This window comes from Streptomyces sp. NPDC093261 (assembly GCF_044753645.1).
GTDB lineage: Bacteria > Actinomycetota > Actinomycetes > Streptomycetales > Streptomycetaceae > Streptomyces.
This window is the reverse complement of record NZ_JBIVNO010000001.1, coordinates 568,077-622,769: the sequence shown is the minus strand read 5'-3', so window position 1 is coordinate 622,769 and position 54,693 is coordinate 568,077. Positions and strand designations below refer to the sequence as shown.

52 protein-coding genes, 4 pseudogenes and 1 riboswitch (1 of these 57 cut by a window edge) are annotated in these 54,693 nt (G+C 72.5%); of the genes and pseudogenes, 21 read left to right on the top strand and 35 right to left on the bottom strand.

All coding sequences use genetic code 11. The features are described 5' to 3' along the window. Both ACIP94_RS02875 and ACIP94_RS02870 read left to right on the top strand, forming a co-directional pair. On the top strand, positions 1-133 hold the end of the coding sequence (locus ACIP94_RS02875) for a hydrolase (RefSeq protein WP_402418573.1). The gene continues 455 nt to the left of window position 1, outside the view; 133 of the gene's 588 nt are visible here — the last part of the coding sequence; the start codon falls outside the window, past its left edge; it ends in the stop codon at positions 131-133. Between the two features lie 91 nt (positions 134-224). After that, complete coding sequence (locus tag ACIP94_RS02870; protein ID WP_402418570.1) at positions 225-473, top strand: DUF2277 domain-containing protein; 249 nt, start codon at positions 225-227, stop codon at positions 471-473. 82 nt (positions 474-555) lie between these two features. Here the strand turns inward: ACIP94_RS02870 and ACIP94_RS02865 are convergent, their stop codons facing one another. The 5 genes and pseudogenes from ACIP94_RS02865 to ACIP94_RS02845 form a co-directional block, all read right to left on the bottom strand. Beyond that, positions 556-1,155, bottom strand: coding sequence for a DedA family protein (locus ACIP94_RS02865; RefSeq protein ID WP_402418567.1), 600 nt, complete (start codon positions 1,153-1,155; stop codon positions 556-558). Between the two features lie 335 nt (positions 1,156-1,490). Next, the gene (locus ACIP94_RS02860; RefSeq protein WP_402418565.1) at positions 1,491-1,943 is read right to left on the bottom strand and encodes a DoxX family protein; all 453 of its coding nucleotides are present in this window, start codon (positions 1,941-1,943) and stop codon (positions 1,491-1,493) included. Positions 1,944-2,020: 77 nt separating this feature from the next. Beyond that, a pseudogene (locus tag ACIP94_RS02855) lies at positions 2,021-2,309 on the bottom strand (hypothetical protein); the annotation flags it as partial. A 218-nt stretch (positions 2,310-2,527) separates the two neighbouring features. Then, positions 2,528-3,016, bottom strand: a pseudogene (locus tag ACIP94_RS02850) (alkaline phosphatase family protein); the annotation flags it as partial. A 51-nt stretch (positions 3,017-3,067) separates the two neighbouring features. Then, the gene (locus tag ACIP94_RS02845) at positions 3,068-3,619 is read right to left on the bottom strand and encodes a hypothetical protein (RefSeq protein WP_402418562.1); all 552 of its coding nucleotides are present in this window, start codon (positions 3,617-3,619) and stop codon (positions 3,068-3,070) included. A 577-nt stretch (positions 3,620-4,196) separates the two neighbouring features. On the opposite strand from ACIP94_RS02845, the gene ACIP94_RS02840 reads away from it, so the two are divergent. Beyond that, complete coding sequence (locus ACIP94_RS02840; RefSeq protein ID WP_402418560.1) at positions 4,197-4,778, top strand: TMEM165/GDT1 family protein; 582 nt, start codon at positions 4,197-4,199, stop codon at positions 4,776-4,778. Between the two features lie 210 nt (positions 4,779-4,988). Further along, positions 4,989-5,654 carry an HAD-IA family hydrolase gene (locus tag ACIP94_RS02835; RefSeq protein WP_402418557.1) on the top strand — a complete coding sequence of 222 codons (666 nt, stop codon included), beginning with the start codon at positions 4,989-4,991 and terminating at the stop codon, positions 5,652-5,654. Between the two features lie 213 nt (positions 5,655-5,867). On the opposite strand, the gene ACIP94_RS02830 is transcribed toward ACIP94_RS02835, so the two are convergent. Continuing rightward, positions 5,868-6,560: a peptidoglycan-binding protein gene (locus ACIP94_RS02830; RefSeq protein ID WP_402418554.1), complete on the bottom strand. Its 693-nt coding sequence runs from the start codon at positions 6,558-6,560 to the stop codon at positions 5,868-5,870. Positions 6,561-7,130: 570 nt separating this feature from the next. Between ACIP94_RS02830 and ACIP94_RS02825 the strand changes: the two genes are divergently transcribed. Beyond that, positions 7,131-9,272: a DHA2 family efflux MFS transporter permease subunit gene (locus ACIP94_RS02825; protein ID WP_402418551.1), complete on the top strand. Its 2,142-nt coding sequence runs from the start codon at positions 7,131-7,133 to the stop codon at positions 9,270-9,272. Here the strand turns inward: ACIP94_RS02825 and ACIP94_RS02820 are convergent. Continuing rightward, positions 9,269-9,627: pseudogene (locus ACIP94_RS02820) on the bottom strand (GNAT family N-acetyltransferase); the annotation flags it as partial. The gene ACIP94_RS02825 and the pseudogene ACIP94_RS02820 sit on opposite strands and share 4 nt — an antisense overlap. A 125-nt stretch (positions 9,628-9,752) precedes the next feature. Between ACIP94_RS02820 and ACIP94_RS02815 the strand changes: the two are divergent. Together ACIP94_RS02815 and ACIP94_RS02810 are read left to right on the top strand one after the other, a co-directional pair. Next, positions 9,753-10,430 (top strand): hypothetical protein, encoded by a 678-nt coding sequence (locus tag ACIP94_RS02815; protein WP_402418549.1) that lies wholly within the window; start codon positions 9,753-9,755, stop codon positions 10,428-10,430. 5 nt (positions 10,431-10,435) lie between these two features. Further along, a complete protein-coding gene (locus ACIP94_RS02810; protein ID WP_402418546.1) occupies positions 10,436-11,053 on the top strand; it encodes a hypothetical protein in 618 nt (205 codons plus the stop codon). Between the two features lie 113 nt (positions 11,054-11,166). Here ACIP94_RS02810 and ACIP94_RS02805 read toward each other — a convergent pair whose 3' ends face one another. Beyond that, positions 11,167-11,586, bottom strand: a complete 420-nt coding sequence (locus ACIP94_RS02805; RefSeq protein WP_402418544.1) for a DUF1992 domain-containing protein — start codon at positions 11,584-11,586, stop codon at positions 11,167-11,169. Positions 11,587-11,705: 119 nt separating this feature from the next. Here ACIP94_RS02805 and ACIP94_RS02800 point away from each other — a divergent pair, with 119 nt between their 5' ends. Next, positions 11,706-12,101, top strand: coding sequence for a hypothetical protein (locus ACIP94_RS02800; protein ID WP_402418541.1), 396 nt, complete (start codon positions 11,706-11,708; stop codon positions 12,099-12,101). A 40-nt stretch (positions 12,102-12,141) separates the two neighbouring features. Here ACIP94_RS02800 and ACIP94_RS02795 read toward each other — a convergent pair whose 3' ends face one another. Together ACIP94_RS02795 and proP are read right to left on the bottom strand one after the other, a co-directional pair. After that, a complete protein-coding gene (locus ACIP94_RS02795; protein WP_402418538.1) occupies positions 12,142-12,816 on the bottom strand; it encodes an O-methyltransferase in 675 nt (224 codons plus the stop codon). A 250-nt stretch (positions 12,817-13,066) separates the two neighbouring features. Then, positions 13,067-14,437, bottom strand: a complete 1,371-nt coding sequence (proP, locus tag ACIP94_RS02790; RefSeq protein ID WP_402420334.1) for a glycine betaine/L-proline transporter ProP — start codon at positions 14,435-14,437, stop codon at positions 13,067-13,069. A gap of 398 nt (positions 14,438-14,835) precedes the next feature. Between proP and ACIP94_RS02785 the strand changes: the two genes are divergently transcribed. Next, the gene (locus ACIP94_RS02785; RefSeq protein WP_402418535.1) at positions 14,836-16,890 is read left to right on the top strand and encodes a bifunctional glycosyltransferase 87/phosphatase PAP2 family protein; all 2,055 of its coding nucleotides are present in this window, start codon (positions 14,836-14,838) and stop codon (positions 16,888-16,890) included. Here the strand turns inward: ACIP94_RS02785 and ACIP94_RS02780 are convergent. Further along, positions 16,850-18,475 (bottom strand): annotated as a pseudogene (locus tag ACIP94_RS02780) (hypothetical protein); the annotation flags it as partial. The gene ACIP94_RS02785 and the pseudogene ACIP94_RS02780 sit on opposite strands and share 41 nt — an antisense overlap. Positions 18,476-18,731: 256 nt before the next feature. Beyond that, positions 18,732-19,967, bottom strand: coding sequence for a cytochrome P450 (locus ACIP94_RS02775; RefSeq protein WP_402418532.1), 1,236 nt, complete (start codon positions 19,965-19,967; stop codon positions 18,732-18,734). A 255-nt stretch (positions 19,968-20,222) separates the two neighbouring features. On the opposite strand from ACIP94_RS02775, the gene ACIP94_RS02770 reads away from it, so the two are divergent. Next, a complete protein-coding gene (locus ACIP94_RS02770; RefSeq protein ID WP_402418529.1) occupies positions 20,223-21,392 on the top strand; it encodes a steroid 3-ketoacyl-CoA thiolase in 1,170 nt (389 codons plus the stop codon). A 52-nt stretch (positions 21,393-21,444) separates the two neighbouring features. Here the strand turns inward: ACIP94_RS02770 and ACIP94_RS02765 are convergent, their stop codons facing one another. Together ACIP94_RS02765 and ACIP94_RS02760 are read right to left on the bottom strand one after the other, a co-directional pair. Further along, positions 21,445-21,720, bottom strand: a complete 276-nt coding sequence (locus tag ACIP94_RS02765; RefSeq protein WP_402418526.1) for a DUF397 domain-containing protein — start codon at positions 21,718-21,720, stop codon at positions 21,445-21,447. Continuing rightward, positions 21,680-22,528 carry a helix-turn-helix domain-containing protein gene (locus tag ACIP94_RS02760; RefSeq protein ID WP_402418523.1) on the bottom strand — a complete coding sequence of 283 codons (849 nt, stop codon included), beginning with the start codon at positions 22,526-22,528 and terminating at the stop codon, positions 21,680-21,682. The genes ACIP94_RS02765 and ACIP94_RS02760 overlap by 41 nt, the downstream gene beginning before the upstream one ends. A 222-nt stretch (positions 22,529-22,750) precedes the next feature. On the opposite strand from ACIP94_RS02760, the gene ACIP94_RS02755 reads away from it, so the two are divergent. Next, positions 22,751-23,038, top strand: a complete 288-nt coding sequence (locus tag ACIP94_RS02755; RefSeq protein WP_402418520.1) for an ATP-binding protein — start codon at positions 22,751-22,753, stop codon at positions 23,036-23,038. Positions 23,039-23,114: 76 nt separating this feature from the next. Here ACIP94_RS02755 and ACIP94_RS02750 read toward each other — a convergent pair whose 3' ends face one another. From ACIP94_RS02750 to ACIP94_RS02710, 9 genes are all read right to left on the bottom strand, one after another. Further along, positions 23,115-23,531, bottom strand: a complete 417-nt coding sequence (locus ACIP94_RS02750) for a transglycosylase SLT domain-containing protein (RefSeq protein ID WP_402418517.1) — start codon at positions 23,529-23,531, stop codon at positions 23,115-23,117. Positions 23,532-23,964: 433 nt separating this feature from the next. Beyond that, positions 23,965-24,528, bottom strand: a complete 564-nt coding sequence (locus tag ACIP94_RS02745) for a DoxX family protein (RefSeq protein ID WP_402418514.1) — start codon at positions 24,526-24,528, stop codon at positions 23,965-23,967. Between the two features lie 109 nt (positions 24,529-24,637). After that, complete coding sequence (locus ACIP94_RS02740; protein WP_402418512.1) at positions 24,638-25,519, bottom strand: ECF transporter S component; 882 nt, start codon at positions 25,517-25,519, stop codon at positions 24,638-24,640. Further along, positions 25,516-27,237 (bottom strand): ABC transporter ATP-binding protein, encoded by a 1,722-nt coding sequence (locus ACIP94_RS02735; protein WP_402418509.1) that lies wholly within the window; start codon positions 27,235-27,237, stop codon positions 25,516-25,518. The genes ACIP94_RS02740 and ACIP94_RS02735 overlap by 4 nt, the downstream gene beginning before the upstream one ends. Then, the gene (locus ACIP94_RS02730) at positions 27,234-28,322 is read right to left on the bottom strand and encodes a CbiQ family ECF transporter T component (protein ID WP_402418506.1); all 1,089 of its coding nucleotides are present in this window, start codon (positions 28,320-28,322) and stop codon (positions 27,234-27,236) included. The genes ACIP94_RS02735 and ACIP94_RS02730 overlap by 4 nt, the downstream gene beginning before the upstream one ends. Positions 28,323-28,324: 2 nt before the next feature. Continuing rightward, positions 28,325-28,969, bottom strand: a complete 645-nt coding sequence (locus ACIP94_RS02725) for an SCO2322 family protein (RefSeq protein ID WP_402420331.1) — start codon at positions 28,967-28,969, stop codon at positions 28,325-28,327. 50 nt (positions 28,970-29,019) lie between these two features. Next, a complete protein-coding gene (locus ACIP94_RS02720; RefSeq protein ID WP_402418504.1) occupies positions 29,020-30,252 on the bottom strand; it encodes a prenyltransferase/squalene oxidase repeat-containing protein in 1,233 nt (410 codons plus the stop codon). A gap of 118 nt (positions 30,253-30,370) precedes the next feature. Next, positions 30,371-30,499: riboswitch (cobalamin riboswitch) on the bottom strand. A gap of 40 nt (positions 30,500-30,539) precedes the next feature. Further along, positions 30,540-30,986 (bottom strand): nuclear transport factor 2 family protein, encoded by a 447-nt coding sequence (locus ACIP94_RS02715; protein ID WP_402418503.1) that lies wholly within the window; start codon positions 30,984-30,986, stop codon positions 30,540-30,542. A 49-nt stretch (positions 30,987-31,035) separates the two neighbouring features. After that, the gene (locus tag ACIP94_RS02710; protein ID WP_402418500.1) at positions 31,036-32,058 is read right to left on the bottom strand and encodes an MBL fold metallo-hydrolase; all 1,023 of its coding nucleotides are present in this window, start codon (positions 32,056-32,058) and stop codon (positions 31,036-31,038) included. A gap of 164 nt (positions 32,059-32,222) precedes the next feature. On the opposite strand from ACIP94_RS02710, the gene ACIP94_RS02705 reads away from it, so the two are divergent. Continuing rightward, a complete protein-coding gene (locus ACIP94_RS02705; RefSeq protein WP_402418498.1) occupies positions 32,223-33,683 on the top strand; it encodes an aldehyde dehydrogenase in 1,461 nt (486 codons plus the stop codon). Between the two features lie 3 nt (positions 33,684-33,686). Further along, positions 33,687-33,920 carry a ferredoxin gene (locus tag ACIP94_RS02700; RefSeq protein WP_402418496.1) on the top strand — a complete coding sequence of 78 codons (234 nt, stop codon included), beginning with the start codon at positions 33,687-33,689 and terminating at the stop codon, positions 33,918-33,920. Positions 33,921-34,161: 241 nt separating this feature from the next. Here the strand turns inward: ACIP94_RS02700 and ACIP94_RS02695 are convergent, their stop codons facing one another. Continuing rightward, positions 34,162-34,818 (bottom strand): TetR family transcriptional regulator, encoded by a 657-nt coding sequence (locus ACIP94_RS02695; protein WP_402418493.1) that lies wholly within the window; start codon positions 34,816-34,818, stop codon positions 34,162-34,164. 215 nt (positions 34,819-35,033) lie between these two features. Here ACIP94_RS02695 and ACIP94_RS02690 point away from each other — a divergent pair, with 215 nt between their 5' ends. The 3 genes from ACIP94_RS02690 to ACIP94_RS02680 are packed head-to-tail and all read left to right on the top strand — an operon-like array spanning position 35,034 to position 38,331. Continuing rightward, complete coding sequence (locus ACIP94_RS02690; protein WP_402418490.1) at positions 35,034-36,518, top strand: glycosyltransferase family 4 protein; 1,485 nt, start codon at positions 35,034-35,036, stop codon at positions 36,516-36,518. Next, the gene (locus tag ACIP94_RS02685) at positions 36,512-37,264 is read left to right on the top strand and encodes a class I SAM-dependent methyltransferase (protein ID WP_402418488.1); all 753 of its coding nucleotides are present in this window, start codon (positions 36,512-36,514) and stop codon (positions 37,262-37,264) included. The genes ACIP94_RS02690 and ACIP94_RS02685 overlap by 7 nt, the downstream gene beginning before the upstream one ends. Next, positions 37,261-38,331 carry a prenyltransferase/squalene oxidase repeat-containing protein gene (locus tag ACIP94_RS02680; protein WP_402418485.1) on the top strand — a complete coding sequence of 357 codons (1,071 nt, stop codon included), beginning with the start codon at positions 37,261-37,263 and terminating at the stop codon, positions 38,329-38,331. The genes ACIP94_RS02685 and ACIP94_RS02680 overlap by 4 nt, the downstream gene beginning before the upstream one ends. 61 nt (positions 38,332-38,392) lie before the next feature. Here the strand turns inward: ACIP94_RS02680 and ACIP94_RS02675 are convergent, their stop codons facing one another. Beyond that, complete coding sequence (locus tag ACIP94_RS02675; RefSeq protein WP_402418482.1) at positions 38,393-38,686, bottom strand: hypothetical protein; 294 nt, start codon at positions 38,684-38,686, stop codon at positions 38,393-38,395. Between the two features lie 167 nt (positions 38,687-38,853). Here ACIP94_RS02675 and ACIP94_RS02670 point away from each other — a divergent pair, with 167 nt between their 5' ends. Further along, on the top strand, positions 38,854-39,396 hold the full coding sequence (locus ACIP94_RS02670) for a hypothetical protein (protein ID WP_402418479.1): 543 nt from the start codon (positions 38,854-38,856) through the stop codon (positions 39,394-39,396). Between the two features lie 82 nt (positions 39,397-39,478). On the opposite strand, the gene ACIP94_RS02665 is transcribed toward ACIP94_RS02670, so the two are convergent. The 7 genes from ACIP94_RS02665 to ACIP94_RS02635 all read right to left on the bottom strand — a co-directional run bounded on the left by ACIP94_RS02665 (position 39,479) and on the right by ACIP94_RS02635 (position 46,466). Beyond that, positions 39,479-40,513, bottom strand: a complete 1,035-nt coding sequence (locus ACIP94_RS02665; RefSeq protein WP_402418476.1) for an LLM class F420-dependent oxidoreductase — start codon at positions 40,511-40,513, stop codon at positions 39,479-39,481. Between the two features lie 121 nt (positions 40,514-40,634). After that, on the bottom strand, positions 40,635-41,399 hold the full coding sequence (locus ACIP94_RS02660; protein WP_402418473.1) for a DUF5336 domain-containing protein: 765 nt from the start codon (positions 41,397-41,399) through the stop codon (positions 40,635-40,637). A gap of 158 nt (positions 41,400-41,557) precedes the next feature. Next, positions 41,558-42,472: an N-acetylmuramoyl-L-alanine amidase gene (locus ACIP94_RS02655; protein WP_402418471.1), complete on the bottom strand. Its 915-nt coding sequence runs from the start codon at positions 42,470-42,472 to the stop codon at positions 41,558-41,560. 194 nt (positions 42,473-42,666) lie between these two features. Next, complete coding sequence (locus tag ACIP94_RS02650) at positions 42,667-42,813, bottom strand: hypothetical protein (protein ID WP_402418468.1); 147 nt, start codon at positions 42,811-42,813, stop codon at positions 42,667-42,669. Between the two features lie 110 nt (positions 42,814-42,923). Further along, the gene (locus tag ACIP94_RS02645) at positions 42,924-43,610 is read right to left on the bottom strand and encodes a class I SAM-dependent methyltransferase (protein ID WP_402418465.1); all 687 of its coding nucleotides are present in this window, start codon (positions 43,608-43,610) and stop codon (positions 42,924-42,926) included. A 200-nt stretch (positions 43,611-43,810) separates the two neighbouring features. Beyond that, positions 43,811-45,550, bottom strand: coding sequence for an MFS transporter (locus ACIP94_RS02640; RefSeq protein WP_402418462.1), 1,740 nt, complete (start codon positions 45,548-45,550; stop codon positions 43,811-43,813). A gap of 274 nt (positions 45,551-45,824) precedes the next feature. Further along, on the bottom strand, positions 45,825-46,466 hold the full coding sequence (locus ACIP94_RS02635) for a response regulator (RefSeq protein WP_402418459.1): 642 nt from the start codon (positions 46,464-46,466) through the stop codon (positions 45,825-45,827). 284 nt (positions 46,467-46,750) lie between these two features. Here ACIP94_RS02635 and ACIP94_RS02630 point away from each other — a divergent pair, with 284 nt between their 5' ends. After that, entirely contained in the window at positions 46,751-48,268 is a 1,518-nt protein-coding gene (locus ACIP94_RS02630) for an alpha-L-arabinofuranosidase B (RefSeq protein ID WP_402420329.1), read from the top strand. On the opposite strand, the gene ACIP94_RS02625 is transcribed toward ACIP94_RS02630, so the two are convergent. From ACIP94_RS02625 to ACIP94_RS02615, 3 genes are read right to left on the bottom strand one after another with little or no spacing between them, the layout of a single operon-like run. After that, positions 48,246-49,541 carry a histidine kinase gene (locus ACIP94_RS02625; protein ID WP_402418456.1) on the bottom strand — a complete coding sequence of 432 codons (1,296 nt, stop codon included), beginning with the start codon at positions 49,539-49,541 and terminating at the stop codon, positions 48,246-48,248. The genes ACIP94_RS02630 and ACIP94_RS02625 overlap by 23 nt on opposite strands. A gap of 12 nt (positions 49,542-49,553) precedes the next feature. Next, complete coding sequence (locus tag ACIP94_RS02620) at positions 49,554-50,270, bottom strand: ABC transporter permease (protein WP_402418453.1); 717 nt, start codon at positions 50,268-50,270, stop codon at positions 49,554-49,556. Continuing rightward, positions 50,270-51,181 carry an ATP-binding cassette domain-containing protein gene (locus ACIP94_RS02615; protein ID WP_402418450.1) on the bottom strand — a complete coding sequence of 304 codons (912 nt, stop codon included), beginning with the start codon at positions 51,179-51,181 and terminating at the stop codon, positions 50,270-50,272. Before ACIP94_RS02615 ends, ACIP94_RS02620 begins: the two co-directional genes overlap by 1 nt. 279 nt (positions 51,182-51,460) lie before the next feature. Between ACIP94_RS02615 and ACIP94_RS02610 the strand changes: the two genes are divergently transcribed. The 3 genes from ACIP94_RS02610 to ACIP94_RS02600 all read left to right on the top strand — a co-directional run bounded on the left by ACIP94_RS02610 (position 51,461) and on the right by ACIP94_RS02600 (position 54,616). Continuing rightward, the gene (locus ACIP94_RS02610; protein ID WP_402418447.1) at positions 51,461-52,336 is read left to right on the top strand and encodes a MaoC/PaaZ C-terminal domain-containing protein; all 876 of its coding nucleotides are present in this window, start codon (positions 51,461-51,463) and stop codon (positions 52,334-52,336) included. A gap of 167 nt (positions 52,337-52,503) precedes the next feature. Then, a complete protein-coding gene (locus ACIP94_RS02605) occupies positions 52,504-53,589 on the top strand; it encodes a Zn-dependent alcohol dehydrogenase (protein ID WP_402418444.1) in 1,086 nt (361 codons plus the stop codon). Positions 53,590-53,614: 25 nt separating this feature from the next. Then, positions 53,615-54,616 carry a 3-oxoacyl-ACP reductase gene (locus tag ACIP94_RS02600; protein WP_402418441.1) on the top strand — a complete coding sequence of 334 codons (1,002 nt, stop codon included), beginning with the start codon at positions 53,615-53,617 and terminating at the stop codon, positions 54,614-54,616. The last annotated feature ends 77 nt before the right edge of the window (positions 54,617-54,693 follow it).

The following is a 54,693-nucleotide window of genomic DNA, read 5'->3' as shown; positions in this document are numbered from 1 at the left end:
CGTCACCGACGCGATGTCCGACGCCGACCCCGAGGCCCACCGGGGCAGTGTCGAGCGGATCTTCCCGCGCCTCGGTGAGACGGGCACGACGGCCGAGGTCCTGGAACTGCTGGCCAAGACCCACGCGGTCTGATCAACGACGGGCGGGCGTGGCGCGCGTGAGCGTGCGCCCGTACCCCGGCGTTCGGCGGACGGTGGACGGCGGACCGCGCGACACTGGACCCATGTGCCGCAGCATCAAGACGCTCCGTCCGCCCGCCATCCCCGACGATGCCACGGAGGAGGAGATCCGCGCCGCCGCGCTCCAGTTCGTGCGCAAGGTCTCCGGCTTCCGCGCGCCCGCCGCCCACAACCGTGAGGTGTTCGACCAGGCCGTGGACGCGGTCGCCGCGGCCACCGCGGAGCTGCTGGCCGGACTGGAGGTACGGGGCCACAGCCGCGAGGCCGCGCCCGCCGCGCCGCACGGCGTGTGAGACGTTCCGGCAGGCGACCGGTCGCGGGACCCCCTCCTCGTGTACGGTCCCGTTGCTCTGCCAGTCCCGCGTGACCGGGCTGCTAGTCCCGCGTGACCGGGCGGCGCATCAGGCAGGTCGCGGCCACGCCCGCCGCGAACAGGGCCGCCACCGAGACGCCCGTCGCCAGCCAGCTCGCACCCAGCCACTGGCCGCCGAAGTAGCCGAGCGCCACGCTGTACGCGGCCCAGGCGATGCCCGCCAGCGCCGACCAGGGCACGAAGTCGCGAGCCCGGCGGTGGGCGGCGCCCGCGCCGAGGGAGACGACCGACCGGCCCGCGGGCGCGAACCGGGCGAGGATCACCAGCGCGCCGCCACCGTGGGCGAGGGCGTCGCCCAGCCGTTCCTGTGCGCTGGACAGCCGACGGGAGCGGGCGACCGCACGGTGCAGGCGGGCGCCGCCGCACCAGGCCAGGCGGTAGGCCGCCAGGTCGCCGAGGACCGAGGCGGCCGCCGCGCAGACCATGAGCCAGAGGACGTCCGGTACGCGCGCCACCGCCGAACCCGCGGCCGCGGCGGTCGCCGCCGCGATGACGAGGACGCCGCTCGGCAGCACGGGCAGGAAGACGTCCAGCAGGACCGACGCGGCCACCACCGGGTAGATCCAGGGGCTGCCGGCCAGCGACCCCACACTCTCCAACACCCGGAACTCCCCGTCCGACTCCCCAGAGGCAACTGCGTGCCGCGATGTCGCGGGGGAGCGGCAGGAGCGGCCTTTCGACAGCCGTACAGCGTACGCGGCGGCTGTGACAGCAGTGACGGCGGGGGCCACTGTGGCGTGCACGCGGTCTTTCACATACGCCGCCTTCACGTACGCCGCCTTCACGTACGCCGCCTTCACGTACGCCGTCCGTCACCTACGCGTCACCTACGCCGTCCGTCACGTATGGCGCCCTCCGCGCGCGGTGACCGCCCCACACGGACGGCGCCCGCTCCCGCCGGACCGGGAGCGGGCGCCGCAGGTGCGTGCGGTGCGGGTCAGACCGCGATGGGCTGGGAGGTCTGCTCCTCTTCGGCCAGCACCGTACGGGAGGCGACGAGACGGTCGAGGCCGAAGGCGCCGGAGCCGGTGAACACCAGCAGCAGGAAGGCCCAGCAGTAGAGCGCCGACGGTTCGCCGCCGTTCTGTATCGGCCACAGCGCCGCCGGCTGGTGGACGTCGAAGTACGCGTACGCCATGGAGCCGGACGCCACGAGGGCGGCACCACGGGTGCCGAGGCCGAGCAGTACCAGGACGCCGGCCACCAGCTGGATCACCGCGGCGTACCAGAACGGCCAGGTGCCAATCGGCACGGTCCCGCCGTTGGTACCCATGGCTCCGCCGAGGATGCCGAAGACGGAGGCCGCGCCGTGGCAGGCGAAGAGCAGGCCGATCACGATCCTGAAGATTCCGATCGCATATGGCTGCGATCTATTGAGATGAGCGGTCATGTGGGGGGCTCCTTCGGTTTGGTTTCGGTCCGCGAACGGAATGGTCTTTGGGGGACGGGAACCGACTGGGCGCCAGGTTAGGTGAACCTAACCTTGCTTGCAACTTCAACATTCGGTCCCGGTTCCGCTCCACCGACGCGCCCCCGGACCCCTGGCGCCGGTTCCGCTTCCGTCGTGGCCGCACGCAGGGCCGCGCGCGCCACCGCGTCCGACAACGTCACCGAGTCCACACCCGGCCGGGCCCCCCGCCGCGGTCACCCAGCGCATGCCCTCCGTGGACACTCCGAACGCGAACCGGCCCGGATGCGCCGTGCCCTGACAATGGATCAGACGGTACGGGCGCGGTGTGACAAGGGTGCGGCCCGTGGACAGCGTGAGCGTCTGGCCGCCGCCGGGGGCGTCCCGCAGGCGTGTCACCCGGGCGGTGTGCACCTCCACCCGTATCGTCTCCGGCGCGCCGGGCGACCCTCGTACGTCCCTTGTACGTCCCTCATCAGGAGGTCAGGACGCCTCCTCCACGGTCGCGAGACGGGCCGTTCCGTCCCCGGCCGGGCGGGCCCGGACGGCCCGCAGCGCGGGCTGAACGCCCGCGCAGCGTCAGCGTCATGAGCCTGTGCGACGAGGCCCGCCAGTGCCGTGAACGACTCCGGGAAGGCGGATCGGTGCTCCAAGTCGCCCTGCCGCCGCAGGTGTTCGCCGAAGCGGGCCCGGCGGGCGCCGCGTACGCCGCGGCACAGGTGGGCGTTCCATGTCTCGGCGTCATGGACGAGGTGGGGAAGGAGCAGGGCGGCGAGGTGCGTACCGGGAGGTGGTCGCAGCCGCCCCGGGCGCCGAGCAGGTGCTCCTCGGACCACTCCTGCTCCGCCGGCTCCGACATCGCCCGGCCGCCTTCGTCGAGGACGCGCGCCGCCCGGGAGTCCACCATCACGATCCGGACGAGCCCGATGTCACGGCGGTGGCTTCAGCGGACGGTGGTGGGGTGGGCGTCGGCCTGGGCGGCGTACGCGCGCAGGACGTCCGTGCCGTCCGGGGTCGCGTACGGCGGCGCGGAGCGGGTCCGCGGCCAGGGGCGCGGCTCCGGCGGGTGACGCCCGGCGTCGGGTGCCACCCGCCAGTGCCTTGTTTCAGCCGATACCGGTGACCTGCAGTGCGGTGGTCCAGTTGTTCCTGATGGCGGAGCGTGCGGCCGACAGGGTGATCCGGCCGTCGCACACGGCGTTCTTGAGCTTGGTCTCGACGCCGTCCTTGGAGTAGGCGGTCTGGCTGCCGTAGTGCGGCTCGGGCCACAGGTTCGCCGGGTCCTTCGGGGCACCCCCGAGTTCCAGAGGCACGAGGTGGTCTTCCTCGTAGTCGGACATATTGGTGTCCGAGTAGCCGTAATCGGTGATGCCCTGGGCCTTGAGAGCGTTGGTGTAGCTGGTGGAGGGGCGGACGGTGCTGGTCCAGCCGGAGACACAGATCGTGGAGCCGATGGTCGACTGCGTCACGTCCGGGTTGTAGGAACCGGGGGTGCAGTAGGAGTCGGGCAGCGGCAGGTAGGCGTGGGAGCAGGTGCTGGCCTGCGCGGTGCCGGCACTGACGCCGAGGATGAGGCCGCTGATCGCCAGGGAGAGGGCGGAAGCGGCGGCAGTGGATATTCGGGCGACGGAGCGCATGAGGTTCTCCTGTGGGGTCATGGGCATGACATGCGGGGAGCGGGGAGTCGGGGAGTTGCTCTTGCCGTGTCGGGCTGGTCGTCGTCGATCCGATGTGCTCGCGCGTGGGCGGCCTGCCGCCCATGGCCTGAAATGGGGATTCAGGCGACCTGGGGGCCCGCGGGTACGTTGAGGCGTCGACGCGCGTAGACCTTGGGCATGCGAACTCCCGTGCGGGGTTGGGGGGTTGGGGCGCGAACCAGGACATGGTCGCGAGGGGTCGTTGCGGGAAGATGTGTCTTCGGTAAGAAGCTAATGACGTGCGCATGACGCAACAAGGGGTGTGACGTGACTTACGGGCCCCGCGATCCCGCCCGGCGGTCGCGTAGCATGGAGGGCGCAGAAGGGGAGTAGCTCTTCGCCGGACCGTCGACACACTGCTCAGCACGTCTGAGCCGGCGCCCGGGGGCGGGTCCTCGTCACAGGACCGGCCAGCGAGACCTTCGGCAAGCAGTGCACGCTCGTGCCCTACGGCATGGGTGAACCGTGTGCTGCCGTGCCGAGGTGTCCGCGCAGATCACGCACTCTCGGCGGGGCAGCCCCGACCGATTGAGGAATCTTGATCAGCATCACCGTCCTGGCGCTCGTCTTCGGCGTCATCTTCCTGGCCGAGCTGCCGGACAAGACGGCCCTCGCCGGGCTCGTCCTCGGCACGCGCTACCGCGCCTCGTACGTCTTCGCCGGTGTCTCCGCCGCCTTCCTGCTCCATGTCGTGCTCGCCGTCGCGGCGGGCAGCCTGCTGACGCTGCTGCCGCGGCAGATCGTGCACGGGATCACCGGCGTGCTCTTCCTCGGTGGTGCCGCCGTACTGCTGCTGAAGAAGGACGAGGACGACGAGGAGATCCGCCGGCCGGAGAACCAGAGCTTCTGGAAGGTGTTCTCGACGGGCTTCATGCTGATCCTCGTCGCCGAGTGCGGCGACCTCACCCAGATCATGACCGCGAACCTCGCCGCGCGGTACAACGACCCGCTGTCCGTGGGCCTCGGCGCGGTGCTCGGCCTGTGGGCGGTCGCGGGGCTCGGCATCGTCGGCGGCAAGGCGCTGATGAAGAGGGTGCCGCTGCAGCTGATCACGAAAATCGCGGCGCTGCTGATGCTCGGGCTCGGGGTGTGGAGCCTGTTCGAGGCCGTGGTGGCGTGACGACTCCCGCGGCGGAGCCGGAGGCGATGGCCGGCCGGTGAACGTCCGATGGCGGGGTTCCGAAGGCTTCGCGGGGCCGGTGGCGTGATGGCGACTCGTTTTGTACCGTGGAGGAACAAAGTGGCTCCCGCCCACTTCCCCTGACCGGTGGGCGGGGCCGCCTTGTCCCCTGGGGGCGTACCCGGCTCCCTCCCCGCGCCTTGGAGAGCCATGCCGATGACGGCCACGACCGTTCTCACCGCCCACGCCCTGCTGCTGGACATGGACGGCACCCTCGTCAATTCCGATGCCGTCGTGGAGCGGTGCTGGCGGCGGTGGGCCGACCGGCACGGGCTGGACGGCGACGAGGTCATGAAGGTCGTGCACGGCCGCCAGGGTCACGCCTCGATGGCCGTACTGCTGCCCGACCGTCCCATGGAGCAGAACCACGCCGACAACGCCCGCATGCTCGCCGAGGAGACCGCCGACATGGACGGGGTGGTCGAGGTTCCCGGCGCCGCCGCGTTCCTCGCCTCCCTCGCCGGGCTGCCGCATGCCCTCGTGACCTCGGCGGACGTGGCGCTGTCCACCGCGCGCATGGCCGCCGCGGGGCTGCCCCTGCCGGAGCTGCGGATCACCGCCGAGTGCGTGGGCGCGAGCAAGCCGGACCCCGAGGGGTTCCTCAAGGCGGCCGCCGACCTGGGCGTCGAGCCGGGCGACTGTGTGGTCTTCGAGGACTCCGGCGCGGGCATCGCCGCGGGGCGCGCCGCCGGGATGCGGGTGATCGGCGTCGGCCCCCGGGCCGGGCTGCACCGTCCCGACGCACTGGTCCGGGACCTCACGCAGGTACGCGTGAAGGCCACTCCGGAGGGTGAGATCCGGCTGCACATCGGCTGACGCGGGGAGCGGGCCGGCTGCCCGGGTGGTGGTCCGGGCCGGCTGCCCGGGGCGCTCGCCGGTAATCCTCGTCGGTGGTCCTCGCCCGTGGTCCGGGCGCTCGCCGGTAATCCTCGTCGGTGGTCCTCGCCCGTGGTTCGGGCGCTCGCCGGTAATACTCGTCGACGGCCCGGCGCCGGGGGTCCGGCCGGTGCCTCCCGCCGACGGCCACTGTCAGGGCTTGTCCGCCCCCGCCCCCGTCCCAGCCCCCGTCCCCTTCCCAGCCCCCGCCCCCGTCCCGGTCTCCGACTCCAGCTCCGCCTTCGTCTGCGGCCCGTACACCCCCGGATCGTCCTGGGTGATGCCGCGGGCGATCTGGTACCTGCGGACCGCGAACTCCACCTGGCCGTCGTACACGCCGTTGACGACGCCGGTGTAGAGGTTGAGTTGCCGCAGCCGCAGTTGCAGCTCATCCACCCCGGGGCCCTCGTCGCCGGGGCGCAGCACCTGGACCGGGTACTGCTGGCCGCCGCCGCCCGGGCTCCGCGAGGCGGTGGCGGTCGCCGTCCGGCTCGGGGCCGGGGAGGCGGACGGGGGCACCGACGCGCTCGACCGCGAGAGGGAGGGCGTGGGGCTGGTGCTCGGCGACGGGGCCGTAGGCGTCGTGGGCGGCGGTGCGACCGTGGACTCCGGTGCGGAGGTCCCGCCCTGGGACGACTTTTCGGGGACGCTCGCGCGGATGTCCCCGGGCAGTGCGCCGTCCCGCTGCGGCGGATGGTACGAGAGCAGCCCCCCGACGAACGCCGCCGCGGCGACCGTGACCGCGCCACCGGAGGCGAGCAGCACGGTACGCCGCCGACGCCGGGGCGGCTCCTGCCCGGAGGCGTCGGCCGCCGGTACGACGCCGAGCCGCACCGTCTCGTCCACGGCGCCCCCGCACTGCCCCGCCCCGGCCGCCGGGAGCCGTGTGGTCCGGTCGACCGACCCTTCGTACCCCTCCGATACCCCCGGACGGCGCAACGTCCCGTCCGGCGTGCCCACTTCCGCGTCCTCGCGTGCCGCGCCCCCCGCCGCCTCCCGGGAAGACCCCCTGCCGGCCGACGTACCCTCCGGCCCCACCGGTGTGTCCCCCAGGTCCACATACGGCCGAATCAGCAGCGGATCGAAGTCCCCCGCCGCTGCCGCCTGTGCCGTCCGCGCGTCCCTGAGCGCGTCGGACGCCCGCCGGGTGCATCCGCACGACGGCGCCCCGTCCGGCCGCCGTGGTGCCTCGCACTCCGGGCAGCCCCGTCCGTTCGATCCGCTCACGCGTGGGTCCCCTCCCCGCCGAATTCCAGAGATTATGCAGATCTCCCTCACGGAATCTCCCGGGAGCCCCCGGAACCTCCTCCTCCCATCGGGACTCAACAGGCCATAACCGGCCGCACCGCCCACGATGGGAGGGACGATGGACGAGAGTCCCGGAGGTCGACGACCCTCCACGGGAGGAGGCTCTTCATGAGCAGCGACGCGCAGGACAGGACGGGAGAGGCTGCGGAGGTGACGGACGCGGCGGACGCGCCCGAGACGGAGTCACCCGGCGGCCCCGGCGGCCCGTTCGGCGGGCCCCGCACCATGCCCGGCGACGAGAGCGTGCACGGCAGCGTCCTGGTCTCCATCGGCGCGCTGCTGCTGGGCATGTTCCTGGCGGCCCTCGACCAGACGATCGTGGCGACCGCGCTGCCCACCATCGTCAGCGACCTCGGCGGTCTGGAGCATCTGTCGTGGGTGGTCACGGCCTATCTGCTGGCCTCGACCGCGGCGACTCCGCTGTGGGGCAAGCTCGGTGACCAGTACGGCCGCAAGAAGCTGTTCCAGGGCGCGATCGTGATCTTCCTGGCCGGCTCCGCGCTGTGCGGCATGGCACAGAACATGCCCGAGCTGATCGCCTTCCGGGCCGTCCAGGGACTGGGCGGCGGCGGGCTCATGGTGCTGTCGATGGCGATCGTCGGCGATATCGTCCCGCCCCGGGAGCGGGGCCGCTACCAGGGGCTCTTCGGCGCCGTCTTCGGTACGACGAGCGTGCTCGGGCCGCTCCTCGGCGGACTGTTCACCCAGCATCTGAGCTGGCGCTGGGTGTTCTACGTCAATCTGCCCGTCGGAATCGTCGCCCTCGTCGTGATCGCGGCCGTCCTGCGCATGCCGAGGAAGCCGGAGCGGCATGTCATCGACTACCCGGGCACGTTCCTCATCGCCGCCGTCGCCACCTGTCTGGTCCTGATCGCCTCGCTCGGCGGCACCACCTGGGCCTGGGGCTCACCGCAGATCACGGGCCTGGCGGTCCTCGGTGCGGTCCTGCTCGTCGTCTTCCTGTTCGTGGAGCGCCGGGCGGCCGAACCCGTTCTGCCGCTGAGGCTCTTCCGCGTCCGCACCTTCTCGCTCTCCGCCGTCATCAGCTTCATCGTCGGCTTCGCGATGTTCGGTGGGATGACCTACCTGCCGACCTTCCTCCAGGTCGTCCACGGCATCAGTCCCACCCTGTCCGGGGTGCACATGCTGCCGATGGTGGCCGGGATGCTGCTGTCGTCCACCGGCTCCGGCCAGATCGTCAGCCGTACCGGCCGCTGGAAGGTCTTCCCGGTCGTGGGCACCGCGGTCACCATGATCGGCCTGCTTCTGCTGCACCAGCTCGACGAGTTCAGCGGCACCGCCGAGATGAGCGTCTACTTCTTCGTCTTCGGACTGGGGCTCGGCCTGGTCATGCAGGTCCTGGTGCTGATCGTGCAGAACTCCGTCAGCTACCAGGACCTGGGCGTCGCCACCTCCGGCGCCACCTTCTTCCGCTCCATCGGCGCCTCCTTCGGGGTGGCCGTCTTCGGTGCGATCTTCGCGAGCCGCCTGGGCGGCGAGCTGGCGGCGGCGCTCGCCGGACGCCCCCTCCCGGCGGGCATCACCGCCGACGCCCTGAAGGCCGATCCGCGCGGCATCGCCGCTCTGCCGGCCACCGTGCGGCCCGCCGTCCTGCACGCGTTCGCCTCCTCCATCACCGACGTCTTCCTCTACGCCGCCCCGGTCGCCCTTCTCGGCTTCGTCCTGTCGTGGTTCCTGCGCGAGGACAGGCTGCGCGGTTCGGTGACGGCGCCCGACGTGACGGAGACGCTGGCGAGCAACCCGGTGGAGCGTTCGTCGTACGACGAGGTGTGCCGGGCGCTGTCCGTCCTCGGTTCACGCGAGGGGCGGCGCGAGATCTACCAGAAGATCACCCTGCGGGCGGGCTACGACCTGCTGCCCGGGGCGAGCTGGCTGCTGCTGCGGACCAAGAAGTACGGCTGGGCCGAGCCGGCGATCCTCGCCGAGCGCAGCATGGTCCCGCTGAACGTGATCCTCCAGGCCGCCCGGCAGGTGGAGGAGCGGGGTCTCGCGGTGCGCGAGGGGCTCGACCTGCTGCTCACCGAGCGGGGCCGGGAGGTCGCCGAGCGGCTGTACGAGGCCCGTGAGGAGTCCCTGGCCGAGCTGCTCGGCGACTGGTGGGGGCCGGACCGCCCGACCGACCTGAGCAGCCTGGTCAAGGAGCTGAACGCCGAGATGTGCGGCTGCGACGCGGAACGCCCGCACGACCGTACGGGCCCGAGGACGAGAACGCCCGGACGGCCCCTCTAGACCCCGGATCCGTGCTCCTCCGGGAGCGGGGCCAGCCGCTTGCCGAACCAGTGGTCCGCGTACGGCTCGTCGTTGTGCGGCTCGGTCTCGACATACCCCATCCGCCGTGCGCCGAGCGCCCGCGCGTGCTCCTCCGCGGCGGTCACGAGGAGCCGGGCCCCGCCCCTGCCGCGCATGTCCCCGCCCAGGAAGACCGCTTGAGCTCGGCCGTGGCCGGGTCCGTCAGCCGTACGCCCGCGGTCCCCGCCGGCCGGCCCCCGTATCCCGCCACCAGCAGCACTCCGCCGGGCGGCGCCGGATCGGCGCCGGTCTCGGCGGCGATCGCGCGCTCCAGCTCGTCGGGGTCGGTTGTTCGCGCCGTGACGCACGCTCGGTGAGGGCGCCGGGCGCCCTCCGGTCGCGTGTGGCTCGTTTGGCGGCCGTCCTGCGGGCAACCCGGCCGGAAGACGGCCCGCCGGGCCGGGAGAACGGAAGGCATCCATGTCCACTGGCCTGATCATCGCTTTGATCGTGATCGTGATCGTGGCGGCCGTCGTCGCGGGCGCGGCCGCCCTCGCCCCGCGTGCCCGGGGTGCGCGAGGGGGGCGGGGGCTGAGGCGCCGCTTCGGGCCCGAGTACGAGCGCACCGTGGCCCGGCACGATGGGGACGCCAGGGCCGCCGAGCGGGAACTCACCGAACGGCTGAAGAAGTACGGCTCGCTGCGGGAGCAGCCCCTCGAACCGGCCGAGCGCGAGCGGTACACGGCGCGCTGGACGGCCGCCCAGGAGCGTTTCGTCGACTCACCGAGGGACGCGGTGGCGGAGGCGGACCGGCTGCTCGCCGAGCTGGCGGGCGCGCTGGGCTTCCCCGACGGCGGGCGCTACGAGGAGCAGTTGGACGCGCTGTCCGTGCACCACGCCGACCATGTTCACGGCTACCGCCGGCTGCACCGTGTGGCCCAGCCCCCGGTCGGCGGAGCCGACGACGGCCGCGCGGGCACGGAGGAGATGCGGGAGGCCCTGCTGGAGGCCCGTGTGCTCTTCGAGGACCTCGTCGTCCCCGCGCGCCGGCAGCGGGCCGGGGCCGGCACGGACACGGCCGGGCACGCCGCCGGGCGCGCCGAGGGGCCGTCCCGTCTTCCGTGGGGCTTCCATCGGCAGCATGCGAAGGGGAGTTGAGGGTGATGACTGATCGGATAGCGGGCGGGGGCGACGAACGCCGGGCCGAGGGGGAGATGCCTCCCGAGCGAGCCGGGCGACGGGACACCGCCGATGTGCGGTCCGAGGGGATCGCGCGCCGCAGGGACTTGGGGCCGGAGGGGACCGATCCCCGGGACGCCGCCGATGTGCGGCCCGCGGGCGTCGGGTACCGGGAGGAGGCCGACATGCGGTCCGAGGAGACGTATCGCGAGGCCGCCGGCCTGAGCCCGGAGGGGGCCCGGTACCGGGAGAGTGCCCATCCGGGAGCGGCCGGGTCGCGGGAGTCCGGGGCGTTCCGGCCGGAGGGCGCTCCGGGACAGATACGGCTGCTGCCGCGGGAGGAGTGCGAGCGGTTCGCGCAGCGCCTGCAGCACGCCATCGGCGAGTTCGTCGACGAGCCGAGGGACGCCGTCCAGGAGGCCGACCGGGTGGCGCAGGAGGTCGTCGCACGGCTCTCGGAGGCCGTGGCCTCGCGGCGGCGGACCCTGAAGGCGTCATGGCAGGACGCGGGCGACGACGCACACGCCGGCGCCGACACCGAACAGCTCCGGCTCGCCCTGCGCGACTACCGCGTGACCGTCGAGCGGCTGCTGAATCTGTGAGGCGCCGGCCGTAAGGCCGAAGGAGGCCGCCCGGTGGAGGCGGGGCCGGACCCGGACCATGTTTCCGGGGCCGGCCCCGCTCGGCATACGGCCCGGTGAGCGGCCGTCGGGACTCAGTCCGCTCCCCGGGAGCCCGACCGGCGCTCGTGCCACTGCCGTACGACCTCCTCGACGTCGTACGGCTTGAGGCCGAGCGGCGGGCCCGGCGGGGGCTTGAACATCATGTCGCGGATCTTCGCATTGAGGTCCTCGACCATGCGGCGTACCACCCGCTCGGACGGGGCCGCCGCGGCCGCGAGGAGCGTGTCCTCGGCTTCCTTGCGCAGGGCCAGCGTCGGCGGCAGGACCGCGAGGCCCTCGCGGAGCATCTTGCGCTTGATCCACCACAGTTCGTCGTACACCGTGTCGGTGACCGAGGCCGAGGGTTCGCCCGCGCCGGGGAGGTTCGCGAATTCTCCGCGCTCCTGGGCATCCCGGATCTGTTTGTCGACGAAAGACTCGAAGCTGGCGCCGGGTGGCTTGCGCTCGGTCATGGGTCCATTGTGCCGGACGTCACCCGACGCGGCGATCGGGCGAATTATCATTCCGCCGCGGAACGCCAACCGGGCTCGCCCGCAGGACACTTGTACCGCCGCACTCAGGAGGAGCGCACGTGCTCGAACTCACCATGGCCTCGGTCTCCGCGGCGGACGCCGGGGTGACGGCCGGCATGCTGATGGCCGACGCGCCCAGCGACCCCGGCACCGTGCTGCGGGTGGGCAGGGACGCGTCCGTGTGCCGGCTGGTGACGCCGGACGACTGGCTGTTCGTCTCGCGCGTCCACCTGGAGTTCCTGTGCGGCCCGGAGGGCGACTGGCAGGTGAGCTGGCTGCGCGGCTCCCTGGCCGAGCCGTCCTCCGAGGTGGCGCTGGCCCTGGCGGGACAGCCCGCCCAGGCCCTGCCCTACGGCGGCACGGTCCCGCTCCCGCGCGGCGGCTCGGGCGAACTGGTCATCCACGACCGCACCGCGCCGCGCAGCGTGAACGTGGGCTTCTACCACGAGGCGTAGGCCACGGGGCTCGAGGGATCCGTCCGCCTCGTCAGGCCCGTCAGTCCACGACCCGCGCCAGCGCGAACCCGTCGTGCCCCTTGCTGCCCACCGTCTGCACCGCCGTCGCGTTCAACCTGGGGTGGACGGCCATCAGTTCGAGCGCGGCGCGGGTGCCCTGCACGCTCGGGTCGTCGCTGTCCGTCTCGGTGACCCGGCCGCTGCGCACGACGTTGTCGAGGACGATCAGGCTGCCGGGGCGGGTCAGCTTGACGGCCCATTCGACATAGTGCGCGTTGTTGGCCTTGTCCGCGTCGATGAAGACCAGGTCGAACGGGTCCGGGTGCTCCTCGGCCAGCTTCGGCAGCGACTCCAGCGCGGGGCCGACGCGGACCTCGGCGATCCCGTCCAGACCCGCCCGGGACAGGTTGCGGCGGGCGACCTCCGCGTGCTTGGCGCTGTACTCCAGTGTGATCAGCCGGCCGTCCGCGGGCAGCGCGCGGCCCAGCCAGATGGTGCTGTACCCGCCGAGCGTGCCGATCTCCAGGATGCGGCGGGCACCCTGGAGCTGGGCGAGGAGCTGGAGCAGCTTCCCCTGGTTCGGTGCGACGTTGATGGGTGGGAGTCCGGCCGCCTCGCTGTCCCGCAGGGCCGCGGCGAGCACCTCGTCGGTGGGGGAGAGAAGGGTGGTGAAGTACGCGTCCACGTCGTCCCAGAGCTCTTGCGCTGTGCTCATGCACCGTCCCTTTCCCGGGTCTGGTTAGGTCGTCTAACTAGCCTCCCTAACGAATATAGCCGGGGCGGGGTGCGCTGTCAGCGGATACAAGGCGACGGGGCGCCGAGGGTCAGCCGATCGGGGGATCGGCGGAAAGCCTGGAGACGGGGGAGCGCGCGCCCCCGTCGCTGCGGGAGAGCGCGCGCTCCGGAACCCGATTCGGTGCCGGTGTCGGTGCGGGTGTCGGCGCCGGCTGTCGGCCGTCGGCGCGTCAGCGGTCCGTGCGCTCCACCGAGGGAGCCGATCCCGGCAGCGGGCGGCCCGCCGACTCCGCCATGAACCACACCGAGGCGCCGCCGATCACGGCCGCCGCCATCATGTAGTAGGCGGGCATCATCATGTTCCCGGTCGCGCCGATCAGCGCCGTCACCACCAGCGGGGTGGTACCGCCGAACAGCGACACGGAGACGTTGAAGCCGATCGAGAGCGAGCCGTAGCGGACCCGGGTCGGGAAGAGGGCGGGGAGCGCCGCCGGCATCGCCGCCGTGAAGCAGACCAGCAGCAGCCCCAGCGCGCCCATGCCGAGCGCCACCGCGAGAAGGCTGCCCTGGCGGATCAGCAGCACCGCCGGGATCGACAGGAACAGGAAACCGGCACAGCCCGCGGCGATCACCGGGCGGCGGCCGATCCGGTCCGTCAGCGCGCCCGCGAACGGCTGCACCACCATCATCAGCGCCATCACGCCGAGCACGACCAGCAGCCCGTGGGTCTCGTCGTACTTCAGCTCACTGGTGAGATAGCTCGGCATGTACGACAGCAGCATGTAGTCGGTGACGTTGAAGACGAGTACCAGGCCCATGCACAGCAGCAGCGCCTTCCACTGTCCGGTGATCATCTCGCGCAGCGGCACCTTGGGGCGCTCCGCCTCGGCCTTGGCCACCTCCGCCGCGAACGCCGGCGTCTCCTCCAGCCGCATCCGCAGATACAGGCCGATGATCCCCATCGGACCCGCGATCAGGAACGGGATGCGCCAGCCCCAGGCCACCAGGTCGTCGGTGGACAGCAGCGCCGTCATCAGGGTGACCAGGCCCGCGCCGCCGATGTACCCGGCGAGCGTGCCGAACTCCAGCCAGCTCCCGAGGAAGCCGCGCTTCTTGTCGGGCGCGTACTCGGCGATGAACGTGGACGCGCCCGCGTACTCACCGCCGGTCGAGAAGCCCTGGACCAGACGGGCCGCCAGCAGCAGCACCGGCGCGCCGACGCCGATCACCGCGTAGGACGGGATCAGGCCGATCGCGAAGGTGCCGACCGCCATCATGATCATGGTGAGGGCGAGCACCTTCTGCCGCCCGATCCGGTCGCCGAGCGGGCCGAAGACCATGCCGCCGAGGGGGCGGACGAGGAAGGCCGCGGCGAAGGCGCCGAACGTCGACAGCAGCTGCGCCGTGGCGTTGCCGGACGGGAAGAAGACCTTGCCCAGCGTCACGGCGATGTAGCTGTAGACGCCGAAGTCGAACCACTCCATCGCGTTGCCGAGCGCGGCGGCCTTCACGGCGCGCCTGACCAGCGCGGGGTCGGTGACGGTGGGCCCGGGGCGGGCCGGGGACACGGGTGCGGTGGGTGGTGCGACGGTCGTCAAGATTCCGCTCGCCTGCCTTTCGACGGGGACAGGGACAGGGCCCGGGTACGGCGGGCCCGTGGACCCCCACGGTGACGGGCCCAAAAGTGACCATAGGGGTACGTGTCGGCCTTACGGACGGCGACGGGCCGGTCCCGGAGTGTGGCCAAACGCGGTCTACGCAGGGGTGACGGCGCGCTCGCGAGCGGCCGGATGCCGTCACCTTTGTGATCCATCTCGCGTACCGCGGAGGGAACCGGATCGGCCACCCGGCTATCGTCATGCGGACAAAAGGCTGGCGGACCTCAGATGAAGAGGGGGTTGCCGGGGTCTCATGAGGGGGTCTGCGAACCTCATAGAGTCCGGACAGGTGCATACGAACAGGATGAACGGGACGCACGGGGCGGGAGGGCCGACGGGGCGTGGCGAATGTGGAGCACAGCGGGCAGGTGGCCGGTGCCTTCGGAGCGGGGACCCCGCAGCAGGCGAAGGTGCGGCTGAGAGCGGCCCGGGTGGCTCTCTGGCTGATCGTCGCCGTCCTCGGAGTACGACAGATGGCCGTCGTCCTCGGTACCCCCCGGGGCGACCGGCTGACGGACCTGGAGACCTGGGTCGGCCCGCACGGGGTCCTGCATGTGAACGGGTCGCTGTACGACTCGACGCGGTTCACGGGTACGCCGTTCGCCGGCCTCGTCCTCAAGCCCCTCACCCGGGCGGCCGAGCAGGCCCTCGGCTGGGGCTGGACCTTCGGCACGCTGCTCCTGGTCGTCGCGCTCGGCCTGATCGTCGCCCGCGCCCTGCCCCAGCCGGTGACCCGGCGCAGCGCGCTGCTCGCCGCCCCTGTGGCGATCAGTCTGCTGATGCTGTCGCTGCCGGTGCGCAACACCCTCTATCTCGGCCAGACCAGCATCATCCCGGTGCTCCTGGTCCTGCTGGGCTGCTTCGTCGTGCGCGGGGAGCGGGCCGGGGGCCTGCTGATCGGCCTCGGCGCCGCACTCCAGCCGACCGTGCTGCTGTTCGCGCCCCTGCTGTGGTGCACCGGCCGCCGTCGCGCCGCCGCCTCCACCGCCGGCACCTTCGCCGTGTGCACCGTGCTCGCCTGGGCCGCGATGCCGCACGACTCCTCCACCTACTGGGTGCACCACCTGGCCGGAACCGGACTCGGCGGCAAGGCCGGCGACCACACCAACCAGTCCCTGCACGGCGCCCTGCTCAGGCTCGGCCTGTCCGGGCCGCTGGAGATCGGCCTGTTCCTCTTCCTGGGCGCCGCCGTCGCGATCGTAGGGCTGCGCCGCGCGATCCGGTACGCGCGGGACGGGCAGCTGCTGCTCGCCGTCGCGGTCACCGGCTGCGTCGCGGTCGCCGTCTCGCCCACGAGCTGGCAGCACCAGCTTCTGTGGGTGCTGCTCGCGGCGGTCGGCCGGGTCGGTACCAGGGTCTCGGACCGGTATGTCTGGCCGGTCGCCGTCGTCCTGGTGATGACGCTGCCCGCGAAGACGATGGTGCCGAACATGACGGTGGTCGAGCCGCTGCGCGACAACCCGGTGCTGCTGGCGGCCCTCGCCGCGGCCACCTTCGTCCCGTTCCTGTCCCGCGCCTCCCCGTCCTACCGGGTCCCCGTCCCCACGGAATACGCGCCGCACACTCCCGCCCGCCGGCGGTGCGTCCCCCTCCTGCCGTTTCCGCGCCGGGTCCTCACCCGCCCCAACCTGCTGCTGGAACTGCTGCTGATCCGCGTCACCTACGCCGCCTACTCCCAGGTCCGGCTCGCGGCGACCGGCGACGACAGCGCGGCGGGCCGGGCCACCGCCGAGCACCACGGCGACCGGATCCTCCGCCTCGAGCGCTTCCTCGGCATCGACATCGAGCACGGCGTCAACCACGCCCTCGCCAAGGTCGGCTGGCTGCGCGGCTTCTTCGACTTCTACTACGAGTCCTTCCACTTCCTGATCCCGCTGTCCGTCCTCGCCGTGCTCTACCGGCGCCGCCCGGCCGACTACCGGTGGGCGCGCTCGGTGCTCGGTCTCGCCACCTTCGTCGCCCTGGTCGGCTTCTGGCTCTACCCGCTGGCCCCGCCCCGCCTGATGCCGCACCTCGGCATCATCGACACCGTGCACGGCGTCCAGGACTTCTCCAAGCCGGACTACGGCACCCTGACCGCGGTGACGAACCAGTACGCCGCGATGCCCTCGCTGCACTTCGGCTGGTCCCTGTGGTGCGGGCTGACCATCGCGGTCCTCGCGCCCCGGTGGTGGATGAAGGTCCTCGGTCTGCTGCACCCGCTCTTCACGGTCTCGGCGATCGTGGCGACCGGCAACCACTGGGTGCTGGACGCCGTCGGCGGCGCGGCCGTCGTCGGAGCGGGCTTCGCACTCGCCCGTCTGCTCCAGGGGCCGCGCGCCCGGGCGGCGGACGTTCCCCCGCGGACGCAGGTCCGCACCCTCCCCGCCGGGATGAAGGCCCGTACTCCGAGCTGATCCGGTAGACGCCCGGCGCGGTGACCGTCAGCCGCGTGAACTCGCCGTCGCGGGCGAGGCAGCCTCCGCCGTCGGCGTGCAGCCACGGCGAGTGGGCGACCCGCACGCTGGTGGTCCCGGGCCGCGTCATCCGTACGTCCACCTCGGCGCTCGTCGTGCGCAGGACCGTCGCGGGTGCCGTCACCAGCGGCACCGCGTCACGCACCCGGTACACCCTCCAGTGCGCGTCCCGCCACACCGGCTCCAGCCAGTCCGGGCGGTGCTCGCGTACGAGCCGCGCCTCCTCCTCGGCGTACCCGTCCGGCTCGGCCAGGGGCAGGACGACGAACCCGACCGCCCAGCGGTCCAGCCACCGGCGGTAGGAGGCCGCCGAGAACGTGCCGTCGTAGAACAGCCGGCCGCGCTCCATGTCGAGCTGCCGGTTCCAGCCGCGCGCGAGGTTCAGATGCGGGGCGAGGACGGTGGCCTCACGGTGGTTTCGCGCCGGAACGGCCTCCACCCGGGCCCGGTCCGCGCCGAGCCCGTCGAGGGCCCGCAGTACCCCGCCGGTGTCCGCCGCCCAGGCCGGCACGGTGGTGGAGACCCTCAGGTCGCCCGCCGTCTTGCGGCCCACCCAGGTGACGGAGAAGACCAGCGCGGCGACCAGCAGAACCCGCCGGAGTCCCCGCAGCCGGGGCTCGGCCGGCAGCATCGCCAGCAGCACGGCGGGCGCGAACAGTTCCGCGAGCCGCTCGGCGTTCGTCCCGACCGGGGAGGGGATCAGGTACGCGAGCACGGGCCCGGCCGCGTACACGGCCCCGCTCCGGCGTGCGACACGCCAGCCCCGCGGTGCCAGGACCGTCACGGCCAGCCCCAGCACCGCCGGCTGCCAGATGCGGTCCGCCGGCATCAACTGCTCCCCGGTGAAGGGGAACAGCAGGGTGGTCGTGGCGACCACCGCGCACGGCGGCGCCAGCAGCGCCAGGGCGCGCCTCCAGTCCCGTACGCACAGGAAGCCGGCCCCCGGCACCGCCAGGAACAGACCGGCCACCGGGCTCGCCATGGTCGCGAGCGCCGCGTACACCGCCGCCGGGACGAGCCGCCGCTGCCCGGTCAGCAGCACACAGCCCGCCAGCCCGAAGGCGACGCCGAGCGCGAACGTGGTGCGGCCCGAGGCCACATCGCACCACAGCGCCAGCGAGGCGAGCAGCGCCGGACCGAGCGGCCGCCGCACCCCGGCGCGCACGATCAGCACCGCGGCCAGCCAGGAGGAGGCCACCCCGGAGACCACGGTCACGGTGCGCACACCGAGGGCGGCCATCAGATAGGGGGAGATCAGGCTGTAGTCGGCGGTGTGCATCCCGCCGTACCAGGAGAGGTCGTACGCCGATCCGCCGTGTTCGGCCGCGAACCGGGCCCATGCCTCCTGGGCCGCGAGGTCGCCTCCTCCGGTGGCGAGGAACAGCCACCACAGCGCGTACAGCGGCAGGGTGGCGAGCGTGGCGAGGAGCGGGGTCCGATGCCGGGTCCCGAACGCCCGAAGGGAACGGACGCGGGGAGCGGCGGTGTCCTCGGACCGGACCGGCACGAGTTCGGCAGGGATCACGGGCGCGCTTCCGTTCGACGTCTTCGGCGAGGGCGGTCGCGAGGGCGAAGCTGCTCGGCGATCGCGAGGGCAGGGCGACTGTGCCTCTGGGAAGACGTCGAGGGGAAGAGGGACGTTCACCCGTGCGGGGGGCTTGTGCGCCGTACGGGGCGTATGAGGGAGGCAGGGGCGGGGCGTAGGGGACTGCCCCTGCCTCCCACGGGACGGGCCGGCGGCGCCGGGAGGCCGGCGGCCCGCGTCTGTGGTTCCGCGCGGGTCAGCCCGCGGTCACCTGGAGTTCCTTCACCCCGTTGATCCAGGCGGAACGCAGCCGGCGCGGGTCGCCGGCCTCCCGGATGCCCGGCATGGTGTCGGCGATCGCGCCGAAGATGAGGTCGATCTCCAGGACGGCCAGGGACTTCCCGAGGCAGTAGTGCGGGCCTCCACCGCCGAACCCGAGGTGCGGATTGGGGTCCCGGGTGATGTCGAAGACGTCCGGGTCGGCGAAGACCTCGGGGTCGTGGTTGGCCGAGGAGTAGAAGAGACCGACCCGGTCTCCCTTCCGGATCCGCTTGCCGCCCAGTTCGGTGTCCTGGGTGGCGGTGCGCTGGAAGGAGACCACCGGGGTCGCCCAGCGGACGATCTCCTCCGCGGCGGTCGACGGGCGCTCCCGCTTGTACAGCTCCCACTGGCCGGGGTGGGTGAGGAAGGCGTGCATGCCGTGCGTGATGGCGTTGCGGGTGGTCTCGTTGCCCGCGACGGCCAGCATCAGGACGAAGAAGCCGAACTCGTCGGAGGCGAGATTGCCCTCGTCCTCGGCCGCCACCAGTGTGCTCACGATGTCCCTCGCCGGGCACTGCTTGCGCTCGGCGGCCATGTTCATGGCGTACGCGATGATCTCCGCGGCGGACTGGGCGCCGACCTCCTCGGTGACGGCGTACTCCGGGTCGTCGTACGAGATCATCCGGTTGGACCAGTCGAAGATCTTCGCCCGGTCCTCCTGCGGGACGCCGATCAGTTCGGCGATGGCCTGGAGCGGCAGCTCACAGGCGACCTGGGTGACGAAGTCGAAGGGGCCCCGGTGCGCGCGGGCCTTGTCCACGATGGCGCGCGCCCGGGCGCGCAGCCGCTCCTCCAGCGCGCGGATGGCCCGCGGGGTGAAGCCGCGCTGGACGATCTGGCGGACCCGGGTGTGCTCGGGCGGGTCCATGTTCAAGAGGATGAGCCGCTGGGCCTCGATTCTGTCGCGTTCGATGTGCTCGTTGAAACGGATGATCGCCGTGTTCAGGTACGAGGAGAAGATCTCCGGGTGCGTGGAGGCGTACTTGACGTCCGCGTGCCGGGTGACGGCCCAGTAGCCGTCGTCCGCGAAACCGGCCACACCATGCGGCTGGGGGATCCAGCGGACCGGTTCCGCCCGGCGCAGCCCGGCGAACTCCGGCAGGGGCACACGGTGGTGCAGCACGTCCGGGTCGGTGAAGTCGAACCCGTCGGGCAGCGCGGGACAGGGCATGGGACCCACCCTTCTGACGGCCCATCAGGAATTGCCGTGAAGGTAGTAACGGGTTCTACAAGTCGCAAGGGGCGCCGCACATCCAATTGCGTGCGAAACTCATGCAGATCACGACTTCGGCGACTGCACGACTCTTGCGGCCCGGGAGTCCGGGTCAGCAGACTGCAAGCAGAACTAGAACGCGTACTAGTTCTGCGTGGCGGGTGGCCGGGACGCCCGCGCCGCGCGGGTGACCGAGGAGAGGACAAACCCCCCATGGCCGCGGAACCCGTGATAGTCGAAGCCGTTCGCACCCCCATCGGCAAGCGCGGCGGCGCGCTCGCCAATCTGCATCCCGCCTATCTGCTGGGCGAGACCTACCGCGAACTCCTCGGCCGCACCGGCATCCCCGCCGACTGCGTCGAGCAGATCGTCGGCGGCACGGTGACGCACGCCGGCGAGCAGTCGATGAACCCCGCGCGCACGGCGTGGCTCACCGTGGGGCTGCCGTACGAGACCGCGGCGACGACCGTCGACTGCCAGTGCGGCTCCTCCCAGCAGGCCGCGCACATGGTGGCCAACATGGTGGCGGCGGGCGTCATCGACGTCGGGATCAGCTGCGGTGTCGAGGCCATGTCGCGGGTGCCGCTCGGCTCCGGATCCAAACACGGCCCCGGCAAGCCGTTCCCGGACGAGTGGAACGTGGACCTGCCGAACCAGTTCGAGGCGGCCGAGCGGATCGCCCGCCACCGGGGGCTGACCCGGGAGAACGTCGACGCGCTCGGGCTGATCTCCCAGGAGCGCGCGGCGGTCGCCTGGTCCGAGGAGCGGTTCAAGCGCGAGACGTTCGCCGTCCAGGTGCCGACGACCGAGGAGGAGCAGCGCGCCGGTCAGGGCATGTGGCGGCTGGTCGACCGGGACGAGGGCCCGCGCGACACCTCGCTCGAGGCGCTGGCGGGACTCAAGCCGATCATGCCGACGGCGGTGCACACGGCGGGCAACTCCTCGCAGATCTCGGACGGCGCGGCGGCCCTGATGTGGGCGTCGAAGCGGATGGCGCGCGCCCTGAAGCTGAGGCCCCGGGCGCGGATCGTGGCGCAGGCGCTGGTGGGCGCGGACCCGCACTTCCACCTCGACGGCCCGATCGACGCGACGAAGGCGGTTCTCGGGAAGTCCGGGATGTCGCTGAGGGACATCGACCTGGTGGAGATCAACGAGGCGTTCGCCTCGGTGGTGTTGAGCTGGGCGAAGGTCTTCGACCAGGACCTGGAGAAGGTCAACGTGAACGGCGGTGCGATCGCCCTCGGCCACCCGGTCGGGGCGACCGGCGCCCGGCTGATCACGACGGCGCTGCACGAACTGGAGCGAACGGACAAGGAGTTCGCCCTGATCACGATGTGCGCGGGCGGCGGCCTGGCCACGGGAACGATCATCCAACGGCTTTAGGGGGCGGCGGACGTGGGCCACGAGTGTCCCTGGCCCACATCCTCCCTCCAGGTCAGCGTGCGGCTGCGGCCCAGCCGACGAAGGTGGCGAACGCGGCGGGCGGGAAGGCGAGTACCGGGCCGGCGGGGGTCTTGGAGTCCCGTACGGCCACGGTGGCGCACGGGGTCTCGGCGATCTCTACGCACTCGCCGCCCTGATCGCCGCTGTACGACGACTTGCGCCAGGCGAGGCCGCCGAGGGGTGCGCATTCGACGCAGGAGCCTCCCTGGTCCCCGCTGTAGCTGGACTTACGCCACTGGATCCCCGCCAGAGTCGCATTGCTCTCCATAGCGTTCCTCCATTACGCGCCGGATCAGCTCCGCCGAGTCTCTGAGGGAGAGTGCGGCGGCCTGAAGATGATCGTAACGGAGCGAGCAGTCTTTGACGGTGTCCGGATTAGCAGTCGGATGTCCGCTGCCGTAGCCCTCGGTGTAGACGATGTCCGGATCGTTCGTGAAGCGGAAGAGGTCGAACGAGCCTTGCAGGCCCGCATGCGCTCCAGCCGAGAATGGCAGTACTTGTACGTTGATCCGCGGATTGCCCTCGAACGCAACCAGGCGCGCCAGTTGATTCCGCATAACGCCTGGGCCACCGGTCGCCTGGTGCAGTGCGGCCTCACTGATCACCGCCCAGAAGACCGGCGGTCCGCCCTTCTCGAAGATGCGCTGCCGCGCCAGGCGGGCGGCGACACGGTCGTCGAGGTCGGCTTGCTCCAGGGCGCCCAGGACGGCGCGCGCGTACCCCTTCGTCTGGAGTAAGCCGTGCACCAGGTGCGTATGGAAGGTGAAGATCTCCCCAGCTCGTGCCTCCAACTCCGCCACCTGTTGAAACCACGCCGGTAACTGACTCCGCATCACCAGCCCGACCAGCCGCGAAAGCAACCCACCCGTACCCAGCGCCGCATCCACCCGTTCGCTGAACTCCGCCGTCGGCAGCTTTCTGGCCGTTTCGATCTGGCCGACCAGCGAACCGGTGTAGTTGATGATGTCCCCGAGCTGCCTTTGGGTCAGCCCCGCGGCCTCCCGGTGGCGGCGCAGTTCGAACCCGTAGTAGTCGAGCGGTGAGGCGCCCGGGTCGAGGACGTTGATGTGGGTCACGTGGAGCCCCCTCTCGCGACAACCCGGTCCACAGCGGCACCGGTTGTATCCCGTCTGTAGCGCAGCGTAGTCGCGGCAGGTCAACCTTGTGCCGTGAACGACTACATTCCCCCCGCGCTGTTAGAGCCCCGCCCCACCCGGTACCGCATGCGCCTCACCGTCGGCGAGCATTCGGCGCGGCACATCCGGCGCGTCGTCCGCTCGTTCCTGTGTGAATGGGGGATGGCTGAGTTGGCCGATGCCGCTGAGCTGGGCGTGTCCGAGCTGGTCGCCAACGTCGTACGCCATGTGCCGGACCGGCGGTGCACGGTGCTGGTGCTGCGGCAGACGGAGGGGGTGAGAGTGGAGGTGACCGACGGGTTCTCCGCGCCTGTGTCGGCCCGGACCGAGGTGCCGGAGGACTCTGAGGGCGGTCGCGGGCTCCTTCTGCTGGACGCGGTGGTCGACAAGTGGGGCGTGGAGAGCGAACCCTCGGGCGGCAAGACCGTGTGGTTCGAGTGCCGCACCTGAGCGGGGAGGCGAACGCGCCGAAGGCGGTGACCCCGGATCGGGGTCACCGCCTTCGCAGTCACTGCGTTCGGCTCTGTCAGTACCAGTGGTGGGTGGACCAGAAGTTCCACGCGGCGGCGGGGCTGCCGTAGCGGGAGTTCATGTAGTTCAGACCCCACTTGATCTGGGTGGCCGGGTTCGTCTTCCAGTCGGCACCGGCGGACGCCATCTTGGAGCCCGGCAGCGCCTGGACCAGGCCGTAGGCACCGGAGGAGGCGTTGGTGGCGTGGACGTTCCAGCCGCTCTCGTGGGAGACGATCTTGTTGAACGCGGCGAACTGCGTGGCGTCCGGGATCATCTGGTGCGCGATCGCCTGAGCGTTGGAGGCCGAAGCGGGGGTGGCGGCCTGAGCGGGCGCCGAGGTCATCGCCAGGCCGGCCGCGGCAGCGGCGAGGGCGGTGGCGGCGACGGCCTTCTTCGGGGAGGCGATGCGGCGGATGAAGGAGACGGACACAGAGAAACCTCATTCGTTGGGGACGGGGAGTCGCAGACATGCCGGAACCACGCGGAGGCGGTGGGGGTATGCACCGGCGCCGCGACCCGGTGGGTTCGTGGCGCCCTGCGACGTCATCCAGAGAAGCAGGTGGAAAACCTGTCCGCAATGCCCCCTTTTACTAGTTGTGGCCGCATCCGCGAGTAAGGCCCCCTGTGTGACGTGGGTCTCAATGCGCAGGTCAGGGGGCTCATTGATGGGTGCATGGCGGCGGTTTGACCTACGGCCCCGCGTCGTAGGTGACGGTGGTCACGTGGGGCTCGTCACGGTTTGGGTGACGGAATGGGTATAGCGGGTATACGGGGAGAAACCGGGCAGTGTGAGCCAGGCCGCATGCGCGGAGGGTGGGATGTGACCGGCGTCGCACGCGTAACGTGCCGTGAGCCGGGCCCCGTCACAGGCTGAGTGTGATCGCGGCGCCGATGCCGCCGAGGCCGAGGGCGAACGCGGCCGGGACCCAGCCGCCCCTGGCCCAGGGAAAGAACCGGTCGAACGACAGCCGGCCGGGCCCGAGGGCGGCCACGGCGAGGGCGACGGCGGCGATGCCGATGCTGTACTCCATGCCGCCTTCCGTCTCCCACAGGCCATGGGCGGAGGTGACGGTGGCCATGGCGTTGATCATCACGCCGATCAGGGCGGCGGAGGCGAGCGGGGTGAGCAGCCCGAGAGCCAGGCCGAGGCCGCCGAGGAACTCGGAGAGACCGCCGACCAGGGCGAAGACCGTGCCCGGATGGAAACCGAGGGAGGCGAAATAGTCGCCGGTGGCCGTCAGGCCCTCGCCTCCGAAGATTCCGAACAGCTTCCGGGCGCCATGCCCGGCCATCAGCAGTCCGAAGACCAGTCTGAGGAGCAGGAGTCCCCCGTCGCCGGCCCAGGAATGCGGCCAGGGCCTGCGATATGCCGCCGGTTCTGCCGGTTCCGTGGGCGCCGACGGCCGATCCGGGTTGTTCGTCGCCATCTGACTGCTCCGCTACAGGCGCCGTGGCGGGCGCTGACTTCAGCCTTTCGCGGATGCCCCGGTCACGCACCTCGGCTTCGGCGGCGACACGGCGCGGGTTGCGGACCCCTTAGTGCGGGTCGAAGGCCACCGGGCTCTCGAAGGCCGCACGGCGGGTCGCCCGGCGCAGTGCCTTGAGGACGGCCGGGCCGAGGAAGCAGGTCAGCACGAGCGTGAGGAGGGCGCGGCCCAGGTCCCAGCCCAGGGAGGTGGCCAGGCAGTACGCCAGGAAGCGGGCGAGAGTGGTGGCGAGAGGGGCGTGCGGGTCGTAGGCGATGCTCGAGGCGAGCGCCCCCATGAAGGGCCAGCCGGCCAGGTTCATCACCGTGCCGTACGCGAACGCGGCGAGGAACCCGTACCCGGCGAGCAGCGCCACCTCGCCCCGCCCGCGCAGACGGTCGGGGCCCGGCAACAGCCCCGCGCCCAGCGTGAACCACCCCATGGCCAGCATCTGGAACGGCAGCCACGGGCCCACCCCGCCCGTCAGCAGCGCGGACGCGAACATCGTCACATTGCCGAGCACGAACCCGAAGCCCGGCCCGAGCACCCGCCCGCTCAGCACCATCAGAAAGAACATCGGCTCCAGGCCCGCGGTACCCGCGCCGATCGGCCGCAGGGCGGCGCCGGTCGCGGCGAGTACGCCCAGCATGGCGACGGCCTTCGGGCCGAGCCCCGACTCGGAGACCGCCGCCGCCACGACGGCGACGAGCAGAACGAGCAGCCCGGCGAAGAGCCAGGGGGCGTCCTGGGCGTGCGCGCCGAGCCCCGAGGCAGGGTCGGCGAACAGAGGCCAGGTGAAACCGACGGCACCGACCACGCTCACCAGGAGGAGGGCGGCGACGGACCGGGGGCCGAGGCGGACGGGACGGGCCTGCGGGGACGCGACGGGCCCGGAGGGCGTGCCGGCTCCCGGCGCGGAGGCCGTGACCGGATCCGGGGAAGGACGGCTCATGAGGACAGTGCCTCCCGGACCTGGGCGACCGTGAGCCACCGCTGGGGGGCGAGGACCTTCGCCACCTGGGGCGCGTACGACGGGGAGGCGACGACCACCTCGGCGGCGGGGCCGTCGGCGACCACCTCGCCGTCCGCGAGGATCACCACGCGGTGCGCGAGTTCGGCGGCCAGTTCCACGTCGTGGGTGGCCAGCACGAGGGCGTGGCCCTCGGCGACGAGCCTGCGCAGCACGGCCACCAGACGGGCCTTCGCCGCGTAGTCGAGACCCCGCGTCGGCTCGTCCAGGAGAAGCAGCGGGGGGCGTGCGGTGAGCACGACGGCGAGCGCGAGCGCCAGCCGCTGTCCCTCCGACAGGTCCCTCGGGTGGGTGGCGTCCGCGACGCCGGGCAGCAGTTCGGAGACCAGGGCCCGGCAGCTTCCCGGGGCGGCGCCCGCGTCCCGGTCGGCCGCCGCGCACTCGGCGGACACCGTGTCCGCGTACAGCAGGTCCCGGGGTTCCTGCGGTACGAGGCCCACACGGCGCACCAGGTCGCGCGGGGCCGTGCGGTGTGGCACCGCGCCGCCGACCCGTACCCGGCCGCGGGCCGGTTCGACGAGCCCGACGAGCGCGGCGAGAAGCGTGGACTTCCCGGCGCCGTTGCGGCCCATGAGGGCGATGGTCTCGCCCGGGCCTACGGTGAGGTCGACATGGCGCAGGGCCTCGACGCGGCCACGGCGGACGCCGAGTGACTCGACGACCGCGGCGGGGAGGGGCCTCGCGGGAGTGTCCGTTCCCATGACTTCCCCGGCGACGGGTGCCGGGGTGTGTCGGCGCAGGAAGCGGCGCGGGGCGGGGACGGGCACCGGATCGTGGTGCGCGATCCGGCGCGGGCGCCCGGTCTCGCGCGGTGCGGGTACCGCCTCCGCCAGCCGCTCCCGCAGGGCGCCCGCGCGGCGGCGGGCGTCGCGGACGGTCAGGGGGAGCGGGGACCAGCCCGCCAGCCGGCCGAGGTCCACCACCGGCGGATACACCGGGGAGACCGCCATGACCTCCGCCGGGGTGCCGAGGACCGGGCGGGCGCCGGGAGCCGGGAGGAGCACGACGCGGTCGGCGTAGTGCACGACCCGCTCCAGGCGGTGCTCGGCCAGCAGGACCGTCGTGCCGAGGTCGTGGACGAGCCGTTGCAGCACGGCGAGGACCTCCTCGGCCGCCGCCGGGTCCAGCGCGGACGTCGGCTCGTCGAGGACGAGGACCCGGGGATGCGGGGTGAGGACCGAGCCGATGGCCACGCGCTGCTGCTGGCCGCCGGAGAGGGTGGCGATCGGCCGGTCCCTCAGGCCCGCCAGCCCGAGCAGGTCCAAGGTCTCCTCGACCCGCCGTCGCATCACGTCCGGGGCGAGCCCCAACGACTCCATCCCGTAGGCGAGTTCGTCCTCGACGGTGTCCGTCACGAAGTGGGACAGCGGATCCTGCCCCACCGTGCCGACCACATCGGCGAGTTCGCGCGGCTTGTGGGTGCGGGTGTCGCGGCCGGCCACTGTGACCCGGCCGCGCAGGGTGCCGCCCGTGAAATGCGGGACGAGCCCGCCGACCGCGCCGAGCACCGTCGACTTGCCGACCCCCGACGGGCCGACCAGGAGCGTCAGTTCACCCTCCGGGACCTCGAAGTCGATGTCCCGCACCACGGGTTCGGCCGCTCCGTCGTATGTCACGGAGACCTTCTCGAAGCGGATCACACGGACTCCTCGGGGGCGGGGGTGACGAACGCGGGCAGCAGGCCGAGCAGCACCGCCGCGGCGGGGAGCAGCGGCAGCGCCGGGGCGGCCAGGGGGACGACACCGGGGTGCAGGGCGGCGGGGTCGTAGGCGGCCCAGACGGCCGGGAGCGCCGCGGCGGCGATCCCGGAGCCGGCGACCAGCCACGCCCGCGCGTCCCATGCGTCGGGGCGGTAGCGGGTGCGCGGCGAGCGGCGGCCGCCCAGCCGCAGCCCGGCGAGGGCGGCAAGGAGACCGGCGAGCAGGACGGGCAGCCCGTAGGCGGCCCCCTCCGCGGTCAGCAGTCCGTAGGTGCCCGCGCAGACGCCGAGCAGCCCCCCCAGGGTGAGGGCGGTGGTGGTGCGGCGGACGGCCGGCGGGACGGCCGCGGTGCGGCCGAAGCCGCGCGCGTCCATCGCGGCGGCGAGCGCCACCGAACGCTCCAATGCGCCCTCCAGAACCGGAAGTCCGACCTGGAGCAGACCGCGCAGCCCCCGGTCGGGCCGGCCGCGCAGCCGGCGTGCGGCGCGCAGCCGCCGTACGTCGGCGACGAGATGCGGGGCGAAGGTGAGCGCGACGACGACCGCCACCCCCGCCTCGTACAGCGCGCCCGGCAGGGCCTTCAGCAGCCGGGCGGGGTTCGCCAGGGCGTTCGCGGCGCCCACGCAGATCAGCAGCGTGGCCAGCCGCAGACCGTCGTACAGGGCGAAGACGAGACTCTCCGCGGTGACCCGGCCGCCGAGGCGGATCCCCTGCGCCCAGTGCGGGAGCGGGACCTCGGGGAGGGTGAACAGGGTGTGGGTGCCCGGGATGGGCGAGCCGAGGACCACGGTGAACAGCAGCCGGATGGCGAGGACGGCGAGGCCGAGCCTGGCGAAGGCGGCGTAGGAGCGGGACCAGGGGGCGGTGGTGCGGCGGGCCGCGACGACATAGGCGGACACCGCGACCAGGAGGGCCAGCAGCAGCGGGTTGGTGGTGCGGGTCGCGGCGGTGGCGAGTCCGAGGGCCCACAGCCACCAGGCGCCCGGATGCACGGCCGGCCCGCCGCGCACGGGACGGGCCGCCACCGTCAGCCCCTCCGGCGGCGCGCCTGCCACACCGCCGCCGCGCCCAGCGCGGCCACGGCGGCGGCGCCCGCGAGGACGCCCACCGACGGGCCGTGGTGCGCCGTGCCCTTCGCCGGCGCCTGTGCCTTCGACTGCCCCTGATGGGCCGTGCCCTGCGCCGGGTTCCGGTCCTGCCCGGCGCTCACCTGCTCGCCGCAGCCCTTGGCCGGATACCCCGCGATCGCGCACAGCAGGGCGTTGGTGTCATAGCGCAGCGGGCCCGCGACCGCGGCCAGGGCGTCCGCCGTCGTCGCGTCCCCGGGCACGCGGGCGCAGGCCGTGCGCTCGGCCGGCGGCCGTTCGCCGGTGGGGGCGTCCGCCGCCGTGCCGAAGTCCAGGACCAGGGCCACGCGCTTGTGACCGTCCCGGGCGGGCGTGCCGGCGCAGATCGTCGCGAAGTCCGCGCTGCCGCGCGGCCTCGTGGCGTCCGCGGAGTCCTCGCTCACCGCGAACCGGAAGCCCTGTACGTCCCCGTCGGAAGGGCGGCCGGCCGAGGGGCCCTGGGTGGCGTACGTCCAGGCGTTGCCGTTCCGCTCCCAGAAGGACCAGTAGCGGTAGCCGACGGCCTGGGCCCGGCCCGCGCTCCCGAGCAGCACACACACCGCCATCAGCAGCAGGAGCGGTGCGGCCGGGAGCGGGGCGCCCGCACGGACGCGACTCACGGCTGCTGCCGCTTGCCGCGGCCGCTGAGCAGGAAGCCGATGCCGATGCCGGCGACGAGGAAGACGCCGACGATCCACCACACGCCGAAGGCGGAGTCCGAGTCGGCCTTCTTACCGGGCTTCTCGGTCTTGTCGGTCTTCTGGGTGGCGTCGGCCGCCTGCGGGGCCGGGCCCGTCGCGTTCAGCGCGGTGACCAGGTCGGTTCCGCCGAAGTGACGGGGGTCGGTGCCCGTCGCGTGCGCGGCGAGGATCAGCTGGGCGTACGCGGCCGGGCCGCTCTGCCGCGCCCAGGGCCCGGAGTGGGTCTCCAGCCAGTGCAGGGCGCCGGAAGCCCGCTCGCCCTGACCGGCGGTGGCGAGGGCGACCACCGCGTCCGCCGTGTTGCCGTAGTCGGGCTGGTCCTTGGCGCCGGGCAGGGCCGAGGTGAGGTGCTGGTCCCTGGCCAGGGCCTTGAGCAGGTACGCGGCGCCGTTGTGCGCGGCCTGGCGCGCATCGGTGGCCTTCCCGCACGCCGGGGCCGTGCCCTGGGCCGGAGCCCTCTCCCCGGCGAGCCCCTTGCCCAGCGCGCCGACCACGGCCGCGGCGGTGGCGTCCGCGTTGGCGGTGAGCGCGCCCTTCTTGTCGGGCTGGTAGGCGAAGGCCCCCGCCCCGTCGCCGTCGCAGGGCAGCGCGAGCTTCAGCAGCGCGTCGTAGGGGGACTTGCCGTCCTTGCGGACGTCCTCGGGCCGCTCGCCCGCCGCCGTGAGCGCCCCGATCACGACGGACGTCGAGTTCGCGTCGCTCGCGCCACCCGCGGTGTAGCCCCAGCCGCCGTCCTTGTTCTGCGCGGACTTCAGCCAGGCCACCGCCTTGCCGCGCTCGGCTCCGTGGCCGCCGAGCGCGGCGAGGGCCTGTACGGCCGCCGCGGTGTTGTTGGTGTCGACGGGCGTCTTGGCGTCGCACTTCGCGGCCGGCTGCGGGCGGTACGGGGCGAAGGCGCCGCTCGCGCACTGCTGGCCCGTCAGCCAGTCCACCGCCGCGGCGGCGGGCCGCACACCGGCCGTGTGCTGGGCGAGCAGGGCGAGCGACTGCCGCCAGACACCGTCGTAGGTGGGGTCCGCGGTGCCGTAGAGACCGGACGGCAGCGACGGCGAGGCGGACGGCGAGGGGGAGGCCGCGAAGGCCGAGGCGGGGGCCCCGGCGACGGCGGCTATGGCGGCCAGTACCGCGGCGCTGCGGCGAACGATCATGATGGGCGGATGCCTCTCCCTTGGTGTCCGGGAGCAGGGCGGCACGGGGCATCCCCCGGGCGGCTCGGCTCCGTAGACCTCGACGGTGCCGTACACCGGCGGGCCGCCGGTGCGCGTGAGCCGGTCACGTTCCGTACGCGGTGTTCCGGCTCACCGCCTCGGGGACGGCTTACGGTTGCGGGTCAGCGCCGGATTTGCACCGGCTTCCCCCCGTACGGGTGTGAGAACGACCCGGCCACTGTACCCGCCGGTGAAAGCGGACCTGGGAGGCCCCTGTGAGAGGCGCACTAGCGGGTGAGCCGGGACGTCTCCCCGCCGAAGGGGAGGAAGAGGACGCGGGAGGCAAGCAGCCAGACACCGTCGACCTTGCGGAACGTGTCCTCGTAGTGCCCGACTTGGGTGGGCGGTCCTGCCGGGACCATGCCGCCGTCGTACCCGTCGACGCGATACGTCGTGAAGTACGACGTCGCGGTGGCCGTGTCCGGGGACGCAGGCGTGACCAGGATGTTGGACATCAGACGGCGGGAGAGCCGGTCGGCGGGGCGGGAGCCGAAGTACCTGCGCAGCGCCTCGCGGCCCTCGATCCGGCGCCCGCCCGCCGGCCACTCCCAGCCGCCGTCGGCCGTGAACAGCTCGGCCACCGTCGCGGGCTCGCCGAGGTCGAGGCGGTGGACGAAGTCGAGGATCAGGCGCTCGCAGGCACGTTCGGCGAGGAGGTGCTCCAAGGGGTCCATGGGGTTCATACGCCTTGGTACCAGGGAAGGTCCGCGAGGCGCGAGGGCCTCACAGGACCGCGTACGCCACCGGGTCCGTGCCCGGTACCGGCTCCGCCCGGCCCAGTTTCACCAGTCGGCGCAGATGGGCCTCCGCCTCCGAGACCGCGATGGTGCGGGAGCCGTAGGGGATCTGTGCCCAGGGGCGGTTCCACTCCATGCGCTCGGCGAGCTGCCAGGGGGTCAGCGGAGTGCCGAGGAGGGCGAGCAGGCCCGTCAGCCGCTCCTCGTGGTGGGCCAGCAGCTCCCGGACGCGGGCGGGCGCGTCGGTGAACGGGTGCTGGTGGGCTGGCAGCACCTCGGCGGGTGCGAGGCGGCCGACGCGCTCCAGGGAGTCGAGGTAGTCGCCGAGCGGATCGGCGACCACGGTCGTGTCGTCCAGGTCCTCGTACAGGCCGATGTGCGGGGTGATCTCCGGCAGCAGGTGGTCGCCGGAGAACAGACGGCCGCGGCCCGGGAGTCCGGCGGGGTGCTCCTCCTCCAGATGGAGGCAGACATGGCCGGGGGTGTGCCCCGGGGTCCAGATCGCGCGCAGGCGGCGGCCCGGGAGGTCGAGCAGCTCGCCGGGGACGATCTCACGGTCGGGCAGGGCGGGGGAGAGGCCGGGCAGCGAGCGCGGCGTGCGCAGTGGCGCGAGGTGCTCCTCGGGGGCACCGGCCGCCGCGAGCTTGGCGCGCATGTAGGTGAACCAGTGCTCGGGGCGGGCCTCTCGGGTGCGCCGTACGACCGCGGTGTCCGCCGCGTGCATCGCGACCCAGGCGCCGGAGGCTTCGCGGACCCGGCCCGAGAGGCCGTGGTGGTCGGGGTGGTGATGGGTGATCACCACGCCGTGGATCTCCGCGACCGAGGTGCCGCAGGTCGTCAGTGCGTCGGTGAGGGCGTCCCAGGAGTCCGGGTCGTCCCAGCCCGTGTCGACCAGCACCGGGCCGCGGTCGGTGTCGACGACGTACACCAGCGTGTGGCCGAGGGGGTTGTCCGGGATGGGAACCCTGAGGGAGCGTACGCCCCCGCCCTGATCGGCCGTCCACGCCATGCGCTCCCCCGTCCGCCGCCCTACGGCCCACTATAACTAGAACACGTTTCGACAGTAGCCCGATCGAACCGGTGCGTGGACTCCGTCGGCCGGAACTGGTAACAGTTCTGGTGTCGACGACATCTGATGGATCGTCAGCAAGTGTCCCGGGGAGGCAGCCGGTCATGACCGAGCTCGTGGAACACGGACAGCTGTTCATCGGCGGGGAGTTGACCGACCCCCTGGGCAGGGACGTGATCGAGGTGGTCTCCCCGCACACCGAGGAGATCATCGGCCGGGTGCCGCACGCCTCGCCCGAGGACGTCGACCGGGCCGTCGCCGTCGCGCGCCGCGCCTTCGACGAGGGCCCCTGGCCGAGGGCGTCGCTCGACGAGCGGATCGAGGTCGTGACGAGGATCAAGGACGGAGTCGCCGCCCGTCACGAGGAGATCGCCCGCGTGATCTCTTCCGAGAACGGCTCCCCGTACTCCTGGAGCGTCCTCGCGCAGGCGCTCGGCGCGATGATGGTCTGGGACGCGGCGATCACGGTCGCGCGGGCCTTCCCCCATGAGGAGCGGCGCGACGGCGTCCTCGGGAGGATCCTCGTGCGGCGGGAGCCGGCCGGGGTCGTGGCGGCCGTCGCGCCCTGGAACGTCCCCCAGTTCGTCGCCGCCGCCAAGCTCGCGCCCGCGCTGCTCGCCGGCTGCACGGCGGTGCTCAAGCCGTCGCCCGAGTCCCCGCTCGATGCCTACCTCCTCGGCGAGATCGCCCGGGAGGCCGGGCTGCCGGAGGGCGTGCTGTCGATCCTGCCCGCGGACCGCGAGGTGAGCGAGTACCTCGTCGGACACCCCGGCGTCGACAAGGTGTCCTTCACCGGCTCGGTGGCGGCGGGCAGGCGCGTGATGGAGGTCGCCTCGCGGAACCTGACGCGGGTGACCCTGGAGCTGGGCGGCAAGTCGGCGGCCGTGGTGCTGCCCGACGCGGATGTCTCCCAGGCCGTGGCGGGGATCGTCCCGGCCGCCTGGATGAACAACGGCCAGGCGTGCGTGGCACAGACCCGCATCCTGCTGCCGCGCTCCCGCTACGACGAGTTCGCCGGCGCCCTCGCCGCCGCGGCGGGCGCGCTCGTGGTCGGCGATCCGCTGGATGCGGCCACCCAGGTCGGCCCGCTGGTGGCCAGGCGCCAGCAGCAGCGCAGCCTCGACTACATCCGGATCGGCCAGGAGGAGGGCGCCAAGGTCCTCGCCGGCGGCGGGCGCCCGTCAGGCCTGGACCGCGGCTGGTATGTGGAGCCGACCCTCTTCGGCGAAGTCGACAACTCCATGCGCATCGCCCGCGAGGAGATCTTCGGACCCGTGATCTGTCTGCTGCCGTACGGCGACGAGAGCGAGGCCGTGAAGATCGCGAACGACTCGGAGTACGGGCTCAGCGGCAGCGTGTGGACGGCGGACGCCGAACACGGGATCGAGATCGCCCGGCGGGTGCGGACCGGCACGTACTCGGTGAACACGTTCAGCCTCGACATGCTCGGCCCCTTCGGCGGCTACAAGAACTCCGGGCTGGGCCGGGAGTTCGGGCCCGAGGGCTACGGCGAGTTCCTGGAGCACAAGACGATCCATCTGCCGGCCGGGTACGGAGAGGCGTAGCGCATGGGCGACCGCTGGCACATCGAGGTCGACCGCACGCTCTGCATCGGCTCCATGCAGTGCGTCCACCGGGCACCCGACGCCTTCCGTCTCGACTCCGCCCGGCAGTCCCACCCCGTGGAACCGGACGCCGACGCGGGTGAGCCGGTTCTGGAGGCGGCGGAGAACTGCCCCGTGGAGGCGATCCTGATCACGCTGACGGGGAGCGGGGAGCCGGTGTTCCCGCCCGAGGAGTAGGGGCGGCGGAGGCCGGGGGCCGGATGCCCGAAATGCTCAAAAAATCTTCTTTTGGGGTCTTCCATCCCGAGGTGCGGGAGCTACACTGAAAAGTGCCTACGGGATGAGTGGAGACACTCAACCGGAGTAGCCGACTTCGGCGTGAAGTTTCGATTTCCGCTTGGGCCGACATCGACGGTCGAGTAAACGTTGGAAGATCGAGAGATCAGAAGACGGTCAGAACTTGTCTCGTAGGTCTTTTTCATGCCCGCGCTCGGGCCTGGCCCGCCGGATCCGTCAGGTCGATCAGCCGGCACACCGTCTCGATGTCGATCCTCACCTGGGCGATGGAGGCGCGGCCGGAGAGCCAGGTGACCAGCGCCGAGTGCCAGGTGTGCTCGATCACCCGGACCGCGGCGAGCTGGTCGGGGGTCGGATCCTCCAGGCCCATCGCGTCCAGGATGATCGCCGTCGTCTGACGGGACACCTGGTCCACCTCCGGCGAGACGCTCCGGTCCGCGAAGGTCAGGGCACGGACCATGGCATCGGCGAGATGGGGCTCGCGCTGCAACGCGCGGAAGGCCCGCATCAGGGTCTCCGCCACCCGCTCGGCCGCCGTCTCCCCGGCCGGCGGCTTCTTCCGGAGCGTGCGGTGCAGATGCTCCAGCTGGTCCTGCATGGTCGCGACCAGCAGATGCACCTTCGACGGGAAGTAGCGGTACAGCGTGCCGAGGGCCACCTGCGAGGACTCGGCGACCTCGCGCATCTGCACCGCGTCGAAACCGCCCCGGCCGGCCAGCTGCGCGCTCGCGTGCAGGATCCGGCGGCGGCGCGCCTCCTGCCGCTCGGTGAGTGGGGATGAGGCCGGCTGCGCCGCCGGTCGCGCGGTACTGGATGGCACCTTGGCTTCCGCTGGCATGGGTCCCGTTCCGTGTTCCGTGACAGTCGGTGAGAATGAGTGATCAGACAGCATGGCAGGGGCCCACGCCGTGGCGCGAATCACCTGATCCACTGCTCACACCGCCCTTACCTGCCGGTAGATTCAGAGCCTCTTCAACGATCAAGTCTGTAACTTGTTCTAGATTACCGTCCCGTCGTAGTCTCGCGGGAAATGGCAGGGAGAAGGGGCCGGGAGTGACCGCTGAGGCCAGGGAGGCAGGTCCCGAGGAGGGCTCGGCCGCGGACGGGGACCGCCCGCTGCGCATCGCGCTCCTGACGTACAAGGGAAACCCGTTCTGCGGCGGCCAGGGCGTGTACGTACGGCACCTCTCACGCGAACTCACCCGGCTCGGTCATCAGGTCGAGGTCATCGGCGCCCAGCCGTACCCCGTGCTCGACGAGGGCGAGGACCTCCGGGGCCTGTCCCTCACCGAACTGCCGAGCCTTGACCTGTACCGCCAGCCCGACCCCTTCCGCACCCCGCGGCGCGAGGAGTTCCGGGACTGGATCGACACCCTCGAGGTCGCGACGATGTGGACCGGCGGCTTCCCCGAGCCGCTGACGTTCTCGCTGCGCGCCCGCCGCCATCTGCGTTCCCGCCGTGGCGACTTCGACATCGTGCATGACAACCAGACGCTCGGCTACGGCCTGTTGGGCGATGTGGGCGCGCCGCTGGTCACCACGATCCACCATCCCATCACCGTGGACCGGAAGTTGGAGCTGGACGCGGCCGAGGGCTGGAAGCGGCGGGCGTCCGTGCGGCGCTGGTACGCGTTCACCCGCATGCAGAAGCGGGTGGCTCGCCGGCTGCCGTCGGTGCTCACCGTCTCCGGCACCTCCCGCCAGGAGATCGTGGACCACCTGGGCGTTGACCGGGACCGCGTCCACGTCGTGCACATCGGCGCCGACACCGACCTTTTCTCGCCGGATCCCTCGGTGCCGCAGGTGCCGGGCCGGATCGTGACCACGTCCAGTGCGGACGTGCCGCTCAAGGGACTCGTCTTCCTGATCGAGGCGCTCGCCAAGGTGCGGACCGAGCACCCCGGGGCGCACCTCGTCGTCGTCGGCAAGCGCCCGCAGGACGGCCCGGTCGCGCAGGCGGTCGAGCGCTACGGGCTCGAACGCGCCGTCGAGTTCGTCAAGGGCATCTCGGACGCCGAACTGGTCGACCTGGTGCGCTCGGCCGAGGTGGCGTGCGTGCCGTCGCTGTACGAGGGCTTCTCACTGCCGGCGGCCGAGGCGATGGCGACCGGTACGCCGCTGGTGGCCACGACCGGTGGTGCCATACCGGAGGTCGCCGGGCCCGACGGCGAGACATGCCTGGCGGTGCCGGCCGGTGACGCCGGCGCACTCGCCGCGGGACTGAGCCGGCTGCTCGGCGACCCCGAACTGAGGGCCAGGCTCGGCGCGGCGGGCCGTCAGCGAGTGCTGCGCCACTTCACCTGGGCCAAGGCGGCCGAGGGCACGGCGGTGCGCTACCGCGAGGCGATCGCCGCCTCCGCCGGCCCGGCCGCCCGCCGCTCCGTCGCCACGCCTCCCGGCCCTATGGAGACCGCGGCGGGGACGGCGGGCGCGGGATCGCCCTCCGCCGCCTCCGCAGGCAGTGAAGCCGTCGTCGGGGCGACTGCCGCTCGAGTGTCCGACGTCGATTCCAACCGCGAAAGCAGGGCTACGTGCTGACCGTCGACTTCTCCCGGTTCCCGCTCGCCCCGGGCGACCGTGTCCTGGACCTCGGCTGCGGTGCCGGACGGCACGCGTTCGAGTGCTACCGGCGCGGCGCCCAGGTCGTGGCCCTGGACCAGAACGGCGAGGAGATCCGCGAGGTCGCCAAGTGGTTCGCCGCGATGGAGGAGGCCGGTGAGGCCCCCGCGGGCGCCACCGCGACCGCCATGGAAGGCGACGCCCTCGCGCTCCCCTTCCCGGACGAGTCCTTCGACGTCGTGATCATCTCCGAGGTCATGGAGCACATCCCGGACGACAAGGGCGTCCTCGCCGAGATGGTCCGGGTGCTCAGGCCGGGCGGCCGTATCGCGATCACCGTGCCGCGCTACGGCCCCGAGAAGGTCTGCTGGGCCCTGTCCGACGCCTACCACGAGGTCGAGGGCGGCCACATCCGCATCTACAAGGCGGACGAACTCCTGGCGAAGATCCGCGAGGCGGGCCTCAGGCCCTACGGCACGCACCACGCGCACGCGCTGCACTCGCCGTACTGGTGGCTGAAGTGCGCGTTCGGCGTCGACAACGACAAGGCGCTGCCCGTGCGCGCGTACCACAAGCTCCTCGTCTGGGACATCATGAAGAAGCCGCTCGCCACCCGGGTCGCGGAGCAGGCCCTGAACCCGCTGATCGGCAAGAGCTTCGTGGCCTACGCGACCAAGCCGCACCTGCCGCGCGTCGCCGGGCAGGCCGAGGCGGCCGCCAAGTGACGACTCCCCGGACGGAACACCTCGTCCTGCCCGGGGTCCTCACCGCGGAGCAGGCCGCCGCGACCGTCGGCGGGATCCTCGCCGCACAGCGGGAGGACGGAGCCATACCGTGGTTCCGCGGGCACCACCTCGACCCGTGGGACCACGTCGAGGCGGCCATGGCACTCGACGCGGCCGGCGAGCACGCCGCGGCCGAGCGGGCCTACGACTGGCTGGCCCGGCACCAGAACGAGGACGGCTCCTGGTACGCGGCCTACGCCGACGGAGACCCGGAGGACATCACCGACCGCGGCCGCGAGACCAACTTCGTCGCCTATGTGGCCGTCGGCGTCTGGCACCACTACCTGGCCACCGGCGACGACATGTTCCTGGACCGGATGTGGCCGGTGGTGTACGCGGCTGTGGAGTTCGTGCTCCGGTTGCAGCAGCCCGGCGGGCAGATCGGCTGGAAGCGTGAGGACGACGGCACGGGCGTCGCGGACGCGCTGCTGACCGGGTGCTCGTCCATCCACCACGCGCTTCGCTGCGCCCTCGCGATCGCCGAGCAGCGGGAGGAGCCGCAGCCGGACTGGGAGCTGGCTGTGGGCGCGTTGCGGCACGCCCTGCGACGGCACCCCGAGCGGTTCCTGGACAAGGGCCGCTACTCGATGGACTGGTACTACCCCGTCCTCGGCGGTGCCGTGACCGGCGCGGAGGCCAAGGAGCGCATCGAGGCCGACTGGGAGCGCTTCGTGGTGCCCGGGCTCGGGGTGCGCTGCGTCGTCCCCAACCCGTGGGTGACCGGGGGCGAGTCGGCCGAACTCGCCCTGGCGCTGTGGGCGATGGGCGAATCCGACCGCGCGCTGGAGATCCTCCAGTCCATCCAGCACCTCAGGGACCCGGAGACGGGCCTGTACTGGACCGGCTATGTCTTCGAGGACCAGGCCATCTGGCCGCGGGAACTCACCACCTGGACGGCGGGTTCGCTCCTGCTGGCCGTGGCGGCGCTCGGCGGCGACGAGCCGACCTGCGCGGTCTTCGGCGGCGAGCGCCTGCCCAGGGGGCTGGACCCGGACTGCTGCGCCTAGGCCTTTGCCGCTGGACGCGAGCGCGGTGTCACCGGAGCCGAGCGGCGCTCGGGGGCGTGGCTCAGCGGCGCTGGATGCGGTTGGCGATGGCGTGGCCGATGAAGAGGTAGACCACCGCGGCCAGACCGTACCCGGCGACCACGCGGGCCCAGGCCTTGTCGAAGGTGAACAGGTCACGCGACCAGCTCGCCAGCCACTGGGCGGTGTCGTGGACGAAACGCACCAGGGCGTTGCCCGGGTTCGCGTCCAGCAGGTACATCAGGATCCACAGGCCCAGGATGAAGGCCATGACATCGGCGACGACCGCTATGACCGTGCCGGCTTGATTGGCGCCGTTGCGATATCGAGGGGACATGCCCTTCGGATTGCCCGTCGGCCTCCGTTGAAACGCGCCGGGGCCGCGAAGGCCTTGTGGGACAAGGGGTTCACCTGATCGGGCGCGCCGGGGCGGCGCGCCGGGGCGGGGCGGGTGAGGCTGCCGGTGGAGCAGTCGCCCTGGTGGACCCGGAGGACCCCGTGCCCGTGCCGATACGAGCCCTCGCACTCGCGCTGTGCAGCACCCTGTTCGTCGGCGCCGCCGCCTGCGGGCCCGGAAGCGTCACCCGGGAGGTGTCCGCCTACGTCACGGTCCCCTCGCCCTCCCCGAGCACCCAGGCGCAGCGACAGAAACTCGCCAAGTCCCGGTTCACGCTGAGCGCGGGCCTCGCGGCGGGGGCGGCCCAGCAGTGGATCGTGAAGCCGTGGAAGGCCGGTGCGTTCGCCGAGGGCGCGGCGGGACGCAGCAGCACGCTGCTCAAGGCGGGCCTCGCGGGCACCTTCGTCTACAACCGGCTCAGGGGCGCGCGGCACAACGCCCAGGGCGATCCCGCGCTGGCCCGGGCCCTCGCACCGCTCAGCGCGTCCATCGACTCGCTCAAGCATCTGCCGGGCAAGCTCCGCAAGGGCGACGCGTCGGCCGTCGCCGCCTTCGACGCCGTCATCCGCAAGGTGAAGGCAGCGGGGAAGAGCGCGGGCGTCCCCGTACACAACCGGGTGCCGTCGGGGCCCCAGCTCGCCCGGGGCTGATCCGGGCCGCCGCCACCGGCCGGGCGCCGTCGCGCAGCGCCGCGCGACGGCGCCCTCGGCGGCCCGAAGTGCCCTGGCCGCTCTAGGTGTTCAGCTCCGCCAGCACGCGGAGCGTGTGCGGGTCGGGGGACAGGGCCAGCAGGTCCGTGACGGGGCCCTTGCGCCACAGCTCCAGACGTTCGGCGATGCGCCCGCGCGGTCCGACGAGGGAGATCTCGTCGGCGAAGGCGTCGGGCACGGCGAGCACCGCCTCCTCCCGCCGGCCTTCCAGGAACAGCCGCTGGATCCGGTGCGCCTCCTCCTCGTAGCCCATGCGCGCCATGAGATCGGCATGGAAGTTGTGGGCCGCGTGACCCATCCCGCCGATGTAGAAGCCGAGCATCGCCTTCACCGGCAGCAGTCCCTCGGCCACGTCGTCGCAGACCCTGACCCGGGCCATGGGCGCGATGCGGAAGGGGCGCGGGCCCTGTTCCCCGCCGGTCTCCCGCAGTCCGGCCAGCGACGCCTCGTACACCTCCGGACGCGTCGGCGACCAGTACAGCGGCAGCCAGCCGTCCGCGATCCGCACCGTCTGTGCCACGTTCCTCGGGCCCTCCGCGCCCAGCAGGACGGGAAGGCCGGCCCGCAGCGGATGCGTGATCGGCTTCAGCGGCTTCCCGAGACCGGTGCCGTCCGCGCCCCGGTACGGCAGGCCGTGGAAGCGCCCGTCCAGCGTCACCGGGGCCTCGCGCCGCAGCACCTGGCGGACGATGTCGACGTACTCCCGGGTCGCGGTCAGCGGGGAGGCGGGGAACGGCCGTCCGTACCAGCCCTCGACGACCTGGGGTCCGGACAGACCGAGGCCGAGGATCATGCGTCCGCCGGAGAGGTGGTCGAGGGTGAGCGCGTGCATCGCGGTGGCGGTGGGGGAGCGGGCCGCCATCTGGGCGACCGCCGTCCCCAGCCCGATCGTCGACGTCCGCGCGGCGATCCAGGTCAGCGGGGTGAAGGCGTCCGAACCCCAGGACTCGGCGGTCCACACGGAGTCATAGCCGAGCCGTTCGGCCTCCCGCGCCAGCGTGAGGTGGTCCGCCGCGGGGCCGCGGCCCCAGTAGCCGAGCGCCAGTCCCAGCCGCATCGCGCCTCCAGACGTCCATGGCTGACGGTGTGTCAGTGCGCTGCCGGAGGTGCGACTGTACGACGACGGCCCCCCGCCCGGAAGGGCGAGGGGCCGTGCGGAAGCGGTCCGGCCGCGCGACTCAGCCGCGCTGGATGCCGCTTGTGTCCTGGAGCACGCCGCGGCGGCCGTCCTGCGTCTGCGCGACCAGGCCGGGGCCGCGCTGCTCGACGGCCAGGTACCAGGTGCCCGGGGCGAGTTCGGCGATCGGCACCGGCGAGCCGTCCTCCGCGTACAGCGGGCGCGGCACCGGGACGGCGAACCAGAACGGGGAGAACTCCGCGGCGGGCGCCGGCTGCGGCCGGCCGCCGTAGGCCTGTGCCTGCTGGGGCTGGCCGCCGTAGGGCTGCTGGGCGCCCGGGTAGCCGTAGCCGGCCTCCGGCTGCGCGCCGTAGGGCTGGGGCGCGGCGGGCTTGGGGGCGGGGACGAGGGCGGCCTGGAGGGCCGGGACGAGCGGGGTGGCGATGGCCGCGGCGGCCAGCACGAGGGCGGCGAGGAAGCCGAGGATGAGACCGGCCCCCGCGTCGTTGGCGTCGATCAGCGTCCACAGCAGCACCCAGGCGGCGGCGACGGTCAGGGCGGTCCCGAAGGCTCCCGGCTCCAGGCCCGCGACCTTGCGCGGCGCGGGGAGCAGACGGGTGAACACGACGAGCCCGCCCCCGATCACCCCGGCCATGTACGTGCCGAGCCCGAGGCCGAGGTCGTCCCACGCGTCGGGAAGGGTGACCTGGGCGCAGAGCGCGCCGGTGCTGCCGCAGCCGGTGAGGTCGAGGAACGACGCGATGAACAGCAGTACCGCTGCTCCGATCACCACGCCGTCGCCTCTAGTGAGGGAGCGGATATTCACTTCGGGTCCTTCGTCTGTCGTCTCGTCGTCGGTGGAGGCGTCGCTGTCACCATGTCGCCCTCGGGCCGCGGTGTGAAGCGCGCGGGCGGCCCCTCATCGCAGGGACGACACTATCGTCCGCCCGGCCGGCGTGTCCGCCGGGCCCGTGCAGGTGAGCGCTACCCGCGCAGGAAACTCACGATTCCCTCAGAGATCCCCTGCGCCGCCTTCTGCCGCCACCCTCCGCTGGTGACCCGTGCGGCGTCCTTGCTGTCGCGCATGTTGCCGCACTCGATGAACACCTTCGGAACGGTGGACAGGTTGAGGCCGCCGAGATCGCTGCGTACGACCAGACCGGTGCCGTTGCCCTGGTAGTTCGACAGGGGGCTGCCGGTGACGTGGGTGAAGGCGTCCCGGATGCGGGTGCCCAGATCGCGCGAGGGGCCCACGATGGGGCGGGTGTCCGCCAGGCCCTGGTGCACCGAGGCCGGAAGGATGACATGGAAGCCGCGGTCGCCCTGCGCCGCGCCGTCCGCGTGGATGGAGACGGCCGCGTCGGCGTGCGCCGCGTTGCCGATGTGCGCCCGCTCGTCCACGCACGGCCCCCAGGGACGGTCGCCGTCCTGGGTGAACTTCACGGTCGCGCCCTGCCGTTCGAGGATCGTGCGCAGCCTGCGCGCCACATCCAGCGTGAACCGGGCCTCGGTGTACCCGGAGTTGGTGGACGTGCCGGTGGTGTCGCACTCCTTGCGGTTGGTTCCGATGTCCACCTTGCGATTGATCTCGGCGGTGTGCCGGAAGTTGCCGGGGTTGTGCCCCGGGTCGACGAGGACGACCTTGCCCTTGAGTGAGCCGGACCCGGCCGCGGAGATCGCGGGAGGACTGGAGAGCCTGCCGTCGCCCGGGGCGCCCGAGGCGGCGGGCGGGCCCGTCCTGGGCGCCGCGCCGGCCGGTCCGCCGCCGCTGTCGGCCACCGCCTCGTAGACCATCCAGCCGAGCACGGCGGCCGGCACCAGTGCGGCGGCCGCGACCATCAGCGGCCCACGCCGGCGGCGGGGCCCGGGGGCATCGAAGTCCGGTCCAACGTACGACATGCCTGCCACCTTATGGCCTGCCTGAGGGCGAAGCGGGCGTGACCGCGGTTGGTTTCCGCCTGTCGGCCGTCCCGCTTCTCGCGCCGGTGGTGCTTGTGGCGTCCCCGCGTCCTCGCTCGGGCGGAGCCCGCGGCGAGGGGCACCCCAGGGTCCTGGCGCCGCCGGGGCCCTCGGCGCGTCACAGTGTCCGGCGATCAGGACGAACCGACCGGCGCGCTTCGCCCCCAGAGTTCCTCGGCGTGCCCGGAGAACCGGTCGAACATCCCGCCGGCGCCCCGACGACGCGGGTGGAGCAGGGGGGAGTCGTGGCCGGCGAGCCGTGCCGGGTGCGGCGTCACCATGGCCTGATCGTCCAACCGGAAGGCCGAGAGGCTCATATGGTTCACAGCGTCCTCGGCGGCCCTGAAGCGCGTCTCAGGCCCGTCGAGCGAGCCGAGACGCCCCCGGCGCCTCAAGAGTCGAGCGGGCCCGGAGCCTGACCGCGCGTCGCGCCCGCCGCCCGCGTCCGCCTCAGGACGCGCAGCGAGTCGGTGGCGGAGACCTCCGTGAACCTGCCGGACCCAAGGGCCCTGAGGTAGACGCGGTAGGGGGCCTGCCCGGTGAACTCGTCCTCCGGCTCCGGGAAGACGTCGTGAATGACGAGCAGTCCGCCTACGGCCACATGGGGCGCCCAGCCCTCGTAGTCGGCGTTCGCGTGCTCGTCGGTGTGGCCGCCGTCGACGAAGACGAGGCCGAGCGGGCTGTTCCAGACCGCGGCCACCTGCGGCGAACGGCCGACGAGCGCGACCACGTGGTCCTCCAGGCCCGCCTTGCGCAGGGTGCGCCGGAAGGTGGGCAGGGTGTCCATCAGGCCGACCTCGGCGTCGACCGTCTCCGGGTCGTGGTAGTCCCAGCCGGGCTGCTGCTCCTCGCTGCCGCGGTGGTGGTCGACCGTGAGCGCCGTGACCCCGGCGGCGCGGGCCGCGTCGGCGAGCAGGATCGTGGAGCGCCCGCAGTAGGTGCCGACCTCCAGCAGGGGCAGCCCCAGCCGCCCGGCCTCGATGGCGGCCTCGTACAGCGCGAGCCCCTCGCGCAGCGGCATGAACCCCTTCGCGGCCTCGAACGAGGCCAGGATCTCGGGGGAGGGTGCCGCGGGCATGGGGGTCCTTTCGGTCGGAGGCGGGGGCAGGCGCGTACCGCGGCGAAGGCGCCGTACGGACCTGTAGGCGCCCCATGCTGCCGCACCCCCCGTCGCGGTGGCGACGGGGGGTGCGGCCGGGGAGCGGGGGTCAGGCCGAGACCGTCTCGGCCGGGGGAGCGGGGGTCAGGCCGAGACCGTCTCGGCCGGGGGAGCGGCGGTCAGGCCGAGACGGTCTCGGCCGGCAGCGACAGATCCAGGTCCACCGGGCGGTCGTCGCCCGTGTGGGTGGCCGACGAGGCGTGCGGGGCGTGGCCCGCGGCCCGGGCGGCCACGACGTAGGGACCCTGCGCCGGCACGGCCAGCACATAGCTGCCGTCCTCCGCCGAGAGCGTGGCACCCGCCTGGCGGCCCCGGCGGTCGATCAGGGTGACCTTGGCGCGGGCGACCGGAGAGCCCCCGGCGTCCAGCACCCGGCCGCGGAAGCCCCGAAGGATCTCCTCGGCCCGCTCCAGGTTGGCGTCCTCCTCGCTGCTCGCACGGAGCTGCGGCCTGGCCGAGGGGCGCTGCCTGGGCAGGAACAGGGCGAGCAGCAGGCCGAGCGCCACCGCGCCGGTCGCGATCAGGAACGAGACGTGGAAGCCGTGCATGGTCGGGATCGCCAGGCCGTTCACATGCTGAGCGGTGTTGGCGAGCACCATGCCGATGACGGCGCTGGAGACCGAGGTGCCGATGGAACGCATCAGGGTGTTGAGACCGTTGGCCGCGCCTGTCTCCGAGGCCGGCACCGCGCCGACGATCAGCGCCGGCAGCGAGGAGTAGGCGAGGCCGATGCCCGCGCCGAGGATCACCGAGGTCACGATGGTCTGCCAGGCGGCGTCCATCAGGCCGAGGCCGCCGCCGTAGCCGACGGCGATGACGACCAGGCCGATGATCAGGGTGACCTTGGGGCCGTAGCGGGCGGACAGACGGGCGTAGACCGGCGCGGTGAACATCATCGTCAGACCGAGCGGGGCCACGCACAGGCCCGCGACGACCATCGACTGGCCGAGGCCGTAGCCGGTGGCGGTGGGGAGCTGGAGCAGCTGCGGCAGCACGAGCGAGACGACGTAGAACGAGACGCCGACCATGATGGAGGCGAGGTTGGTGAGCAGCACCTCGCGGCGGGCGGTGGTGCGCAGATCGACCAGCGGGGCGGCCACGCGCAGCTCGAACAGGCCCCACAGGACGAGGACCACGACGGACGCGGCGAACAGGCCGAGCGTGGTGCCGGACGACCAGCCCCAGTCGCTGCCCTTGGTGATCGGCAGCAGGAGCAGCACCAGACCGGCGGACAGGCCGAGCGCACCCGGCAGGTCGAAGGAGCCCCCGGCGCGCGCCGGGGACTCCGGCACGACGAGCAGGGTGAGGACGATCGCGAGGGCGCCGAGTCCGGCGGCGCCGAAGAACAGGGCGTGCCAGTCGGAGTGCTGGGCGACCAGGGCCGCCGCGGGCAGCGCGAGTCCGCCGCCGACTCCGATCGAGGAGCTCATCAGGGCCATGGCCGAGCCCAGCCGCTCGCGGGGGAGCATGTCGCGCATCAGGCCGATGCCGAGGGGTATCGCGCCCATCGCGAAGCCCTGGAGCGTACGGCCGACGATCATCGGCAGCAGGGTGGCGGTGAGCCCGCTGACCAGTGCGCCGATCACCATCACGGCCAGGCTGGCCAGCAGCATCCGCCGCTTGCCGTAGAGATCGCCGAGGCGGCCCATGATCGGGGTGGCCACGGCGCCCGACAGGAGAGTGGAGGTCAGGACCCAGGTGGCGTTGCTGGGCGCGGTGCCCAGCAACTGGGGCAGGTCCTTGATGACGGGGACCAGCAGCGTCTGCATCACCGCGACCACGATGCCCGCGAAGGCGAGCACCGGCACGATCGCGCCGGACGGCCTCCGTATGGGCTGGTCGGTCGTCGTGTGCGTCATGGGGTGGGGCCTCCAGGCCGGAAGGGAAGAGGTACGGACGAGGTCGTTCGACGGAATCCGCGTGCGAGATCTGCCGGGTCAACCTCGTATGCACGGGCAACTATTCCGTTGCTTTGGCCCGCTAACGAATTCTTGACCATCCCGTGACCTGATCCATCGTCAGGGACCACCCTGAGGATCCGCCGTGCGGATCCGCCCTCAGGGGACGGACTGGGGGCGTGCGTTCCCCGGCCTCCCCCGGCCCCCCGGCATCCCCCGGCCCCCTCGCCTGCCCCTACAGCCACCCCTGCTGCCGGGCCTCCCGCATCGCCTCCATGCGGTTGCGGGTGCCCGTCTTGCCGATGGCGGAGGAGAGGTAGTTGCGCACGGTGGACTCGGAGAGGTGGAGCTTCGCGGCGATGTCGGCGACCGTCGCCCCGTCCACGGAGGCCTTCAGCACATCGCACTCGCGCGCGGTCAGCGGGTTGGGCCTTGCGCTCAGGGTCGCCACGGCCAGCGCCGGGTCGATGACGGTCTCCCCGGCGAGCACCCGCCGGATCGCGGCGGCCAGCTCCTCCACCGGGCCGTCCTTCACCAGGAACCCCGCGGCGCCCGCTTCCATGGCGCGGCGCAGATAGCCGGGCCGGCCGAAGGTGGTCAGTATCAGCACCCGGCAGTCCGGGGCCCGCTCGCGCAGTACGGCCGCCGCGTCCAGGCCGCTCATGCCCGGCAGTTCGATGTCCAGCAGGGCCACGTCGGGGCGGTGGGCCAGTACGGCGTCCACGATCGCGTCGCCCGCCGCGACCTGCGCGACGATCTCGATGTCCGCCTCCATGCCGAGCAGCAGCGCGAGGGCGCCGCGCATCATGCCCTGGTCCTCCGCGAGCAGAACACGGACGGACGGGGCGGGCCGGTGGTCCCATGGCGTCTCGTTCACGGCTCAATCCTAGGGAAACCACGGGCTGTTGGGGTCCCCGCGTCTTGACGGGGCGGATGGGCGGGAAAACAATCGGCTCGGCATTCGGCACTTCTCCTTGTCATTTCTGTGCCGATCCCGCGTTCCCGCATTGTTCGGAGTTTCAGATACGGGAATCGTTCGGTATCTCGTCCGAACAATGTCCGGTATTTCGACCAGGTACCCGCACCACGCCACCGGGAACGCCCCGCACCGCCCTACAACGAGAGGACGACACCGTGTTCTTACGACTCCGCAGTGCCGTGATGGCCTTGCTCGCGGCGGCGGCAGCCATCGTCACGCTCGCCGCCGGCGCGCCCGGGGCCGCCGCCGCGGGCTCGCTCCCGTGCGACATCTACGCCGCCGCCGGGACGCCCTGCGTCGCCGCGCACAGCCTCGTCCGGGCGCTGTACTCGGCGTACAACGGCCCGCTCTACCAGGTGCGGCGCGCCTCCGACAGTGTCACTTCCGACATCCGCCCGTCGGCGAGCGGGGGTTACGCCGACGCGGCCGCCCAGGACTCCTTCTGCGCCGGGACGACCTGCATCATCACCAAGATCTACGACCAGTCCGCCCGCCACAACGACCTCACCGTCGAGGGCGCCGGCGGGGCGGGCGCGGCCGATGTCGGCGCGCCCGCGGACGCGCTGCCGGTGACCGTCGGCGGCCACCAGGTCTACGGCCTGGAGATCTCGGCCGGCATGGGCTACCGGGACAACTCCACCTCGGGCGTCGCGGTGAACGGGCAGGCCGAGGGGATGTACATGGTGACCTCCGGCACCCATGTGAACGGCAGCTGCTGCTTCGACTACGGCAACGCCGAGACCAACAACATGGACACCGGCAACGGGCACATGGACGCCATCAACTTCGGCACCGAGTGCTGGTTCGCGCCCTGCTACGGCCAGGGCCCCTGGGTACAGGCCGACCTGGAGAACGGGCTGTTCCAGTCGGATTCCGGCTACAGCAAGAACACGGCGAACACCGGCACGGGGCCCTTGCCGTTCGTGACCGCGCTGCTGAAGAACAACGGCCAGAACCATTTCGCGCTGAAATACGGCAACGCCCAGAGCGGCACTCTCACGACCACGTATTCCGGCCCCGAACCGAGCGTCAACGGCGGCGGCTACTCGCCGATGCACCAGGAGGGGGCGATCGTCCTGGGCACGGGCGGCGACAACAGCAACGGCTCCATCGGGTCCTTCTTCGAGGGCGTGATGACCGCCGGCATTCCCACGGACGCGGCCGACGACTCCGTGCAGGCGAACATCGTCTCCGCCGGCTACGGCGGCCCGACCGGCTCCACCGGCTCGCTGACCCCGGGTGCGGAGATCTCGCTGCGCGCGACCACCTCCTGCTGCACCGGTGACTACATCCGCCACCAGAACGACGCGGCGGTCATCTCCCCGGTGACGTCGAGCAGCCCGAGCCTGGACAAGAACGACGCCACCTGGATCGTCCGCCGCGGCCTCGCCGACAGCTCCTGTGTGTCCTTCGAGTCCCGGAACTACCCGGGCGACTTCCTACGGCACCAGAACTACCGGCTCTACCGGCAGCCCATGAACGGCACCGCGCTGTTCCGGGCCGACGCCACGTTCTGCCCGGTCGCCGGCAAGAGCGGCACCGGGACCTCGTTCGCGTCCTCCAACTACCCGAGCAGATATCTGCGCCACTACGACTACGGCCTCTACATAGCGAGTGACGGCGGCACCAACGCCTGGGACGGCGCGACCTCGTGGACGGACGACGTGAGCTGGTCGGTCACCTCGCCCTGGGCGCCGTAGACAGCGGCACCTCCACCGGCTCGGCGGGGCGCTCGCCGTCCACGGGGAGTTCGGCGGTGACCGTGAAGCCGCCGCGCGGCGACGGGCCGGCCCGCAGGGAGCCGCCCGCCGCCGCGAGGCGTTCGGTCAGGCCCTGAAGTCCCGTGCCGCCCACGCCCTCCGGGGCGGGCCGCAGGGACGTCCCGGCCCCGTCGTCGTCGACCGTCAGACGGACACGCTCGGCGGTGCCCTCGATGGTGATCCCGCAGTGGGCGGCACCGCTGTGGCGCACGGCGTTGGTGACCGCCTCGCGCACCACCCAGCCGAGCAGGGCCTCCGTCTGGGGGGCCAGGGGAGCGCCCGAGCGGCGTACGCGGGGTTCGATGCCGGCGGCGGCCAGGGCGGAGCGGGCCCGGTCCAGCTCCCCGGCCAGACTGCCCTCGCGGTAGCCCGTCACCGCCTCGCGGATCTCGGTGAGCGCCTGCCGGCCGACGGACTCGATGTCCGTCACCTGCACCAGCGCCGCGTCCAGGTCCCGGGGGGCCAGACGGCGGGCCGCCTCCGACTTCACGACGATCACCGAGAGGGTGTGGCCGAGGAGGTCGTGCAGATCGCGGGAGAAGCGCAGCCGCTCCTCCTCCACCGCGCGCCGGGCCAGCTCCTCGCGGGCGGCGCGCAGATCCCGTACCGCCTCGGACAGGGAGAGGATCGCGGCCGTCACCATGGTCGAGATCCAGGTGGCGTAGGCGATGTTCATGCCGTTCCAGCCGTCGTGGACACCGCCGACCACCCCCGCCAGCACGGCGACCGCCGTGCCGTAGGCACGCAGGTGCCCGCGCAGGACCGCGCCCGTCGCGAGCCCGAGCAGCGGGAAGAACAGCAGCCAGGTGCCGCCGTAGCCGATGGCGAGTCCGCAGGTCACCACGGCCATTAGGCCGAGGGCCACCCGGGTGGAGCGGGCCTCGCGCGTCTCCTTCGTGAAGGCGCGGAAGGCCACGTAGATGTAGAGCGAGTTGAAGGTGAACAGGCCGATTCCGCCGATCCACGGGTTCGGGGTCTTGCCCTGGAAGATGTTCGAGAAGGCCCCCATCCCCATCAGCAGCCAGGGCAGCAGGGTGAAGCCGCTGGGCGGCGGGCCCGGGTGCTCCGGGGCCTTCCCGGCCTTGCGCGCCGCCCGGTACTCGGCCTTCAGACGGGTCTTGTCCTCCTGGTAGCACCGCTGGTGCTCCCGGGCCTCCCGCACAGTCGACCGCCACGCGTCCCATCCCCGTGAGACCTTACGCATCCAGGACATCTCTCCCCCCGTTCAGCTGGTCGCCGCGCTCCGGCGGTACGACTGGACAGCGTACGAAGCGAAGAGCAGCAGCCAGACGGCCAGCACCAGCATCGTGCCGAGCGCCGGGGCGTGCCCGTCGGCGACCGCCGTGCCGAGCTGCGCGAAGCGATGGGTCGGGGTGTACGCGGACACGGTGCGCAGCCAGCCGGGGAACAGGGCGACCGGGAACCACAGACCGCCGAGCACCGCGAGCCCCAGATTGCACACCATGTTGGTCACGCCCGTGGTCTGCGCGGTCATCCGGTAGCCGTTGCCGAGCCCGAGCAGGGTGAAGGGCACCGAGCCCAGCCACAGCAGCAGGGCGATCGCCGCCCACTGCCAGGCGGCCAGCCGCACCCCGTTGACCAGGCCGCCCGCCAGGAGCACCGCGACGATCGCGGGCAGGACCGTCACCCCACCGGTCAGTGCCCGGCCGACGACGACCTGGCGCGGGGTCATCGGGGTCACCCTCAGCTGCCGCAGCCAGCCGATGGCCCGGTCCTCGGCGACCCCGCCACCGGTGTTCAGCGCCGAGCCGACCGCGCCGTAGGCCGCCATGCTCACCATGGACGCCGTCTTCCAGGCGCCGTCGCTGCCACCGATGTTGGTGAACAGCAGGTACATCATCACCGGCATCGCGACTCCGCCGATCACAAAGCCGACGTCGCGCAGGGTCCGGCGCACCTCGAGCAGCAGATAGTCCCCCATCACACCGTCTCCCTCTCGCGTGCCGTCAGGGCCAGGAACGCGTCGTCCAGCGACGCCGGGGCGACCTCCAGGCCGCGTATCGCGCCCAGCCCGGCCAGGGCGATCACCGTCGCGTCGGAGTCGTCGGTGCGCAGCAGCGCCCGGCCCCCGCGCACCTCCACCGACCGCACGCCGGGCAGCAGGTCCAGTCCGTCGGTGCCACGGCCCGCCAGGTTGATCGAGACCAGGTTGCCCCCCGCGGACCGCCGCAGTTCCTCGCCGGTGCCGTCCGCCACGATCCGGCCGCGGTCGATGACGACGATCCGGTCGGCGTGGGCGTCCGCCTCCTCCAGATAGTGCGTGGAGAACAGGACGGTGCGACCGCTGCGCGCGTAGGTCCGCATCGAGTCCCAGAAGGCGTGCCGCGCCTCCACGTCCAGGGCCGCCGTCGGCTCGTCCAGCACGAGCAGCGACGGGTTCCCGGCGAGCGCGACCGCGAACCGCACCCGCTGTGTCTGGCCGCCGGAGAGCCGGTCCACGCGCCGCCCGGCCAGCTCGGGGATCCCGGCCAGCTCCAGCGCCCGGGCCACGGGCAGCGGGTCGGGGTAGCGTCCGGCCACGAAGGACACCAGCTCCCGGACGGTGACGCGGGGCACGGCCCGCGCCTCCTGGAGCATGGCACCCGCCCGGCCCGCGCGCACGGCCTGTTCCGGGGCGGTGCCGAACAGTTCCACCGTGCCCGTGTCGGGCTCGTTCAGGCCGAGCAGCAGCGAGATCGTGGTCGACTTGCCGGCGCCGTTGCGGCCGAGCAGGGCGACCGTCTCGCCGACCCCGATCTCCAGGTCGATGCCGTCGACGGCGCGCAGAGCGCCGTAGGTCTTGACCGCCCCCGTGAAGGACACGGCGGGCGGTGTCCCGGTCGTTTTCGTCATGTCCCCGACGGTACCGACGGCGGGGGTCCGCCCGGCAGATGCGCGTGTACGGGATCGGGCGGGACAAATGTCACGGCCGGCGGGACCGGCGCGGTGCCGTCCATGGAACTGACGGAGCGTCAGGGGCCTTCACAAGCGAGGGGCCCTCGGCTATACAGGGGGCGTCGTACTGGAACGCGTTCTAGAACGGGCGGGTTCCCGCGGCCCCGTGACGACCCCGGTGCGGCCGACGGTGCGGACGGCCGCACCGGGGTCCTACCCGCCAGTGTCAGGAGCCCCATGCCCATCGACGCAGCCAAGGCCCTCGCCGCGGAGCCCCGTTCCGGCGTGATCACCTGGGACCACAAGGACGTCCAGCTGTACCACCTCGGCATCGGCGCGGGCGCCCACCCCGACAAGGACAGCCCGGCCACCGACCCCGACGAGCTGCGCTACACCCTGGAGTCCCGGCTGCACGTCCTGCCGAGCTTCGCCACCGTCGCCGGCGGCGGCAAGCCCGGTGTGACCGGCGGACTTTCCATGCCCGGTGTCGAGGTCGACCTCTCCCGCGTCCTGCACGGCGGCCAGTCCCTGACCGTGCACCGCCCCCTCCCCGTCGCGGGCACCGCGACCGCCACCGACCGCATCGCCGCCGTGTACGACAAGGGCACGGCGGCCATCCTCGTGATGCGCACCGAGGTCGCCGACGCCGACGGCCCGCTGTGGACCAACGACGCCCGGATCTTCGTACGAGGAGAGGGCGGCTGGGGCGGCGACCGGGGACCCTCCCGCTCCCTCGACGCGCCTTCCGGCGAACCGGACCGGACCGTCGAACGGCCCCTCCGCGGAGACCAGGCCCTCCTCTACCGCCTCTCCGGCGACTGGAACCCGCTGCACGCCGACCCCGAGTTCGCGAAGCTCGCCGGATTCGAGCGGCCCATCCTGCACGGCCTGTGCACCTACGGCATCACGCTCAAGGCCGTCGTCGACACCCTGCTCGGCGGCGATGTGACCCGGGTGCGCTCCTACGCCACGCGCTTCGCCGGGGTCGTGTATCCCGGCGAGACTCTGCGCATCCGCATGTGGCGGGGGGACGGCGCGGTACGGGTGGCCGTGAGCGCCGTCGAGCGTCGGGACGTGCCGGTCCTCGCCGATACCGTCGTTCAGCACGTCTGAGTGCCGGCACTGTCCGGGTGCCTGCCCCGTCGCTCGGCGGGCCTGGGTGCCGGCACCGTCGCTCAGCGGGCCCTGGGTGCCCACCCGAGCGGTCGGCGCCCGAGTGCCGACACCACCGGTCGGCACTCCCGAACTCCCGAGTTCCGTACTCCGAGGGGAGCCGCACCATGCGCGCAGCCGTACTGCACGAGATCGGCCAGGACAAGCTGGAGGTGCTCGACGACATCGAGGCGGCGGGGTTCGGTCCCGGCAAGGTGAGGATCCGGGTACGCGCCACGGGACTGTGCCACTCGGACCTGTCCGCGATGAACGGTGTCCTGCCGCAGCCGGCTCCTTTCGTGCCGGGACACGAGGGCGCGGGCGAGGTCCTCGAAGTCGGCGAGGGCGTCAGCCGGGTCAGGCCCGGCGACCGGGCCGTGGTGTGCTGGCTGCCCGCCTGCGGCGCGTGTCCCGCCTGCAAACGGGGGCAGACCGAACTGTGCCTGGCCGGCTTCATGAACGCGGGCATCCCCAACTTCCGTCGCGCCGCCGGCGGTCCCCCCGATGTGTTCGGCTTCGCGGGCACCGGCACCTTCGCCGAGGAGGTCGTCGTCGACGCGGGCTGTGCGGTGCCCATCCCCGACGACGTGCCCTTCGACGTCGCGGCCCTGATCGGCTGCGGGGTGACCACGGGACTCGGCGCCGCCCTCAACACCGCCGATGTGGAGGCCGGTTCGTCCGTCGCCGTCATCGGCTGCGGCGGCGTCGGCATCTCCGCCATCCAGGGCGCCCGGCTCAGGGGAGCCGCCGAGATCGTCGCCGTGGACCCGGTCGCCTCCCGTCGCGAGGCGGCCCTGAGGTTCGGCGCCACCGGTGCCGTCGCCCCGGACGGGCTGCCCGACGCCAAGCAGCAGATGACCGGTGGCGAGGGCTTCGACTATGTCTTCGAGGTCGTCGGAAAGTCGGCCACCGCCCGGACCGCGTACGAGAACACCCGGCGCGGCGGCACCCTGGTCGTCGTCGGCGCGGGGGCGCTCGACGACTTCCTCCAGCTCAACATGTTCGAGCTGTTCTTCGACGAGAAGCGGATCCTGCCCTCCCTGTACGGCGGCGGAGACGTTTTGCGCTCCTACGAGCGGACCATCGCGCTGTGGCGGGCGGGCCGGATCGATCTGGAGGGCCTGATCACCCACCGGGTGCCGCTGGCCGGGATCAACGAGGCGCTCGAACAGATGCGGACCGGTACGGCACTGCGTACGTGCATCGAGATCTGAACCTCCGTGAAGGGAAACGAGCTTGATGTCACCGTCATCCATGCCGTCACCGCCGTCACCGCCGTCACCGCCGTCACGGCCCCTTGAGGGACGGACCGCGATCGTCACGGGCGCCGGGCGGGGCCTGGGCCGGGCCGAGGCGCTGGAACTGGCCCGGCTCGGCGCGTCGGTCGTCGTCAACGACCACGGACAGCCCGGACGTGACGGCTCCGGCGCCGCCTCCGGCGCACCCGCCGAGGAGGTCGTCGCCGAGATCCGCGCGACCGGCGGCCGGGCCGCCGCCCACAGCGGGGACGTCGGGGACCATGAACAGGCCCGTGCGCTGGTGGACTTCGCCGTGGAGGAGTTCGGCCCGCTGGACATCCTCGTCAACAACGCCGGCATCCTGCGCGACCGCATGGTCTTCTCGATGTCCGAGGACGAGTGGGACTCGGTGATCCGAGTCCATCTCAAGGGCCACTTCAACACCACCCGGTTCGCCGCCGCGCACTGGCGGGCGCGGGCCAAGGCGGCCGGTGGCCCGGTGTACGGGCGGATCGTGAACACGTCCTCGGAGGCGTTCCTCGCCGGTTCCGCCGGGCAGCCCAACTACGCGGCGGCCAAGGGTGGGATCGTAGGGCTCACGACCTCCACCGCCCTCGCGCTCGCCCGCTACGGTGTGACGGCGAACGCGATCTGCCCGCGCGCCCGCACCCGGATGACCGAGGACGTCTTCGCCGGTGTCCGGCGGCCGGACGAGGGCCTCGACCCACTGGCCCCCGAGCATGTCGCCCCGCTCGTCGGCTATCTCGCCTCCCCGGCCGCCGCACTGGTGAACGGACAGCTTCTCGTCGTGCACGGCGGCATGGTCGCGGTCGTCGAACGACCCCGCATCCAGGCCAGGTTCGACACCAAGCAGGACGTCTTCACCTACGACGAACTCGACGCGCTGCTCACCCCGCACTACGCCCAGCGGCCCCCGGGCGAGACGTTCGCGGCCGCCGAGGTGCTCGGGCTCAGGCACACGGGGGCGGCGGCGGATGGCTGAGCGGCGGGCCGTCCGTGGCCGGCGGCGGATCGTTGAGCGGCCTGCCGTCGGTGGCCGGCGGCGGGTGGGCGAGCTGC

What these genes read in the sequence shown, in the direction of transcription:
- ACIP94_RS02825 (WP_402418551.1), top strand. Translation starts at nt 7,131, where the DNA reads ATGAGCAGCGACGCGCAGGACAGGACGGGAGAGGCTGCGGAGGTGACG.
- ACIP94_RS02675 (WP_402418482.1), bottom strand. Translation starts at nt 38,686, where the DNA reads ATGTCCCCTCGATATCGCAACGGCGCCAATCAAGCCGGCACGGTCATA.
- ACIP94_RS02795 (WP_402418538.1), bottom strand. Translation starts at nt 12,816, where the DNA reads ATGAGCACAGCGCAAGAGCTCTGGGACGACGTGGACGCGTACTTCACC.
- ACIP94_RS02615 (WP_402418450.1), bottom strand. Translation starts at nt 51,181, where the DNA reads ATGACGAAAACGACCGGGACACCGCCCGCCGTGTCCTTCACGGGGGCG.
- ACIP94_RS02775 (WP_402418532.1), bottom strand. Translation starts at nt 19,967, where the DNA reads ATGCCCTGTCCCGCGCTGCCCGACGGGTTCGACTTCACCGACCCGGAC.
- ACIP94_RS02695 (WP_402418493.1), bottom strand. Translation starts at nt 34,818, where the DNA reads ATGCCAGCGGAAGCCAAGGTGCCATCCAGTACCGCGCGACCGGCGGCG.
- ACIP94_RS02815 (WP_402418549.1), top strand. Translation starts at nt 9,753, where the DNA reads ATGTCCACTGGCCTGATCATCGCTTTGATCGTGATCGTGATCGTGGCG.
- ACIP94_RS02715 (WP_402418503.1), bottom strand. Translation starts at nt 30,986, where the DNA reads ATGGACCCCTTGGAGCACCTCCTCGCCGAACGTGCCTGCGAGCGCCTG.
- ACIP94_RS02700 (WP_402418496.1), top strand. Translation starts at nt 33,687, where the DNA reads ATGGGCGACCGCTGGCACATCGAGGTCGACCGCACGCTCTGCATCGGC.
- ACIP94_RS02740 (WP_402418512.1), bottom strand. Translation starts at nt 25,519, where the DNA reads ATGAGCCGTCCTTCCCCGGATCCGGTCACGGCCTCCGCGCCGGGAGCC.
- ACIP94_RS02710 (WP_402418500.1), bottom strand. Translation starts at nt 32,058, where the DNA reads ATGGCGTGGACGGCCGATCAGGGCGGGGGCGTACGCTCCCTCAGGGTT.
- ACIP94_RS02665 (WP_402418476.1), bottom strand. Translation starts at nt 40,513, where the DNA reads ATGCGGCTGGGACTGGCGCTCGGCTACTGGGGCCGCGGCCCCGCGGCG.
- ACIP94_RS02770 (WP_402418529.1), top strand. Translation starts at nt 20,223, where the DNA reads ATGGCCGCGGAACCCGTGATAGTCGAAGCCGTTCGCACCCCCATCGGC.
- ACIP94_RS02645 (WP_402418465.1), bottom strand. Translation starts at nt 43,610, where the DNA reads ATGCCCGCGGCACCCTCCCCCGAGATCCTGGCCTCGTTCGAGGCCGCG.
- ACIP94_RS02605 (WP_402418444.1), top strand. Translation starts at nt 52,504, where the DNA reads ATGCGCGCAGCCGTACTGCACGAGATCGGCCAGGACAAGCTGGAGGTG.
- ACIP94_RS02805 (WP_402418544.1), bottom strand. Translation starts at nt 11,586, where the DNA reads ATGACCGAGCGCAAGCCACCCGGCGCCAGCTTCGAGTCTTTCGTCGAC.
- ACIP94_RS02725 (WP_402420331.1), bottom strand. Translation starts at nt 28,969, where the DNA reads ATGGCGGTGTGTGTGCTGCTCGGGAGCGCGGGCCGGGCCCAGGCCGTC.
- ACIP94_RS02835 (WP_402418557.1), top strand. Translation starts at nt 4,989, where the DNA reads ATGCCGATGACGGCCACGACCGTTCTCACCGCCCACGCCCTGCTGCTG.
- ACIP94_RS02655 (WP_402418471.1), bottom strand. Translation starts at nt 42,472, where the DNA reads ATGTCGTACGTTGGACCGGACTTCGATGCCCCCGGGCCCCGCCGCCGG.
- ACIP94_RS02810 (WP_402418546.1), top strand. Translation starts at nt 10,436, where the DNA reads ATGACTGATCGGATAGCGGGCGGGGGCGACGAACGCCGGGCCGAGGGG.
- ACIP94_RS02630 (WP_402420329.1), top strand. Translation starts at nt 46,751, where the DNA reads ATGGCCTTGCTCGCGGCGGCGGCAGCCATCGTCACGCTCGCCGCCGGC.
- ACIP94_RS02720 (WP_402418504.1), bottom strand. Translation starts at nt 30,252, where the DNA reads ATGATCGTTCGCCGCAGCGCCGCGGTACTGGCCGCCATAGCCGCCGTC.
- ACIP94_RS02620 (WP_402418453.1), bottom strand. Translation starts at nt 50,270, where the DNA reads ATGGGGGACTATCTGCTGCTCGAGGTGCGCCGGACCCTGCGCGACGTC.
- ACIP94_RS02860 (WP_402418565.1), bottom strand. Translation starts at nt 1,943, where the DNA reads ATGACCGCTCATCTCAATAGATCGCAGCCATATGCGATCGGAATCTTC.
- ACIP94_RS02745 (WP_402418514.1), bottom strand. Translation starts at nt 24,528, where the DNA reads ATGGCGACGAACAACCCGGATCGGCCGTCGGCGCCCACGGAACCGGCA.
- ACIP94_RS02625 (WP_402418456.1), bottom strand. Translation starts at nt 49,541, where the DNA reads ATGTCCTGGATGCGTAAGGTCTCACGGGGATGGGACGCGTGGCGGTCG.
- ACIP94_RS02845 (WP_402418562.1), bottom strand. Translation starts at nt 3,619, where the DNA reads ATGACCCCACAGGAGAACCTCATGCGCTCCGTCGCCCGAATATCCACT.
- ACIP94_RS02755 (WP_402418520.1), top strand. Translation starts at nt 22,751, where the DNA reads ATGGCTGAGTTGGCCGATGCCGCTGAGCTGGGCGTGTCCGAGCTGGTC.
- ACIP94_RS02650 (WP_402418468.1), bottom strand. Translation starts at nt 42,813, where the DNA reads ATGGTGACGCCGCACCCGGCACGGCTCGCCGGCCACGACTCCCCCCTG.
- ACIP94_RS02610 (WP_402418447.1), top strand. Translation starts at nt 51,461, where the DNA reads ATGCCCATCGACGCAGCCAAGGCCCTCGCCGCGGAGCCCCGTTCCGGC.
- ACIP94_RS02765 (WP_402418526.1), bottom strand. Translation starts at nt 21,720, where the DNA reads ATGGAGAGCAATGCGACTCTGGCGGGGATCCAGTGGCGTAAGTCCAGC.
- ACIP94_RS02640 (WP_402418462.1), bottom strand. Translation starts at nt 45,550, where the DNA reads ATGACGCACACGACGACCGACCAGCCCATACGGAGGCCGTCCGGCGCG.
- ACIP94_RS02870 (WP_402418570.1), top strand. Translation starts at nt 225, where the DNA reads ATGTGCCGCAGCATCAAGACGCTCCGTCCGCCCGCCATCCCCGACGAT.
- ACIP94_RS02600 (WP_402418441.1), top strand. Translation starts at nt 53,615, where the DNA reads ATGTCACCGTCATCCATGCCGTCACCGCCGTCACCGCCGTCACCGCCG.
- ACIP94_RS02705 (WP_402418498.1), top strand. Translation starts at nt 32,223, where the DNA reads ATGACCGAGCTCGTGGAACACGGACAGCTGTTCATCGGCGGGGAGTTG.